The 41536-nt window shown below is 60.7% G+C and carries 33 protein-coding genes and 2 riboswitches; of the genes, 19 read left to right on the forward strand and 14 right to left on the reverse strand.

The features are described from left to right. Positions 1 to 50: 50 nt before the first annotated feature. Positions 51 to 617: a thiamine phosphate synthase gene (locus GRI69_RS11340; protein WP_337191070.1), complete on the reverse strand. Its 567-nt coding sequence runs from the start codon at positions 615 to 617 to the stop codon at positions 51 to 53. Here GRI69_RS11340 and GRI69_RS11345 point away from each other — a divergent pair. Further along, positions 601 to 1266, forward strand: a complete 666-nt coding sequence (locus tag GRI69_RS11345; RefSeq protein WP_160728388.1) for a YggS family pyridoxal phosphate-dependent enzyme — start codon at positions 601 to 603, stop codon at positions 1264 to 1266. The genes GRI69_RS11340 and GRI69_RS11345 overlap by 17 nt on opposite strands. 58 nt (positions 1267 to 1324) lie before the next feature. Here GRI69_RS11345 and GRI69_RS11350 read toward each other — a convergent pair whose 3' ends face one another. From GRI69_RS11350 to GRI69_RS11360, 3 genes are all read right to left on the reverse strand, one after another. Continuing rightward, a complete protein-coding gene (locus GRI69_RS11350) occupies positions 1325 to 4087 on the reverse strand; it encodes a TonB-dependent receptor (RefSeq protein WP_160728389.1) in 2763 nt (920 codons plus the stop codon). A gap of 86 nt (positions 4088 to 4173) precedes the next feature. Beyond that, positions 4174 to 6933 (reverse strand): [protein-PII] uridylyltransferase, encoded by a 2760-nt coding sequence (locus GRI69_RS11355; RefSeq protein ID WP_160728390.1) that lies wholly within the window; start codon positions 6931 to 6933, stop codon positions 4174 to 4176. Next, positions 6930 to 8624, reverse strand: a complete 1695-nt coding sequence (locus GRI69_RS11360) for a class I adenylate-forming enzyme family protein (protein WP_160728391.1) — start codon at positions 8622 to 8624, stop codon at positions 6930 to 6932. The genes GRI69_RS11355 and GRI69_RS11360 overlap by 4 nt, the downstream gene beginning before the upstream one ends. 170 nt (positions 8625 to 8794) lie before the next feature. On the opposite strand from GRI69_RS11360, the gene lgt reads away from it, so the two are divergent. From lgt to GRI69_RS11375, 3 genes are read left to right on the forward strand one after another with little or no spacing between them, the layout of a single operon-like run. Continuing rightward, positions 8795 to 9673 carry a prolipoprotein diacylglyceryl transferase gene (gene lgt / locus GRI69_RS11365; RefSeq protein ID WP_160728392.1) on the forward strand — a complete coding sequence of 293 codons (879 nt, stop codon included), beginning with the start codon at positions 8795 to 8797 and terminating at the stop codon, positions 9671 to 9673. Continuing rightward, complete coding sequence (locus GRI69_RS11370; protein ID WP_237453068.1) at positions 9670 to 10725, forward strand: class I SAM-dependent methyltransferase; 1056 nt, start codon at positions 9670 to 9672, stop codon at positions 10723 to 10725. The genes lgt and GRI69_RS11370 overlap by 4 nt, the downstream gene beginning before the upstream one ends. Before the next feature lie 55 nt (positions 10726 to 10780). Further along, positions 10781 to 11191 carry a DUF2147 domain-containing protein gene (locus tag GRI69_RS11375; protein ID WP_160728393.1) on the forward strand — a complete coding sequence of 137 codons (411 nt, stop codon included), beginning with the start codon at positions 10781 to 10783 and terminating at the stop codon, positions 11189 to 11191. A 1-nt stretch (position 11192) separates the two neighbouring features. Here GRI69_RS11375 and GRI69_RS11380 read toward each other — a convergent pair whose 3' ends face one another. The 4 genes from GRI69_RS11380 to GRI69_RS11395 form a co-directional block, all read right to left on the reverse strand. Then, positions 11193 to 12728: a glycine betaine ABC transporter substrate-binding protein gene (locus tag GRI69_RS11380; RefSeq protein ID WP_160728394.1), complete on the reverse strand. Its 1536-nt coding sequence runs from the start codon at positions 12726 to 12728 to the stop codon at positions 11193 to 11195. After that, positions 12725 to 13492 (reverse strand): ATP-binding cassette domain-containing protein, encoded by a 768-nt coding sequence (locus tag GRI69_RS11385; protein WP_160728395.1) that lies wholly within the window; start codon positions 13490 to 13492, stop codon positions 12725 to 12727. The genes GRI69_RS11380 and GRI69_RS11385 overlap by 4 nt, the downstream gene beginning before the upstream one ends. Then, positions 13489 to 13947, reverse strand: a complete 459-nt coding sequence (locus GRI69_RS11390) for a hypothetical protein (protein WP_160728396.1) — start codon at positions 13945 to 13947, stop codon at positions 13489 to 13491. The genes GRI69_RS11385 and GRI69_RS11390 overlap by 4 nt, the downstream gene beginning before the upstream one ends. Positions 13948 to 14013: 66 nt before the next feature. After that, the gene (locus GRI69_RS11395; protein WP_160728397.1) at positions 14014 to 15540 is read right to left on the reverse strand and encodes a sensor histidine kinase; all 1527 of its coding nucleotides are present in this window, start codon (positions 15538 to 15540) and stop codon (positions 14014 to 14016) included. A gap of 186 nt (positions 15541 to 15726) precedes the next feature. Between GRI69_RS11395 and GRI69_RS11400 the strand changes: the two genes are divergently transcribed. From GRI69_RS11400 to GRI69_RS11435, 8 genes are all read left to right on the forward strand, one after another. After that, positions 15727 to 16896, forward strand: coding sequence for an isovaleryl-CoA dehydrogenase (locus GRI69_RS11400; protein WP_160728398.1), 1170 nt, complete (start codon positions 15727 to 15729; stop codon positions 16894 to 16896). Continuing rightward, positions 16893 to 18503, forward strand: a complete 1611-nt coding sequence (locus tag GRI69_RS11405; RefSeq protein ID WP_160728399.1) for a carboxyl transferase domain-containing protein — start codon at positions 16893 to 16895, stop codon at positions 18501 to 18503. Before GRI69_RS11400 ends, GRI69_RS11405 begins: the two co-directional genes overlap by 4 nt. 76 nt (positions 18504 to 18579) lie before the next feature. Further along, positions 18580 to 19212 carry a hypothetical protein gene (locus GRI69_RS11410; RefSeq protein ID WP_202391983.1) on the forward strand — a complete coding sequence of 211 codons (633 nt, stop codon included), beginning with the start codon at positions 18580 to 18582 and terminating at the stop codon, positions 19210 to 19212. A gap of 58 nt (positions 19213 to 19270) precedes the next feature. Beyond that, positions 19271 to 19891, forward strand: coding sequence for a 1-acyl-sn-glycerol-3-phosphate acyltransferase (locus GRI69_RS11415; RefSeq protein WP_160728400.1), 621 nt, complete (start codon positions 19271 to 19273; stop codon positions 19889 to 19891). Continuing rightward, positions 19888 to 20685, forward strand: a complete 798-nt coding sequence (locus tag GRI69_RS11420; protein WP_160728401.1) for a DUF1295 domain-containing protein — start codon at positions 19888 to 19890, stop codon at positions 20683 to 20685. The genes GRI69_RS11415 and GRI69_RS11420 overlap by 4 nt, the downstream gene beginning before the upstream one ends. A gap of 61 nt (positions 20686 to 20746) precedes the next feature. Beyond that, positions 20747 to 21388, forward strand: a complete 642-nt coding sequence (locus tag GRI69_RS11425) for a hypothetical protein (RefSeq protein WP_160728402.1) — start codon at positions 20747 to 20749, stop codon at positions 21386 to 21388. 60 nt (positions 21389 to 21448) lie between these two features. Beyond that, a complete protein-coding gene (gene dcd, locus GRI69_RS11430; protein WP_160728403.1) occupies positions 21449 to 22003 on the forward strand; it encodes a dCTP deaminase in 555 nt (184 codons plus the stop codon). Between the two features lie 352 nt (positions 22004 to 22355). Beyond that, positions 22356 to 23549, forward strand: a complete 1194-nt coding sequence (locus GRI69_RS11435; protein ID WP_160728404.1) for a saccharopine dehydrogenase family protein — start codon at positions 22356 to 22358, stop codon at positions 23547 to 23549. Between the two features lie 32 nt (positions 23550 to 23581). Here GRI69_RS11435 and GRI69_RS11440 read toward each other — a convergent pair whose 3' ends face one another. Next, positions 23582 to 25762 carry a TonB-dependent receptor gene (locus GRI69_RS11440; protein ID WP_160728405.1) on the reverse strand — a complete coding sequence of 727 codons (2181 nt, stop codon included), beginning with the start codon at positions 25760 to 25762 and terminating at the stop codon, positions 23582 to 23584. 417 nt (positions 25763 to 26179) lie between these two features. On the opposite strand from GRI69_RS11440, the gene GRI69_RS11445 reads away from it, so the two are divergent. The 4 genes from GRI69_RS11445 to GRI69_RS11460 all read left to right on the forward strand — a co-directional run bounded on the left by GRI69_RS11445 (position 26180) and on the right by GRI69_RS11460 (position 31353). After that, entirely contained in the window at positions 26180 to 27472 is a 1293-nt protein-coding gene (locus tag GRI69_RS11445) for a tyrosine-type recombinase/integrase (RefSeq protein ID WP_160728406.1), read from the forward strand. A 383-nt stretch (positions 27473 to 27855) separates the two neighbouring features. Continuing rightward, entirely contained in the window at positions 27856 to 28794 is a 939-nt protein-coding gene (locus tag GRI69_RS11450) for a HEPN domain-containing protein (protein ID WP_119587875.1), read from the forward strand. Between the two features lie 681 nt (positions 28795 to 29475). Then, positions 29476 to 30233 (forward strand): IS5 family transposase gene (locus tag GRI69_RS11455; protein ID WP_160683796.1). Its coding sequence is split into 2 segments (ribosomal slippage): positions 29476 to 29812 and positions 29812 to 30233, totalling 759 coding nucleotides; the frame shifts between segments, so codons are not numbered across the junction. Between the two features lie 88 nt (positions 30234 to 30321). Beyond that, positions 30322 to 31353, forward strand: a complete 1032-nt coding sequence (locus GRI69_RS11460; RefSeq protein ID WP_160728432.1) for an IS110 family RNA-guided transposase — start codon at positions 30322 to 30324, stop codon at positions 31351 to 31353. A gap of 474 nt (positions 31354 to 31827) precedes the next feature. After that, positions 31828 to 32028, reverse strand: a riboswitch (cobalamin riboswitch). 103 nt (positions 32029 to 32131) lie between these two features. Here GRI69_RS11460 and GRI69_RS11465 read toward each other — a convergent pair. The 3 genes from GRI69_RS11465 to GRI69_RS11475 are packed head-to-tail and all read right to left on the reverse strand — an operon-like array spanning position 32132 to position 35560. Further along, positions 32132 to 33061, reverse strand: a complete 930-nt coding sequence (locus GRI69_RS11465; RefSeq protein WP_037447548.1) for a cobalamin-binding protein — start codon at positions 33059 to 33061, stop codon at positions 32132 to 32134. Between the two features lies 1 nt (position 33062). Next, complete coding sequence (locus GRI69_RS11470) at positions 33063 to 33617, reverse strand: hypothetical protein (protein WP_051749615.1); 555 nt, start codon at positions 33615 to 33617, stop codon at positions 33063 to 33065. A gap of 11 nt (positions 33618 to 33628) precedes the next feature. Beyond that, positions 33629 to 35560, reverse strand: coding sequence for a TonB-dependent receptor plug domain-containing protein (locus GRI69_RS11475; protein WP_037447551.1), 1932 nt, complete (start codon positions 35558 to 35560; stop codon positions 33629 to 33631). Positions 35561 to 35736: 176 nt separating this feature from the next. Next, positions 35737 to 35968, reverse strand: a riboswitch (cobalamin riboswitch). Positions 35969 to 37074: 1106 nt separating this feature from the next. Here GRI69_RS11475 and GRI69_RS11480 point away from each other — a divergent pair. From GRI69_RS11480 to GRI69_RS11490, 3 genes are all read left to right on the forward strand, one after another. After that, complete coding sequence (locus GRI69_RS11480; RefSeq protein ID WP_119587909.1) at positions 37075 to 37329, forward strand: helix-turn-helix domain-containing protein; 255 nt, start codon at positions 37075 to 37077, stop codon at positions 37327 to 37329. Between the two features lie 471 nt (positions 37330 to 37800). Further along, positions 37801 to 39195 carry a chromate efflux transporter gene (gene chrA / locus GRI69_RS11485; protein ID WP_119512568.1) on the forward strand — a complete coding sequence of 465 codons (1395 nt, stop codon included), beginning with the start codon at positions 37801 to 37803 and terminating at the stop codon, positions 39193 to 39195. A gap of 23 nt (positions 39196 to 39218) precedes the next feature. After that, a complete protein-coding gene (locus tag GRI69_RS11490) occupies positions 39219 to 40136 on the forward strand; it encodes a DUF1259 domain-containing protein (protein ID WP_225081837.1) in 918 nt (305 codons plus the stop codon). Positions 40137 to 40455: 319 nt separating this feature from the next. On the opposite strand, the gene GRI69_RS11495 is transcribed toward GRI69_RS11490, so the two are convergent. Both GRI69_RS11495 and GRI69_RS11500 read right to left on the reverse strand, forming a co-directional pair. Beyond that, on the reverse strand, positions 40456 to 40725 hold the full coding sequence (locus tag GRI69_RS11495) for a hypothetical protein (protein WP_160683802.1): 270 nt from the start codon (positions 40723 to 40725) through the stop codon (positions 40456 to 40458). Positions 40726 to 41037: 312 nt separating this feature from the next. Continuing rightward, entirely contained in the window at positions 41038 to 41331 is a 294-nt protein-coding gene (locus GRI69_RS11500) for a putative quinol monooxygenase (RefSeq protein ID WP_160683805.1), read from the reverse strand. Positions 41332 to 41536: the final 205 nt, after the last annotated feature.

Genomic DNA, 41536 nt, shown 5'->3' on the forward strand with positions numbered 1-41536 from the left:
ATTCCCTTCTGCCGTCTTACCTGCAGTATGAATCCTCGGCGAGTCCGAGGTCAAGCGCTCTTCGTCGAGGGGAGCCCGTCGATCGCCCCCCAACGCGGCCAATCGAGCTCTCTCGCCCGTTCGTGGGTCATGCCGCCAAGCGCGATGACTGGCACCGGAGAACGCTGCGCCAGGGCATGAAATCGCTCTATACCCAATGTCGGCGCCCCCGGATGCGAGGAGGTCGGAAACACCGGAGAGAGAAAGATAGCGTCGGCACCGCTTTCGGCAGCCGCCCGAATCTCGGCCTCGTCATGCGCTGTCGCGAGTTGCAATCCCGGACCAACGGGTCTGGTTTTTCCATAGGTGCCATCCGCGCCCCAATCCTGGTCGCCTGCAAGGATGACCAAGTGCCCCAATTCGCGAGCGAGCCTCGCCAATGCTTCGAAGCGTTCGCGCCGCGCCGTGGCATCAAGATGATAATGCCGGAAAACAAAGCCCGAACCGCGCGGCAAGCTGCGCAGCGCCGCCTCCAGCCGCGTGTCGTTTCGAGCATCGGATAACAGCCACAGCAAGGGAAGGGTCTGGCGCGAGATCATGCGCGCGCTATAGCGCGAGACGATGGAAAAGGCAGACACTCCGCTTCAATCGGTCCTTCATTCGGTCCAGGCTAGCTGCAAGCGCGCGCGGCGCGATCCCGGCGAGGTCACTCTGGTGGCGGTAAGCAAGAGGCATCCGGCTTCCGCGATCGAGCCCCTGCTGATCGAAGGTCACCGCCATTTCGGCGAGAATCGCGTGCAGGAGGCGCAGGAAAAATGGCCTGCGCTTCGCGAAGAGCATCCGGGTGTCCGGTTGCACCTTGTTGGACAATTGCAATCGAACAAGGCGGAAGATGCAGCGGCGCTGTTCGACGTGATCCATTCGCTCGACCGGCCAAGCCTCGTGAAGGCCTTGGCCAAGGCGTTCGACAAGACCGGACGGCAAGTGCCCTGCTTCGTGCAGGTCGATGTCGGCGACGAACCGCAAAAGGGCGGCTGCCCGGTAAGTAAACTACCCGGCCTGCTGGCATCGGCGCGCGACGCCGAAATCCCGCTTGCCGGCCTGATGTGCCTGCCGCCCGCCGATCTCGAACCGGCACCCTTCTTCGCCCTCCTCGACAAGCTGGCGCGGGATCATGGCCTCGACGGTCGCAGCATGGGTATGAGCGGCGACTACGAAACCGCGATCATGCTCGGCGCGACGCATATCCGTGTCGGCACTGCCCTTTTCGGCGAGAGATCGTCCTGAGACAAAAAAGGGGCGCCCGAAAGCGCCCCTTTTCAAACTACCAAAGCGATGACCCGCGTCAGAATTCGCCCCGCAGGGTAATGCCGTAGGTGCGCGGTTCGGCGAGGAAGGCCGAATAGGTCTGCTGTTCAGCCACGAAGGGCGTGTTGAAGGCCACCTGCGTGTAATCCTTGTCGAACATGTTCTGCACCCAGCCCTCAATCGCAAACCGGTCCGCGATGTTGGTTAGACCGATGCGACCGTTCACGATTACGTAGCCATCCTGCTCCTTGCCGTAGAGCAGATCCGAACCAGTGTTGTAATCGCTCACGAGGCGGCTGTTGACGAACACCAGGCCACGCATGCCACTGTTTCCGATCGGTGGGGTCCAGGAAAGCGAACTCGTCACGGTTATCTCGGGCGCGTTCGACATGTTGTCGCCGGGAAGCAGCCGCAGCGCGGGGTCCAGCGGAGCACCGCTATCATTCCCGATAAGATCATTCTGGAAGCTGGTATCGGCATAAGTAAGGCCGACATTGATACCAAAATCCGACGCAGGATTAAGGGTGGCCTCGATCTCGACGCCCTGAGCGATTACACCAGGAACGACATTATCGGAACTGCACGCGCCGGTAGTGGCGCTTGAATCGCGGTCCGCACCGCCCAGGTCATCGCTGCAGGCATTGATATTCTGCACCAGGTAAACCGTACCATTGAAGGTATTGAGCTGGAAATTGCTGAACTCCTGACGGAATGCAGCAAGGCTGAGGCCGAATTCCCGGGTCGAGTATTTTGCACCGAGTTCGAAAGCATCGACGGTTTCTTCGTCGAATCGCAGGTTGCCGACATCGATATTGGTCACATCAAGCGCGACCGGCGGTGCCAAAGCAGAACGGTCCAAGTTGAACCCCCCTGCCTTGTAGCCGCGCGAATACGAGGCGTAGAGCAACAGATCATCGGTCGGCTTATAGCTAAGGACCGCAGTGCCGGTAAATTCATCCTCGTCCCGGCTGTCGGAAAGCGAAAGCCCGTCCAGTTCCGCAGTCGAATTGCCTTGGCACGAGAGGCCCAGGAGACCGCCGGCAAAGGCCTGTAGTGCGGGTACTCCAAGCAACGGAGTAAGCAGCGCGCGGTTGGTCGGGCACACGGTGTTGTCGTTCCCGAACGTGGCGTCGAAGTCCTTGGTTTCGCTTGTATAACGAAGCCCAAGTGTCAGATCCAACCGGTCAGTTATGTGGAAAATATTATGCGTAAAGACCGCAAAGCTCTCGCTCTGCTGGTTGTAGACATCGCCCGTCCCGCCCAGATCATTGAGGGTCGCAAGATTATTGATCCCTGCAACGATGGCCGGCGTCGCAGCACCGAACACCGCGCCGCTCTGGATTGCCCCAAAGGCAGCTGGGCTGAAGCAATTGGCCTGGGTTGTATCAGGCACGGTGATCCCCAGCGGTCCCAGGGAAGGCTGCAATGCATTGGCAAGGCGGCAATTGGCGAACGTGCCGTAATCGTTACCAAAGCGCAGATTGTCACGTGATTGCAGTTTCTCGTTGGCGTAGAAACCGCCGACGAGCCATTCGAGCCGATCATTGAAAGTCGAACCCGAGAGGCGGAGTTCCTGAGTGAAGGTCTCGAACTCGCGGGCCCCAGCATTGTCACCCGGTGCGCGATAGAGGATATCGACCTGGGTGTAATCCGTATCGGAAGCCTGGTTGTTGGAATATTCGCGGTAACCTGTGATCGAAGTCAGCGTAGTATTGCCAAAGTTCCAGTTCAACTCACCCGAGACGCCGAAATCTTCGGTTTCGCCGAAATACGAGCGGCCCGGAGTGACGTAAATGTCGCGGTTGAACGTTCCTCCGTTGAGCGCAGCAGGATTCTGACCCAGACCAAGCAGGATGGGAATGATCGGGTTGGAGGTGCTCGTCAGAGCCGGGGTCGCCGTTCCTGGATAATCGAACTTCGCTTCTGCGGATAGGGGAGGAATATCGTCGCTCAGCCGGGCGAGCGGGGCGAAGTCGGTCTGCACGAAGGTTGCCGCGCAGCAGGCTTCGTCCTTCTTGGAATAATCGCCGACAATACGGAAACTGATATCCTCACTGGGTTCGAACAGGACCTGTCCGCGCAGGAGATATCGATCGCGATTGTTCACATCTGTGTCGTTGACGACATCATTATAGAAACCGTCGCGCTGGAAGAAGACACCGTCGATACGTGCGGCAATCGTGTCGGACACGGGGCCGGTGACCCCAGCCTCCAAACGGAGCGCATCGTAGTTACCGTATGTGATCGAGCCATGCCCGCCGAAATTGAATTCGGGCGCCGCAGTGTAGATCGAAATCAGGCCAGCAGAAGAATTGCGTCCGCCCAGCGTACCCTGCGGACCGCGGAGGATTTCGATGCGGTCGAGGGGGCCAAGTTCGCTCAGAGCGTTACCCGAGCGCGAACGATAGACGCCGTCGACAAAAACCGCGACCGAGCTTTCAAGACCAGCATTGTCGCCAACAGTACCGATGCCGCGAATACGGGCGGATCCGTTTGCTTCGTTGCCGGTCGACGAGACGAGAAGCGATGGCGCTACCTGCGTCAATTCGCGAATATCGTTCGTGCCCGACCGCTGGAGTTGTTCGGAGGAAACTGCATTGATCGCGACCGGAACATCGGCCAGCACCTGCTCGCGGCCCTGTGCGGTCACGACGATCACGGGCGCCCCGTCATCTACGTCCGCATTGTCGATGATGTCGCCTTCTTCGGCGACTTCCTGTGCCATCGCCGCCTGAGGCAGCAAGGTGAAACCTGCGCCCAGAATAGCGAGCGTGCGCAACGAATGCTTAGTCTTCCTCATCGGGAAACCCTCTCCTTGGTTTATCTCTCGCAAGAATCAGTGGCTGATTCGCAACCCAAGTGCAACAATCTTCCTGCAAACGTATGCTACGCGTCTTCCAACCGTGCCTGCATTGCATCACCTGCCGCCTCTGCAAGGCGCGCTTCGAGCCGGTTCCGGCGCTCGCCCTCGGCCAGTTTATCGCCCGTCAGATCCGTGACGTAGAAGGTATCGACCGCACGCTCGCCGTAGTTCGTGATATGGGCCGAATGAACGACCAGCCGGCTTTCAAACAGCACGCGGGCGAGGCGGTTGAGCAGCGCCGGTCGGTCGCGGGCATTGACCTCTATCACGGTGAACCGGTTCGAAGCCTTGTTGTCGAACAGCACGCGCGGGCTCACATCGAAAGCCTTCGACCTGCTGTGCGGCAATGGTCTTTGAGCCAGCCTGGGAGTCAGGTCGATCCGGTTGGCAAGCGCATCGGCAATGCTTTTCTTCAGGCGCTCCAGCTGCTGTTCTTCGCGAAACGGTGCGCCATGCGGATCCTGCACGAGGAAATTGTCGAGCGCCCAGCCGGATCGCGTGGTGTGAATGCGCGCATCGATGATGTTGCCGCCGGCAAGGTGGATGCCGCCAGCGATCCGGTAAAAGAGCCCCGGATGGTCGGCAGCGATCACGGTCACCAGGGTCGCGCCGCGCGCATCGTAGAATTCGCAGTGCACCGATAGCTGGTGTTCCTGCGCGCGCGCGTCGGCATAATGCACGAGGTTGAGAGCAACGATATCGACTGGCTCCGCAATCCAGTAGGCATCGTCGAGCACCGTGCCGAACTCTTCCACGAGAGCGGCTTTTTCTTCCAGCACGTCGGCGACCTGCGCCTTCTTCGCGGCAACCTTCTCCTTGCGACCTTGCCGCATGTGACCGAGCCGGAGCCTTTCCGATGACGCATCGTAGAGTTCGCCGAGCAGTTGGCCCTTCCAGCTGTTCCATGTGCCCGGTCCGACTGCCCGAATGTCGACCGCCGTGAGGATGGCGAGGTGGCGCAGACGCTCGATGCTCTGCACCTGCGCTACATAATCCTCGATCGTCTTGGGATCGGTGAGATCGCGTTTCTGGGCAGTGTGGCTCATCAGCAAGTGGTTCAGTACCAGCCAGGCCACGAGTTCGGTCTCGCTCTCCGACAAGCCGAAACGGGGGCACAATTCCTCAGCCACCTCAGCGCCCAGTACCGAATGATCGCCGCCGCGCCCCTTGGCGATATCGTGCAGCAGGGCCGCAACATAGGCGACCCGGCGCGAGCCTACCTTGTGGATCAGCCGCGAAGCACGCGGGTGATCATGCTTGAGTTCGCCCTTCTCGATCTTGTTGAGCAGGCCGATCGCGCGGATGGTGTGTTCATCCACCGTATAATGGTGATACATATCGAACTGCATCTGCGCATTGACCCTGCCGAAATCCGGCACGAAGCGGCCGAAAACGCCTGCCTCGTTCATCCAGCGCAGGACCATTTCGGGATCGTTCCGCCCGCATAGCAGGTCGAGGAAAATGGCGTTGGCGCGCGGGTCTTCGCGCACCGCCTGATCGATCAATTTGGAGTCGCGGTTCGCCTGCCGCATCGTCTCGGGGTGAATTTCGAGACCTTCGGCTTCCGCAATCTGGAATATCTCGATCAGCCGCACGGGGTCCTTGGCAAACCAGTCGTCCGAAGGCGCGGCGATACGCCCTCCGAATACCCGGCAACCCTTCACCATGCGCGGCTTGGGCTTGAACCCGGCGAAGAACCCCTTTCGAGCCGATCGCTGGGCGAGGTCGTCCTCGATATGGGCGAGAAACACACCCGTCAGGCTACCCACGCGTTTCGCCTGCATGAAATAGAACTGCATGAACCGTTCGACCGCGCTCTTCCCGGGGCGGTCGGCGTAATTCATGCGCTCGGCCACTTGCCGTTGGAGATCGAAGGTCAACCGGTCCTCGGTACGCCCGGTGAGGATATGCATGTGGCACCGGACGGCAAGCAGGAAACGCTCCGCCCGGCGGAAGCTGCGATACTCCGCATCCGTCATCAGGCCGGCATCGACGAGTTCCGAGGCGCTGGAGACGCGGTGAATGAACTTCCCGATCCAGTAGAGCGTCTGCAAATCGCGCAGGCCGCCCTTACCGTCCTTCACATTGGGTTCGACGACATAGCGGCTGTCGCCCATGCGTTTGTGACGCGCGTTTCGCTCTTCCAGTTTCTGAGTCAGAAACGCCTGCTCGCTGCCTCTGACGACTTCGCTCGTGTAGCGCTGCTCGCCTTCATCGTAGAGTGAGCGATCGCCCCAGACATAGCGCCCCTCGAGCAATGCTGTACGGATGGTGAGGTCGTCCTTCGCCAGCCGGATCGCTTCGTCGAGAGTACGGGTGGAATGGCCGATCTTGAGACCGAGATCCCACATCAGATAGAGAATGGCTTCGACCACCTGCTCGCACCAAGCGTTCCGCCGTTCCCCCACGAGGAAGGCGATGTCCACATCGGAGTATGGCGCCATTTCGCTGCGGCCATATCCGCCCACAGCCATGACCGCGAGCCGTTCGCCCGCGCTGCGATTGGGGTTGGGATAGGTGTGCTGCGTGACGTATTCGTGGATTACGCGAACAAGCTGGTCGACGAGAAAGGAGTAGCCGCCAGCCACCGCATGGCCGGCCGAAGGATGCGCTTCCAGGCGCCGCTCCATTTCGCCGCGCCCCCGGTCGAGCGCCTGTTTCAGCAACTCGACCACCGGCTGGCGGGATGCGTCTCCATACTCCTCGACCAGCGCTTCGATCCGGGAAGCAATTTCGCGCCGGTCGAAGATCGCGCGCTGGTCGGTGATCACTGGTTCGGTCAAGTGGCGGTGATGCTCTGGGCGTAGGTGGATTTCACGCTGCGCTTGTCGACCTTTTGCGTGCCGAGGCGGGGCAGGTGGTCACTCGAATGCCAGACATGGGCAGGCACCTTGAAGGCCGCGATATGCTCGCGCAGGAAATCCTGCAGCTCTTCGGGGCTCAGATCCTTGCCCTCATGCGTGAAATAGACCGCCGCGGGAATTTCACCGAACCGTTCGTCGGGGACTCCGAACACGCTGCATTCCGCAACTGCCGGATGCGCGTAGATCGCTTCCTCCACTTCGATACAGGAGATATTCTCGCCGCCGCGGATGATGATGTCCTTCTTGCGGTCGACGATGAAAAGGTAATCGTCGTCATCGAGATAACCCAGATCGCCCGTGCGGAAATAGGCATCCTTGGTATAGGCTGCGTCGGTCGCCTTGTCGTTCTTCCAGTATCCGAGGAAGTTGGCGACGGACCGGATGCAGACCTCTCCCACTTCCCCTTTGCCCAGCTTGTTGCCGTCATCGTCGAGGATGGCCATGTCGACCAGTGGCTTGGAAGGCATCCCGGTCGAACCGGGCTTCGCCATGTAATTCTCGTTGAGATTGCCGCAGCCGACCGCGTTGGTTTCGGTAAGGCCATAGCCGAGCAGCGGGAAACCGTTGGGGAAGGCCTCCTTGATCTTGGTGACATGTTCGGGCGGACGCGGGGCGCCGCCTGCGGCAAAGCTCTTGCACTGCGACAGGTCGAACTGGTCGCGTTCAGGGTGGGTCGCCATTTCATAGCTCATCAGGGGAACGCCGACGAAATAGGTGATCTTCTCTTCGTCGAGCAGCCTCAATGCCTCGCGCGCATCCCATTTGGGCATGAGCACCAGCTTGCGCCCCAGCGCGAAACTCTGGAGAAACAGGGGCACTTCTCCGGTAACATGGAACAATGGCACTGCCACCAGCGCGCTCGGCTGAACGGTCGGTGCCTCGCCGCGCTCGGTCAGTATCTGGAGGATCATCGCGGTCTGCGCGACATAGTTCATGGTGCCGGAGACGACACCGAGATGATCGGAATAGGCACCCTTGGGATTGCCGGTCGATCCGGAAGTATAGAGTATGGTGGCGAGATCATCAGGGCCGATCTGGCCCAGCATCTGCATCGCGGTGTCGCCTTCCGCCCAGATCGGGGCAAGCCCTTCCGAGGGCGCGCCATGATCGAACACGACGACTTTCGACTTGATGCCGTGGCCCTCCATGCGCTTGGCGCGCTGCGGATCGGCAAGCACCAGCGAACATTCGCACAGGTCGATGCCGTAGGCCATTTCATCGCCGGTCCACCAGCCGTTCAGCAGAGTAGCGCAGCCGCCCGCCATCAGCGTGCCCATGTAAGCCAGGATCCAGTTGACCGAATTGCGCGCCGCGATGCCGACGCGGTCTCCCTTCTTCAATCCGTGCTTCGTGACCAGGCCGTGCGCAACGCATGCAGCGGCGCCGTAAACCTGTCCGAAGGTCAGCCGCAGGTCGCCGTCGACGATGAAGAGGTCGTCCTTCTTCTCGTTGGCGAAATGCGCGAAATAATGCGCCAGGCTGGGGGGCGCATTCTTGAAAGCGGGCATCTCCACGCCGCGGCGCTCGATGGGGGTGGTTTCGAACATCTGGCCGGGTGCAGTCACGGCGGCGGTGAAGCGATGGATATCCTTGTCGAGATCGGTCGGCATATTCGTGTCTGGTCCTCTCCATTGACGAGCGCGGGCAAAATCGCCCCGTTCCCGCCATTGGCTCGGAACAGTGCGAGACAGGCTTTCCCCAAAAGGCCTGCTATGCCAAAAGCCGCCCCCGAGACGGGTCGCGCGATGCGGCTTTCGGCATTCTCTAAGGGGATAAGACCTTGCTGTCACTACTGGCTGCGACTGCGGCTGCATCCGAACCGATCCAGTGGGCGGAGCTGGGCCTGCGCCCCTATCTGTTCGAGATCGGCAGCTTCCAGCTGCGCTATTACTCGCTGGCCTATCTGTTTGCGATACTGTTCGCCTACTGGCATTTGTCGAAGATGATCAAATCGCCCGGCGCGCCGATGGCGCAGCGCCATGCCGACGATCTGTTCTTCTACTGCACACTGGGCGTAATCGTTGGCGGCCGATTGGGCTATGCCGCGTTCTACCAGCCCGACCTCTTCGGCGGAGTCGAACTGTTCCAGCTCTGGAACGGCGGAATGAGCTTCCATGGCGGAGTGATCGGCGTGCTCGTCGCGATCAGCTGGGTTGCCTGGCGCGGCGCGCTGAACTGGCTGCGCGTATGCGATTACATCGCGGTCAATGTCCCGATCGGTTACATGCTTGGCCGGATCGCCAATTTCATCAATGGCGAACTTTACGGACGGCCCGTCGAAGGCGATCTCGCGTGGGCGATGGTATTTCCGGGAGGTGGTGAAATCGCCCGCCACCCGAGCCAGCTCTATCAGGCGGGGCTCGAAGGATTGCTGCTCGGCGTGCTGCTGATCGCGCTCTTCTGGACCACCCGGGCACGCTACCGTGCGGGCCTGCTGGTCGGGCTGTTCACCATCGGAATGGGAGCCGGCCGCTTCGTGAACGAATTTTTCCGCGAGCCCGACGCCCATCTTGCCTACCGCGTGGCCGAAACAGGCCTCAGCCAAGGCCAGTGGCTAAGCCTGCCCATGATTGCGGTCGGCGTGGCCGTGATGATCTATGCGCTGATCCAGCCACCGGTTGGCGGAAAGAGCGTGTCGTCCAAACCCCAGGCGGCATGAACGAGGCAGGGATCGCGACTGACCTAGCCGCCACCTTCCGCCGGTTGATAGAGCGGCACGGGCCCATGCCCGTGTCGCGTTACATGGGCGAAAGCAATGCGCGCTATTATTCCGCTCGCGATCCGCTGGGCAGCGCTGGCGATTTCACTACTGCGCCCGAGATCAGCCAGATGTTCGGGGAAATGGTGGGGCTGTGGCTGGCCGATCTCTGGAACCGGTCGGGTCGGCCCGATGCCGCCTATGTCGAGCTGGGTCCCGGCCGCGGAACGCTGGCGCGCGACGCCCTGAGGGCAATGACCAGCCAAGGGATGGCTCCCCCGGTCCATCTCGTCGAGGGGTCCGGGGCGCTGCGGAAACTGCAGGCCAACACGCTAGGCCAGGCACAGTTCCACGACAGTATCGATACCCTCCCCGAAGACAGACCGCTCTACATCGTTGCGAATGAATTTCTCGATGCACTGCCGATCCGGCAGCTTGTCATGACCGAGCGGGGCTGGCGCGAGCGAATGGTCGCACTCGAAGACGATCGCTTCGTCTTCGCCGCCGGGCGCAGCCCGATGGACGATGCCGTGCCGGAACATCATCGCAGCCATCCCGTGGGGACGGTGATCGAAACCTGTCCCGCCGCCGCCGCCACGGTCGAAGAGATTGCCCGCCGGATCGACATTCAGGGCGGCGCAGCACTGTTCATCGACTACGGCTATCTTGTGCCGCAGACCGGCGAGACGTTGCAGGCCGTCCGCGCACATGAAAAAGTGGGCGTGTTCGATGCGCCGGGCGAGATGGACCTGACCGCGCTGGTCGATTTTGCGACGCTTGGGCACATGGCAAAGCGAGCGGGTCTCGCCGTCGATAGCGCCACACAGGGTGCTTGGCTGAACGCCATGGGGATTGCTCTTCGCGCGCAGGCGCTTGCGCAGCGCTCCCCGGATCGCGCCGATGAGCTTGACCGCGCACGTGATCGTCTGGTCGGAACAGACCAGATGGGCGAATTGTTTAAGGTCATGGCGCTTACCCCGCGCGGTGCGCCTCGCGGAGCCGGCTTCGGCTGAGGTTCATCCTGTCGCTGCCATTTCCTTGGCAAGAAGCAGATCGAAGGGTCATCACATGAAGAATTTCCTCGCCTTTGCAGCCCTGATCGCCGCCGCACCCTTGCTCGCCGCGCAGCCGGTCGAAGGCAGATGGCTCACCGAAGAACGCGACGCAGTGATCACCATCGGCGATTGCGGAAACACCCTCTGCGGGCGGATCACGAAATTTCTCGTCACGCCGCCGCAAGGCGCGGACCAGCGCGACGTCAACAATCGCAATCCCAAGCTACGCAGCCGCAAGCTAATGGGTATGCCTGTACTGACAGGTTTCACCGAGGACGGCGACGAATGGCGGGGCGAAATCTACGACCCGAAAAGCGGCAAGACGTACCGCTCGATCATTCGCAGGAAGAATGCGGCCACGCTTGAAGTGAAAGGCTGCCTCGGTCCCTTTTGCCAGACCCAGACCTGGAAACGCGCTCGTTGATCTATAGGCCAGCTCGCTCCGCCAACTGCCGCGCCGCTTCCTCGAAGGACAGTTTGTTGTCCTCGCGATCGACGGAATAGTTGGCCTCGCGCATCGCGCCGACATCTATGGCACCGATCAGGGGCTCGAGCGCGGCAATGATTCCCTGATTGCGCCCCGCAGAAGGGCTGAGCAGCAGCACCGCGTCATAGTTCGGAAATGCACCGCGCGGATCGTCGAGGATGGTGAGGTTGTCCGCCTCGATTCGCCCGTCGGACGTATAGGCCCCGATCACATCCGCTTCTCCCGACCGAAGGGCGTTGTACATGAAAGTGGGTGAAAAGTTGCGGCGTTCGGCGAAGCGCAAACCATAGGCTTCGCGAACTGCGATCCATTCGGGGCGCTCGAAGAATTCCGGATCGCCGCCGATGGTGAGCTGCGGCGCGACCCGCGCCAGATCCTCGATCGAAGCGAGCCCGTAGGTCCGTGCACGTTCGCGTGATACGGCGAGGCCATATGCATTCTCGAAACCCAGCCGCCCCAGCAGGTGCATTCCGGTATTCGCGGTCTCCCACTCGGCAATCTGCTCGTACATCTTTTGGCGCGGCAGATTATCCTCACGTTGCATCTGGTTGGCCCAGATCGTGCCCGTATAGTCGACGTAGATATCGACTTCGCCGCTTGCCGCAGCACTATGCGCCACTGCCGACCCAAGCCCGTCGCGATATTCGACAGCAAACCCTTCCTCCTCCAGCCGCTGGCCGATGAGACGCGCCAGAATGTACTGCTCGGAGAAGCCCTTGGCCCCGATCACGACAGCGTCTTCGTCCTCGCCGCCGAATTGCGCAAACAGGGCCGCGCCAAGGCCCAGTGCCACGGCCACGAGACCCCCGAGCCAGAGGCTTCGCCGCCGGTCGCGAAACCCGCGTTCGATCGTTCCGAGAATGGTGTCTGCCAACAGCGCCAGACCAGCACTGGCGATGCATCCGGCAAGGACCAGCGCCCAGTTCTGCGTCTGCAGTCCGGCGAAAATCGGATCGCCCAGGCTCTTCTGTCCGATAGTCGTCGCAAGCGTTGCAGCCCCGATGGTCCAGACCGCTGCCGTACGAATACCTGCCATGATATAGGGGGCGGACAGGGGTGCTTCGACCAGCCACAGGCGCTGGCGAAATCCCATCCCGACGCCATGCGCCGCTTCGACGACACCCGGATCGAGATTGGCCTGCGCGGTCACGGCATTGCGCAGGATCGGCAGCAGCGCATAGAGCGCCAGGGCGAGCAGTGCAGGCAGGAAGCCGAGCGTCGGCAGACCTTCTCCGAACACCGATCGCAGCGACAGCAGGATCGGAAAGAACAGCGCGAGCAAGGCGAGGGCCGGGATCGTCTGGACGAGGCTGGCGAAGGCAAGCGAAATGCGGGCCACTTTATCCGACCGGCTCGCCCAGATAGCCAAGGGCAGTGCGACCATGATCCCCAGTGCGATGGCAGCGGCCGACAGCAGGACATGGGCGGCCAGCTGGTCGCCAAGACCCATCAATGCGCCCCACAGCCCGTTCACCGCGACAGCTCCGCCAGTCGTTCGGCCTGGTGCCGGGGCACCGCGACAAGGGCCTGCGCTATCTCTCCGCCGCCACCCGCTACAAGCGCCTGCGGATGCTCGTCCGCGACGATTTGCCCCTCGTCCATCACCAGCACGCGATCTGCCAGCAGCAGGGCTTCGGCCATGTCGTGCGTGACCATGACGGTCGTCAGGCCGAATTCCTGGTGAAGGCCGCGTACCCGCTCGCCAAGCGAGTCCCGCGTGACGGGGTCCAGCGCGCCGAAAGGTTCGTCCATCAATAGCAGGTGAGGATCTCCGGCCAGCGCACGCGCCACGCCGACACGTTGACGCTGTCCGCCCGAAAGCGCCTCGGGCATCCGCCGGGCCATCTCCGCATCCAGTTCCACCAGTTCGAGCAGCTCGGATACGCGCGACGTGCCGATCTTCTGGCCTGCCAGCCTCGGCCCGATCCCGATATTCTCGGCGACCGTCATATGCGGGAACAGCCCGATCGACTGGAAGACATATCCGATCCGCCGCCGCAGGGCTGCCAGCGGGAGACCGGCAACGTCCTCGCCTTCGAACAGCACGCGTCCCGCGCTGGGCTCTACCAGCCGGTTGACGGTCTTGAGCAGCGTTGACTTGCCCGAACCGCTTGCCCCGACAAGCGCAACGAACTGGCCCGGCTCGATCTGCACAGATACCCCTTGGACCGCACGTGTCCCGCCATAGGATTTCGCGACGTTTTCGAATGCGAGCGCGGGGCCTTCCGAGCCCCTCACTCTTCTTCGTCACCTTCCGTCGGCTCCGGTGCCTGATAGTTCACGCGCGTCAGCTCGATCCGGCGGTCCCCGGGCCCGGTCGCAAACATCGTGTCGTCATCAACGCTTCCGGGCTGCCAGCAGGTTTCAACGCCGTTCTCGTCATCGGGGGTCATGCATAACTGTTTGCCGCTGGGGCCATCGGAATAGGTCCAGTCCCCTTCCTGCCAGAGATCGCCGTTCCGCAAATCGCGATAGCGCCCCTCGACATCGAAATAGGTTGCGTAGCGCGCGCCGTTTTCCGCGGCTACACGCCACGCGGTCTCCGCAAAGCCTTCAGGAGCAGGTTCTTTCTCTGCTTCCTCGCCCGCCTCCTCCAGCATCGATTCTTCTTGGGAGACGGGTGCGTCCTCTGGCTGCGTGCACGCGCCCAGACCCAGCGCCAAGATAGTCGAAATACTAAAGAAAACGCGCAAACTTCCCTCCATCCGGTCGAATGAGCCGAAGCATAGGAAAACGAACGCGGATTGGCGAGTGCAGCTTCAGCCGCTCAGCGACGAGACCGGCACTGAAATCTCGACATCGAGCCCGTCGTCGGAATAGGCCCGCGTGAACCGGCCGCCCAATTGTCCTTCGATTGCCATCCTCAGCAGCCGCGAACCGAAGCCCTCGGCCTCCTGTTCGGGCTTTCCCTTGCTGTGAACCGAGGACTCTCGCCATGCGACGCATACCCTGTCCTCACCGTCGCATGGCTGGCGGATCTCGATCGAGACCTTACCGTCATGATGGGCGAAGGCTCCGTACTTTGCGGCATTGGTCGCAAGCTCGTGAAAGATCAGCGCCAACGGTGTTGCCGCGCGCGACCCGACCCTGACTTCGTCACCAGTGATCGCCACGCGTTCACCCTTCGCACCGTCGTATGGCGCAAGAAGGTCTTCCAGCAAGCCCTTGAGATCGTCCACTCCGCGGGCGTCGTCGGCGCGGACATAATCATGTGCCGTGCTAAGTGCGCGGATCGCGGCATTCAGCTCGTCTGCAAAGGGTTTCACTTCAGGCTTTCCGCGGGCATGCAGGGCGATCAGCCCGGTCACGACGGCGAAAATGTTCTTGATGCGGTGCGCCAGTTCGTTGGCAAGCAGGTCGCGCGCTTCGGAGAGGCGATGCGCGTCGTCGATATCGATGACCGTGCCGAACCAGCGCTTACCGCCGTCTGCCTCGTCCACAGGCAAGGCCCGGCTGAGCACCCAGCGATACTCGCCATCCTTGTGAAGCAGCCGAATTTCGTCCTCGTGCGCCTTGCCTTCCTTCATTGCGGCTATCCAGCGCGCCAAGCTGTTCTCGCGCTCGTCCGGGTGGACCAGATCGGCCCAGTCCGAGGCGCTGAGCGGAACGGCCGCGCCGGTAACCTCGTGCCAGCGCGCGTTGACGTAATCGAGGTTGCCCTGATCGTCTCCCGACCATGCGATGCCGGGGACGGAATCGATCATCCTCCGGAGCCGCGCTTCGCGCAGGGCGATTTCGCTCCTCGCTGCTTCGCTTGCCCGCCTCTGGCCGAAGCGGCGCATGACCGCCGCCGCCAGCACCGTCATTCCCTGGTGCTGAAGTTCGGTAAGTCCTTCCGGCCGCGGTTCGGTATCGATCACGCACAGAGCGCCGAGCGGTGCGCCTTCCTCGGACACGAGCGGGAAGCCGGCATAAAACCGGACCTTCGGATCGCCGGTGACCAGCGGGTTGTCTGCGAAGCGCTGGTCCTGCATGGCATCGCATACGATCAGCGGCTGCGCTTCCAGCATCGCATGGGCGCAAAAGCTCGTCGAGCGGGGGGTTTCGCTGGCATCTAGGCCGACCCGGGCAAGAAAGCGCTGGCGCGCCTTCTCGACCACCGTGACCGTGGAGACCGGGGTCCGGCAGAAATCTGCCGCGAAGGTAACGAGCTGCTCCAGTTCGGGATCGTCGAGGAGACCTTGCGTGCCATAGGCGGCGAGCACACTCAGCCGCTCGTCCTCGTCGCAAAATTGCGGCGAAGGCGCGTTACCTTGGGGCCAGAGAGTCTCTTCGGAAGTGAACATGTCCATCTGCGCGGGGTGCAATAGGCGATAAACAACGGAGATACAACGGTTTTACCCGGCGAAGGCAGAGAGCATGGTTAGCCATCTTTCGCTCGCCGATTCAGAGATTTGCGCGCGTCCTTTTGCTCGGCTATCGGGCGGCGTAGAAAATGCAGGACCTGTCCGGTCCGCCAAGGAGAGACGATTTTGCGCGCTACCCCCGATTTCGATTTTCAGCTCGGCGAGAGCGCCGACATGATCCGCGAGAGTGTCGGCCGCTTCGCCGACGAACAGATCGCCCCGCTGGCCGAGAAGGTCGACCGCGAGGACTGGTTCCCGCGTGACGAACTGTGGCAGCAGATGGGCGAACTGGGCCTGCACGGCATCACCGTTCCGGAAGCGGACGGCGGGCTGGGTCTCGGCTATCTCGAACATGTGATCGCGGTCGAGGAAGTGAGCCGCGCCAGCGCGTCGGTCGGCCTCAGCTACGGCGCGCATTCGAACCTCTGCGTCAACCAGATCGCGCGCTGGGGCAATGAGGCGCAAAAGGCGAAATACCTGCCCAAGCTGATCAGCGGCGAGCATGTCGGCAGCCTTGCGATGAGTGAGGCGAGCGCCGGGTCGGACGTCGTTTCGATGAAGGCCAAGGCGGAAAAGGTCGAGGGCGGCTACGTGCTCAATGGCACCAAGTTCTGGATCACCAACGCGCCTTATGCCGATACGCTGGTGGTCTATGCGAAGACCGATCCGCAGGCGGCCAGCCGCGGGATCACCACCTTCCTGATCGAAAAGGGTTTCGAAGGCTTTTCGATCGGCCAGAAGATCGAAAAGCTGGGCATGCGCGGCTCGCCGACGTCGGAACTGGTGTTCGACGATTGCTTCGTTCCGGACGAGAACGTGATGGGCCCCGAAAACGGCGGTGTCGGCGTGCTGATGAGCGGGCTCGATTACGAGCGCGTCGTGCTCGCGGGCTTGCAACTCGGCGTGATGCAGGCCTGCCTCGACACGGTCATCCCCTACCTTCGCGAGCGTACCCAGTTTGGCAAACCGATCGGGTCCTTCCAGCTGATGCAGGCCAAGGTGGCGGACATGTATGTCGCGCTGCAATCGGCGCGTGCCTACACTTATGCCGTCGCCAAGAGCTGCGACGCTGAAAAAACCACGCGTTTCGACGCGGCAGGCGCAATCCTGCTCGCGAGCGAGAACGCCTTCCGCGTCGCGGCCGAGAGCGTCCAGGCGCTGGGCGGTGCGGGCTACACGCTCGACTGGCCGGTAGAGCGCTACATGCGCGATGCCAAGCTGCTCGATATCGGCGCGGGCACCAACGAGATCAGGCGCATGCTTATCGGGCGTGAACTGATCGGAGCGGCGGGATGACCGCACCCGTCCTGACCTCCACGCTCGACCGCGAGGCACCCGATGCCGAGGCGCGTTTCGACTATAACAAGTCGCTCGCCGTGGACCTGCGGTCCACCGTTGCCGCTGCCGCGCTGGGCGGCTCCGAAGGCAGCCGGGAGCGGCATGTGGGCCGGGGCAAATTGCTCCCGCGTGAGCGGGTGGAGCGGCTGCTCGATCCGGGCAGTCCTTTCCTCGAGATTGGCCAACTTGCCGCCAATGGCATGTACGGCAAGGACGCGATCAACGGCGCGGGACTGATCGCCGGGATCGGGCGCGTGTCGGGCCGGCAGGTGATGATCGTGTGCAACGATGCCACCGTGAAGGGCGGCACCTACTATCCGATGACAGTCAAGAAGCACCTGCGCGCACAGGAAATCGCCCAGGAAAACCGCCTGCCGTGCATCTATCTCGTCGACAGCGGCGGGGCGAACCTGCCGCATCAGGCCGAGGTCTTCCCCGACCGCGACCATTTCGGGCGTATCTTCTTCAACCAGGCGAACATGTCCGCGCTCGGCATCCCGCAGATCGCCTGCGTCATGGGTAGCTGCACTGCGGGCGGAGCCTATGTTCCCGCCATGTCCGACGAGACGGTCATCGTGCGCAACCAGGGCACGATCTTCCTTGCCGGCCCGCCGCTGGTGAAGGCGGCGACGGGCGAGGAAATCAGCGCCGAGGACCTCGGCGGCGGCGATCTGCATGCGAAGAAATCCGGCGTGGTCGACCACCTCGCCGAGAACGACGAGCACGCGCTCACCATCGTGCGCGATATCGTCAGCCATCTGGGCGAAAACCACGCCGCGGCCCAAGGCGTCGCACTGCGCGAACCGCGCCCACCGAAGTTCGACCCGGAAGACCTCTACGCCATCGTGCCCGAGGATGTCCGCGCGCCCTATGACGTTCACGAAGTGATCGCCCGCCTCGTCGACGGCAGCGATTTCCACGAGTTCAAGCAGCATTACGGCAGCACGCTCGTCTGCGGTTTCGCTCATATCTGGGGGATGCCGGTGGCGATCCTCGCCAACAACGGCGTGCTGTTCTCCGAAAGCGCGCAGAAGGGCGCGCATTTCATCGAGCTTGCCTGCCAGCGCCGCATTCCGCTGCTGTTCCTCCAGAACATTTCCGGCTTCATGGTTGGCGGTAAATACGAGGCGGAAGGCATCGCCAAGCACGGCGCCAAGCTGGTCACCGCCGTCGCCACCGCCTCCGTGCCCAAGGTCACCGTGGTCATCGGCGGCAGCTTCGGAGCGGGCAATTACGGCATGTGCGGCCGCGCCTATTCCCCGCGCTTCCTGTTCACCTGGCCCAATGCGCGCATCAGCGTGATGGGCGGCGAGCAGGCCGCGTCGGTCCTCGCCACCGTCCACCGCGATGCCGACAGCTGGAGCGATGAGCAGGCAGAGGAATTCAAGGCCCCGATCCGCCAGAAATACGAAGACGAGGGCAACCCCTATTACGCCACTGCCCGCCTGTGGGACGACGGCGTGATCGACCCGGCCCAGACCCGCGATGTCCTCGGCCTCGCGTTTGCTGCGACACTGGAAGCCCCCATAGCGGAACGCCCGCAATTCGGCGTTTTCCGTATGTAAGTGAGGAACTTCACAGGCCTTCCAGACATTCCTCTCTCATGACCGTGGGGGTTGGACCGGGAACAGGAGAATTCCCATGGAAGGCCAAGAAGTCACCATTGCCATCGTGCTCATCGTCCTCGTTGTCGGGGCGTTGCTCGCGTGGCTGTTCATCCAGCGCAACCGCACCAAGGAATTGCGCGATCGATATGGCGAGGAATATGACCGCACGCTCGAAGCCAAAGGCGGGCGGCGCGATGCCGAAACCGATCTGATCGAGCGCGAGGAACGGGTCAAGAAACTCGAAATCCGTCCGCTTACTTCGGAAGAACGCGATCGCTATGCCGGTGAATGGAGGGATACCAAGGCGCTGTTCGTCGACAGTCCGATGGAAGCTGTAAGCCGGGCGGATCGCCTGCTCACCGACATCATGAACCTTCGCGGGTATCCGATGGCCGATTTCGAGAAGCGCCATGCCGATCTCACCGTCGATCACGGTGACGTGGCCAAGCACTACCTCGCCGGACACGAAATCGCCGACCGGTCGAGCGATGCCACGACCGAGGAATTGCGCCGCGCCATCAATCACTATGAAGCGCTCTATGGTGAAATGACCAACGAAGTGGCCGACCGCGATGGGGACGGCGTGGACGACCGGCTGGAGTCGGGTACCGGCGCACCGACACGGCCCGGCACCGACCCCTCGTTGACGGAACGCGACCGGGTCTGACACCGCGGTTCCTCTCGCTTTCCCGCCCGGACCTGCTAACCGGGCGGGAGGAGAGAGAATGCCGAGCGCCACCAATCGCAAGCCATCGCTGCTGAGCCGTCTCGTTCGGCGATTGCTGATCTTGCTATATCGCTGGAAGGGCTGGCGCATCGACGGACGGCGGCCCGAAGCGCGCAAGTTCATAATCCTCGGTGCACCCCATACCTCCAACTGGGACTTCATTTTCTTTATTGGCGCCACGCATGAACTCGGCATCCGCCCGAGCTTCATGGGCAAGAGCAGCCTGTTCAAATGGCCGATGACCGACTTCATGCTCGACATGGGGGGCGTCCCGGTCGATCGCGCCAAGCGGGCGAACTATGTCGAACAGGTCGCGGCTGCATTCGCCGCGGCGGATGACCTCGCATTGGTGATCGCCCCCGAAGGTTCGCGGACCTTCAAGGGCGACTGGCGCAGCGGCTTCTACCATATCGCCATGGCCGCGGGCGTACCCATCGTGCCCGCATGGGTCGACAATGCGAAGCTGGTCGGAGGCATGGGCGAGCCGATCATGCCGACCGGCGATTACCGCGCCGACCTGGCGAAGATCGCCGCCTTCTACCGTGAAAAGCGTCCCGATTGCGATCGCTTCGTGGCGCTTGAAAAGAGCACGCAGACCGTGGGAGAGATGAAGAAATGATCGACGCCCTCCTAGTCAACGCTGCGACTCTGGTGGGCGTCACGTTGATGCTTTGGCTCGTTTCTGTGAAGATCGGCGATGTCTCGTTCATCGATTCCTACTGGGGCGCAGGCATGGCGCTGATGGCGCTCACAAGCTGGCTGCAACTCGAACAACGGGGGCTACTCGCTCACCTGCTTCTGGGAATGACGGCGGCGTGGGGACTCAGGCTCGGCATCTATCTCTTCCGCAGGTGGCGCGCGGAGGGCGAAGACAAGCGCTATGCCCGCATGCTCAGGAATGCGCGCGAAGAGGGCCGTTTTGCCTCGACCGCGCTGACCAAGATCTGGCTGGGACAGGCCGTCCTTTTGTTTCTCGTTAGCTCGCCGGCGCAGGCCGGCATCCTCGCCGCAGGGGGAGAAGACCGCCTGACCGTTGTGGCCGTCATCGGCGTGGCGCTCTATCTGGTCGGCATTGTCTTCGAATGGGTCGGCGACTGGCAGCTTGCCCGGTTCAAGGCCGATCCCGCGAACAAGGGCATGGTTATGGACCGGGGGCTGTGGCGTTATACCCGTCACCCCAACTATTTCGGCGATGCCTGCGCCTGGTGGGGTATCTGGCTGGTCGCCGCCGGTATCAGCTGGGAAGTCGCCCTGTGGACCGTGGCGGGTCCGATCTTCCTCACCTTCACGCTGATCAAATGGTCTGGCGCGGCCCTCTTGGAAAAGGGAATGAAACATTCGCGGCCCGGTTACGGTAAATACAGGCGCCGGACCTCCGCCTTCATCCCGATGCCCCCAAAGAATAGCGATTGATCCGAGGCGCGGGGGTTTAACCCCGCTCCTGATCCGCTAAATGGGCACGAGGAAGCTTCCAATGGAGCCGGGACAGGTGGGCGAGAAGGATATCGATCAGCAGCGGAGGCGCTTTGCTCTCGAGGCAATGGAGCTCCTCGAACGCACGGGCGAGGAAGTTACGCGTGCGCGGCTCGCGGCGGAACTCAACATAGCTCGCGCGCGGATGGAGGCTGTCTTTCCCGAGGAAGGCGATCTGCTGGAAGCGATCACCGCCGAGTGGTTCGCGCCCAAGATCGCAGTGATGGACGAGGTGATGGGAAGCGGTCTTCCCCCGCGCCGCAAGATGTACGAATTCTTCGCGCGCCGCTTCGCACTGCTGCGCAAGAACTTCCAGGACGATCCCGCCACCTTCCGCCTCTATGTCGAAATGGGCGAACGGTATTTCGAATATGCCCAGAGCTATGTCGATCTGGGCGATCACTATCTTTGCGAACTGATTGCCGAAGCGCAGGCGGACGGTCACCTTGCGGGGATGGACGTCGACTATGCCCGGTCGGTCATCAACCAGATGGTGCTCAGCTATATCCAGCCCTACCTCATCGCGATGATCGGAGACCGCCTTTCCGAGGACAAGCTGGCCCATATCGTCGATGCGATCTTCGACGGGCTGGATGCGAAGGACGGCGGCGCACGGGGGACCGGCAAGCTCCACGCCGCCTAGGAGGGGGATTAAATCCCGCCTCCGCTTGATGCATGCGCTGCTTTGCGGAATCACAGCGGCATGGCGATTCTCTCCGACAAATGGATCCGCGAAGCGGCCACGACACGCGACATGATCGAACCCTTCGTCGAGAGCCAGCGGCGTGACGGGACCATCAGCTACGGCCTGTCTTCCTATGGCTATGACGCACGCGTGGCGGACGAGTTCAAGATCTTCACCAATATCGACAATGCCGTGGTCGACCCGAAGGATTTCGCCGCGACAAGCTTCGTCGATCGCCAGACAGATGTCTGCGTGATCCCGCCCAACAGTTTCGCGCTCGCCCGGACAGTCGAGTATTTTCGCGTGCCGGATGATGTGCTGGTCATCTGCCTCGGCAAGAGCACCTACGCCCGCTGCGGCATTATTGTGAACGTCACGCCGCTGGAGCCGGGCTGGGAAGGCCATGTGACGCTCGAATTCTCGAACACCACACCCTTGCCCGCGAAAATCTACGCCAATGAGGGCGCGTGCCAGTTCCTGTTCCTGCAAGGGAACGAGCGGCCCGAAGTGACCTATGCCGACCGCGCAGGCAAATATATGGGCCAGCGCGGAGTGACGTTGCCAAGGTTGTAAGAGCCTTCGCCGCTGGGTCTTCTGCCAGCAATGGACCGGCCGTTTTCCTACAGATCGCCAAGGCGCTATCGCATGGACTTTTGCCAACCGACGGTGAAGCCCATGCCTCTCTTCTCTACACGCCTAGTCCCAGTCGATGACCGAGCCGTCCATCTGCAAAGGTCACACCCGCCGCGCCAAGCTTACACTCAAGCCCCTGATCCTGCGCGGAATCCGCGGAAGTTCACGGGTTTGAAAAGAACGTCCATCGTCAACCCTTCGCTGCTGCTCCCGGCCTTGCAAGCGCTCACGACGTAGCGGCTTTGACTCGCACGGCATCACGGCGCATCACCTCGCCCGAAGGAGAGATTGCATGACCGATGCCAACCAAGAAAACAGCCGCGAATTCGATATCATCGTCTATGGCGCGACCGGTTACACGGGACGCCTCGTCGCCGAACATCTCGTTCGCGAATACGGCAATAGCGATCACGGCCCGAAATGGGCGATGGCCGGCCGGAGCGAAGACAAGCTGACTGCGGTACGCGAAGAAATCGGCGCGCCTTCGACCACGCCGATGATCGTGGCCGATGCAGACGATCCCACCAGCCTCGAAGCCATGTGCCGGCGCACCAGGGTGGTCCTGACGACGGTCGGCCCGTACCAGCTTTACGGCAATGCGCTGGTCGAAGCCTGCGTGAAGACCGGAACCGACTATGCCGATCTGTGCGGCGAACCGGCCTGGATGGCGGAGAAGATCGCCCAGCATCACGAAGCCGCCAAGGCCAGCGGAGCCAGGATCTGCTTTTCATCCGGTTTCGATTCGATCCCCTTCGACCTCGGCGTGCTGATGCTGCAGAAAGAGGCGGTCACGCGTCACGGTTCTCCGGCGCCCCGCGTCAAGGGCCGCGTCCGCACGATGAAGGGCACCTTCTCAGGCGGGACCGCAGCCAGCCTCGGCGCGACGATGAAAGCAGCGATGAAGGATGCGAAGGTCATCGGCGTTCTGCGCGATGCGTTTGCGCTCACGCCCGGCTTCGAAGGGCCGGATCAGCCCTCGGGGATGGTACCGCATTACGAGGAAGACACCGGCAAATGGGCGGCGCCCTTCGTCATGGCGCCGATCAACACCAAGAATGTCCACCGCACCAACTTCCTCCGCGGCCACCCCTATGGAACGGATTTCCGTTACGACGAGATGGTGCTGACCAGCCCGGGGGACGCGGGCAAGGCCGCCGCCAACGCGATGGTAGACTTGATGAAAAACCCCTTTGGCGCCAAGCCGCCGAAGCCGGGTGAAGGACCGACAAAGGAAGAGCGCGAGAACGGCTTCTACGACGTGCTGTTCATCGGCGAGTGGCCCGACGGAAAGCAGATCAGATACGCGGTGAAGGGCAAGTTCGATCCGGGATATGGTTCGACCAGCCGAATGCTCGGCGAAACGGGCATGGCACTATTGCAGAGTAAGGCCGAAGGCGGCGTGGGAACACCGGGATCGTTTCTGGCGGAGGAACTGGTCGAACGGATGCGCGAACACGCGCATCTCACCTTCGAAGCCGAAGGTTAGGAAGGGGGGCGCCGACGCCCCCCTTCTCGAAGTTACATGCTCATGCGCACCGCGACGCTGATGTTGCGGCCGGGAAGCGGGACGAAATCCTTCGTGAAGCTGGAATGGCGCCGGCCTTCTTCATCGAAGATGTTCTCGGCCTTCAGGATCACCGCAAGGGTGGGGTCGCTTTCCAGCGGACGCCATGTGGCCGATGCATTGACGAAGGTGAAACCTTCGGTTGCCGTCTCGAAGGGCGCGACGTCGTTCTGGTCGTCGAACCATTCGACCTCGCCGCGCAGCGTGAGGTTGCCGGTATCGGCTTCCAGCGCGCCCATCAGGCCTAGCGGTGGAATGCGCGGCACCTTGAAACCGTTGCCGAATTCGGCCTCGATATACTCGCCGCGCAAGTCGGCAGTGAGGTCGAAGCCGGGTGTGTCGATGAAGGTCCAGGCAATTTGGCCTTCTACGCCGGTGTAGGTCGCATCCTGCTGGAGGTATTCGAACACCGGCAGCTCGTCTTCTTCCAGGCCGGTCTCGCTGAGGTAGATGTATTCGTCGAACCAAGACCGGTAGGCAGCCACGGAAAGGTCGACCGGACCCAGGCTGCCACGCGCAAACAGTTCGACACCCCAGGCTTTTTCCATGCTGAGGTCGGGATCGCCGATCTCGAACTGCTGCGTCGCGATATGCGGCCCTTCGGAGAACAGTTCTTCCGCACTTGGCGCGCGGGCCACCCGCGAGAGGTTCACACCGGTACGGGAACTAGGCGTTGCCTGATAGGCCAGACCGACCGCGCCGGAGACACTGTCGAAATCGCGTTCGATGCCGAGCGGGACCGAATCCACGTCGGTCATCTCGTAGCGCAGCGCCCCTTCGAGCTGGAGCGGACCATTGCCGTATTCCTGCAGGGTGAAGAATGAAATCTGCTCGGTCCGGTTCGGCGCGACATAGGCTTCCGCACCCTCGGCGGCGAAATCTCGGAAGTAGAACTGGGTCCCGATCGAACCGCGCAAGACCCCATCCTGATTCTGGAGCAGTTCGGCCCTTGCCTCGATACCCTGCACGTCGAATACGGTGCCGACCTCGTCCCCTTCGAATTCGGTATGCGTGTAATCGGAATAACCGGCACGGATCTTGAGGCGTTCGAAGATTCCGTCGCCGAGCACGATATCGCCGCGCATGTCGGCGCGATATTGGCGCAGACCGATGCTGACCGTTTCGGGACCTTTTTCCTCCTCTTCGGAGTGGGCCTCTTCGCCCTCTTCTTCGTGGTGGTGGGCACCGGGCAGGATGGGAACTCCGTAAAAGGTGTCGTAAACCCCGACGGAGACGCCAAGGCTCGAATCGTTCCGGAAGAACGCAAGGCCGCCATTGGCCGCCCATGTCTCGGTGCCGCTGTTGAAGAGAGTGTCGCTGGCGTTGGCCGCTTCGCGAAGCTCTTCGGCCTCTTCGAAAGCGCCCTCTTCCTCTTCTTCGGCCGCATCGGCGAGCAGGTCGGCGCGCAAATCTTCGGACAGCACGAACCCCGGGACCTCGAGATCATCGGTTTGGCGATAAATCCCATCGGCATGAACCACGAAGCCGCCACCGAGCGGAACATCGAGCGAGGCACCGCCCTCGCGCAAGTCCTTCACCGTGTCGGCGCGGACCAGGGCGTCGAGATGGAAGTCTTCCGCAGGAATGCGGCGCGGGATTCGCTTGTCGATGACGTTGACGGCACCACCGATGGCCTGGCTACCATAGAGAAGCACGGCCGGGCCGCGAAGCACCTCGATGCTTTCCGCCGTTAGCGGATCGATCGAGACCGCATGGTCGGCGGAAGTATTGGACACGTCGATCGCACCAATACCGTCGACGAGGACCTTGACCCGTTCGCCCGAAAAGCCGCGCAGGATCGGGCGGGAAGCGCCCGGTGCGAAGCCGCTTGCCGTAACGCCGGGGATGCTGGTGAGAACTTCACCCAGCTGGCCGTCCATATTGGCATCGAGCTCTTCGCCTTCCATCACATCGCTGCCGGCGAGAAGGTCGAATTCGCGCAAGGCCTCGGCACTGACGATGATCGTACCGTCAAAAGCGATGCGCCGATTGTGCAGATCGTCTTCGGCGCTGGTCGCCTCGGCCTTGTCTTGCGCAGCAGCGTCTTGGGCAAATGCAGGTGCGGCTTGAGCCAGTGCGATCAGGGAGATGGAAGTGGCAAGGCCACGGCGAAGCGAAACGGTGTGATACAACATAACGCGCTTGATAGCGATGCGAGATCGGAACGCAACCATTGCTGCGACAAAACGCAAATTCGCACGACGAACCGCATCGTACGGCACGCCGAACAAAATTCTCATCATAAAGGAAAATGGAGCGGGCGAGGCGATTCGAACGCCCGACCCCAACCTTGGCAACTGCCTCTCGGCATTTTCGCTATCGTTTTCGTATTCAGTAAAATCTACGATATTCCAGGCAATATCAATTGCTTGTTTCTCACATCGAGTCCCCATTGGTACGCTGCGATTTCCGGCGGTTTCCCTCCTACTGCTTCCCCCCTGCTTCCCCGGCCATGCTGCACCTGTGTGGGGAAGCAAATATCAAGCGCGTGGGCCACCGGAGCGCAGGAGCAACTTCGAAAGGAATGACAACTCAAATCAAGGACAAATCGCATGACCAGACTAACTAAACGCACCGTCGAGGCGCTCAAATCCAACCGAGAGCGCGACACCTTTCTTTGGGACAGCGAACTGCGCGGTTTTGGCGTTCGCGTTAAACCCAGCGGCACCAAAACATTTATCATCCAATATCGAAACCAAGAGGCGAGGACCCGTCGCTGTGTTATAGGCCAATATGGTGTTCTGACTGTCGAGCAAGCCCGCGACCTCGCCCAAAAGAAGCTCGCCGCTGTGATCGACGGGGCCGACCCATCCGCCGAACGGCACTCGGTCCGTACGGGGCTGACAATCGCAGCAGTTTGCGATTGGTATCTTGCCGAGGCCGAATCCGGTCGGCTGATCGGACGAAACCGCCGCCCCATCAAGGCGTCATCGGTCGCAGGTGATCGAAGCCGTATTGAACTCCACATTAAGCCGCTGATCGGCAATCGCGTGGTCAGCCAATTGAAATTGGCAGATATTGAACGCTTGCAAGGTGATATTGCGGCTGGTCGAACCGCCCGAGCGAGGCGCACAAGCCGAGGTGGGCAAACGGCCGGCGGCTCAGGCGTTGCTGCCCGCGCCATCAGCACGCTTCGCGCTCTACTCAATCACGCCCGCCGCCTCGGCATTATTGAGGTTAGTCCGGCAACAGGCGTGCGCATCATGGCCTCGCAGAAGGTGAAGCGATATCTGAGCGCTGGCGAAATCCGTCACCTTGGCAAGGTGATGACGCAGATGGAACGCGAGGGCGAACACCCGGCCGGCCTCGCTGCGATCCGCGTCATGCTTCTCACCGGTTTTCGCCGCACGGAAGTGCTGGCAATGCGCAAGGCATGGGTTCAGCCCGACGACAATCTCGTCCGTTTTCCGGATACCAAGTCCGGTCCGCAGATCCGCGTGGCCGGAGACTCAGCAATGCACGTGCTGGAGGCTCAGGCTTTGTCCAGTCATTCGCCCTTCATCTTCCCGGCGGATTGGGGCGATGGGCATTTCGTAGGCGTCGTTCGGGTGCTGGGCCGAGTCTGCGCGCGTGCAGGCCTGGACAGAGTGACACCGCACACCCTGCGCCACAGCTTTGCCAGCATGGCAGCGGCGCAAGGTTTCAGTGAACTGACCATCTCGGGCCTACTCGGTCACGCCCCGCGCGGCGTAACCCAGCGCTATGTGCACCTGGATACCGCGCTCATCATCGCGGCGGATCAAGTGGCGGCAGAGATTGCGCGACTATTGGACGGTGGCGAGTTGCGGAGCGTGCGGGAGATCAAGCAAGCGCGCACACTGGCAGCTTTGCGTGCAGTTGCATGACGCCTACTTGGCTAAGATTGCCCAAAAGTCAGATTGAAAAACTGCGGTAGCTCGTGGATAGCGCTCCAAATCAAAGCCCGTCTCCAGAAATGGGGATGGGCCTTGTGGATAAGCCTGTGGTCTGTTCGGACTATCAGGAACCGGGATTCACGGACTATCAGGAACCCAAAGCTCGGACTATCAGGAACCGAAACAGGCCTCAAACCCGCAGAAATGCTTGGCTCCAGCATCCCTTAACAATGCTAACGACAATCCTTCTCGGATTGTTGCTAACACTAGGCACAGCGGCGCGCGGCTCCTCAGCGCTTTGGGGTGCGCCGTCACTGCGCGCCTTATGCACTCGGCAGGTGCAAGCTTCGCGGCTGCTTGCTAGAGATTAAACGATGAAGACCGACCTCGATCATCTTCCCCCGCAAAAGCAGCGCGAGATCGAGCGCGTCGTGCAGCTTATCTTCGAAGAATTCGACGATGCCTTCGCGCTCGCTAAGCATGAGTGGAAGAAGGCCGGGCGGATACTTAAGGTCATTCTTTACGGCAGCTATGCTCGCGGGACCTGGGTCGACGAGCCTCACACGGCCAAGGGATACCGCTCCGACTTTGATCTTCTGATCATCGTCAACGACAAGCGACTCACTGACAGGGTGAAGTACTGGGCGAAGCTCGATGACCGGCTAATGCGCGAATATGGCGTTACCGGTACGCTCCAGACGCCGGTCAATTTTATCGTGCATACCCTGCAAGAGGTGAATAACGGGCTGGCACATGGGCGCTACTTCTTCATGGATGTGAAGGAGGACGGGGTTGCGCTCTACCAATCCGACGACACCGACCTGCATACGCCCAAGCCGAAGACGCTGGAACAGGCGCTGGCGATGGCTCAGGAGTATTTTGACGAGTGGATGCCGTCAGCCGAGCAGTTTCTCATCCAGGGGAACGAGGCCACGAAAAGAGGCTGGAACAAGAAAGCAGCGTTTGAACTGCACCAAGCGGCTGAGCGCCTTTATCACTGCGTTCTGCTCGTTTGCACCTTCTATACGCCGCATAACCACAATCTTGCATTCCTGCGCACCCAGGCTGAACGGATCGACCCGCGTCTTACTTACGTCTGGCCGCGTGAAACGAAGCGTGATCGCGCACGCTTCGAGAAGCTCAAGGAAGCTTACGTGAAGGCGCGCTACTCGAAGCACTACCGCATCAACAAGGAAGAACTCGATTGGCTCGGTGAGCAAGTCGAAGAGCTGGGTCGCGTCGTCCACGATGTATGCACAGAACGCCTCGAAAAGCTTCAAGCCGATGCCAAATCGTGCCCGGATAAGCAGTAGACGCCGATTTGATTGGCCGGCAGCTTATCGATCTGGCTTGCCGGAAGCAGACCTTCGGCTATCGACCCCATTTCGGTGGTAGCAGCGCATTCGACCTATCGCCAAAAGCGGTCGTTCATGAAGAACCGGTTGTCGTTGGTAACGCGCCTCAATCCCAGCCATTCTGGTACGAGATCTGAACGCCCAAAAACAGTTGATCGTATAGCGGCAGCTACGCGCTACACTCTCCGAGACACAACAAATCGTCGCGAAAAATTCAGAATGTCAGCGGTCGACAAAAGGGCGGTCGCGAACCGCAGTCGAAAACGGCGCCGGGTTTAAGCCAGCGCCGTTCATCGTTCTCATTCAATGCGAAGTGGCCTGAGAATCAACCGTTGCATGAATACTCAAATTGCGCCGCGAAATAACCGGCGTTCTGGATTATGCGAATGACGTTGAAAGATGCCAGACCGCCATTCGAAGCACAGATGTTTTGCGCACCTTGCTCGGCCGCAGCTATGGCCTGTCCCACTTCGGGTAGAAATGGCCCGATATCCGTTTGCTGAGCAACCGCGGCAGAAGAGCCAAATGCGATTGCAGCCGAGAGTGCCAGAACCTTCGTTTTAGGGTCCGGACCCATAAACGGGATTCACAGCAGCATCGAGATGTGATTCACCTGCCTCCAGTGAGGAGGTGTGGTGGATGGCGGATTTCTTCTGGTTTTCGGATGAGCAGTGGGCGCGGATTGAACCGCTTCTGCCGCAGGATACGCGTGGTATGCCGAGGGTCGATGACCGTCGGGTGCTCTCCGGGATTGTCCATGCTCTGAAGAGCGGCGGTCGCTGGGGCGATTGCCCGGAACATGTCTACGGTCCGAAGAAGACGCTCTACAACCGCTTCCGGCGCTGGGCCGAACGCGGCGTGTGGGAACGGATCTTCGCCCAGCTCGCCGGGGTCGATGGCGTCCCTGAAAGGCTCTTCATCGACAGCAGCTGCATCAAGTTCCACCGCACCGCCGGCGGCGCAAAAGGGGGGCCTTGGCTCATGGTATCGGCATCACCAAAGGCGGACGCAACACCAAGCTCCATGCCGTCTGCGACGAGAAGGGCCGCCCGCACGTCCTCCTGCTGACGCCGGGCAACACGCACGATGCCAAGGTCGCTATCCAGACGATCAATGCCGTACCGCCATCCGACTATCTGGTCGCCGACAAGGGCTATGACAGCAACGCTTTGCGTTCCTGGCTGATCGAACGCGGCACCACCCCGGTCATCCCGTCGAAGTCCAACCGCAAGGTGCAGATCGAGCATGACCGGCAGATATACCGCCAGCGCAATGTCGTCGAACGCATGTTCTGCCGCTTCAAGGACTGGCGCCGCGTCGCCACCCGCTTCGACCGCAATATCAAGACCTTCATGGCCACCATCGCCATCGCAGCATTCGTCACATGGTGGCTCTAATGAGATGGGGTGGTTGCCGCCCTCCCTGACGGCATCGCGATGTGCCAAGATAGTGGTGCTTCAACCACGAGCAGAGAGGACGGCAACCATGAATATAAATACAATGATTGGTGTAGATCTGGCAAAGTCTGTTTTCCAGGTTCACGGGGCGTCGATGAACGGCGAGATCCGGTTTCAACACAAGCTGTCGCGGAAGGCTTTTGGAACGTTCATGGCCAAACAGCCTACCTCCATCGTTATAATGGAGGCCTGCGGTAGCGCTCATTACTGGGCCCGTGTGCTCACTGGACTTGGTCACGAGGTGAGGCTGATCGCGCCCAGCTACGTCCGTCCATTTGTGAAGCGGCAAAAGAACGACGCTGCGGATGCCGAAGCGATCGTGATCGCCGCCCAGCGACCCGAGATGCGCTTTGTTGAACGGAAAAGCGAGGAGCAGCAGAGCGCGGCGATCCTGTATCGATCACGCCAGCGCATTGTGCGTCAGCGGACCCAGGCGGTGAACGCATTGCGGGCAGCATTGTATGAGTTCGGGCACATTATCCCGCAAGGCGTCCATCATATTCCGCGCATCCGTGGGATTTTGGAGATGCCGGACAGCGATCTGCCCGCTTTGATGCGCGAGGAGTGCTTGGCAATGCTTGAGCAAATCGCCGTACTCAGTGGCTGGATTGACACGAAGACAGCGAAGATCAAGGAACTTGCGTCTACTACGCCGGTATCGAAGCGATTGCAGACTATGCCCGGCATCGGCCCGCTTGTTGCGATGGCTGTGGAAGCCTTTGCACCTGACATGTCGAGCTTTCGCAGTGGTCGCGACTTTGCAGCTTGGCTTGGATTGGTGCCGAGACAGTTTTCATCAGGCGGCAAGGAACGGCTCGGGCGGATCAGCAAAGCCGGTCAGGCTGACATCCGGCAGATGCTGATCATTGGCGCTATGTCACGCTTGAACTGGATGGGACGCAAGTCGATCCCGGAAAACTCTTGGCTGGCACGTATGATGAGCCGCAAACCGCGAATGCTGGTCGCGATCGCCTTGGCAAACAAGATGGCGCGCCAGATCTGGGCCATGCTGACGAAGAACGAAGATTTCAGAGATCCGGTACTGGTCATGGCTGCCTGATAGGAGGCTGCCTGAGACAGGCTGGATGAAAGGGAGTGTGAGAAGGCGACGACCCGAATGGGCAAATGATCGAATAGATCTGGATCAGGAAAACCAGTTCAGGACTCTGAGCACTCAGCTCGGTAATGAGTTTTGGACCTGATCCGCGGATCACCATACCGGCCAGCGGCCTCTGAAAGCGCCGCAGTAAAGGCCTGACAGAAGACCGCACTCGATCACCAGCTCAAAAGGTCACAAACCCTCTTGCATTACAGGCGGCAACCACAGAAGTCCGGACCCTAGTTTTGAACATGGCATTTTCTCCGTGGGCTCTGAGCCCTTCACGCCGATATAGTGGCTTGGATCTCCGGACCTCGGCCGAGCAGCCTGGTCAACGGACGCGATACGCCGACCGGGCGTGCTCGGAGCAATCCAAGCCGCTTATCGTCGCTCCGATGAAAATGATTCCGCGCCCGACCAATCCCATGAATCAGGCAAGAGCGACTCGCTCCGGTCGGTCTCCTGGCTCGCGGGTCATCACTTGAAATACACCTTCCCGAACCAAACAATCAGTCCAGTGGTTGCGGAGTGACCCGCCAGTATTTCTCGCTCGCCGCTTACAGTTGCAGGGACAGCCGCAGATTTGACCTTGGAGGGCCTCACTGTGTTCCCGTTACCGGTGCGAACTTGAAGCTGAATGCGCGCAACTTTGCATGCAGCTGATTTTGAGTATCGGTACGCAGCTTTGAAAACAAGGGCTGATGCGCTCGTTTCGCGTCGAATAGCGCGAAAAACATCGTCAAACCCCATCGATGGAGATCCAATCCCGTCCCATCTCCAATGCCTGTGTTGGCGTCGCCCCAACCAACTGCGCGATCAGTTCAGCCGACTCGACGAGTCGTGGGCCAGGACGATTGAAAAGATGGTGGCCATCAACGGCAAAGACCTTCCCTTTGCGAACCGCGGTAAGGTCTTTCCAACCGAAGTGGTCGACGAGCGACCCCAGATCGGCGAGCGTTTGTGGCAACAGATATCCGCAGGGCATCGCAACGATCAGATCGGGATCGGCGGCAATCAAGTCGTCCCAATTCAGCCACGAGGAATGTTCTCCGGCTCGCGCGAACAATGGGTGACCGCCGGCCGCCTCGATTAGTTCGGGTACCCAGTTTCCTGCGGCCATCAGCGGATCGATCCATTCGATCGCGGCGACACGCGGGCGATCCATCCTCTCCGCGCTACTTCGGGATAGCCCTGACATCCGCTCCTTCAAGTCACCGACGACCGATGATGCACGCTCGGGAATTCCCGCCGCTTCGGCGACCTTAGCGAAATCGCTCCATACATCTTCCAATGTATCGGGTGCCAGCGACAGCAGCGTCGGGGCGGTTCCGATCCAGTCGCCGAGTGCTTCTTCCAGATCGGCAGGGGTGACCGCGCAGACCGCGCATTGCGATTGGGTCAAGATGAGGTCGGGCCGCAAGTCCCGCAGAAGCGCGGTATCGACTTCGTATACCGACAGTCCTTGCCTCACGATTTCCTGGATCCGGTCGTCGATCTGCCGCGACGTCAGTCCTTTCTCGAGTCTGGTCGACGTGACGACCGGCAATGCCTTTACGAAAAGCGGATAATCGCATTCGTGCGAGCGACCGACGAGGCTCTCTCCCAATCCGAGTGCGACGGCGATTTCGGTCGCGCTCGGCAGGAGGGACACGATGCGCGGCTGCGCCATGTCAGGCGAACCGTATTCGCGGAGAAGGTCCGAATAGCGTGGGAGCGGCTCTGGCGAGGAGCCAGGACGCCAACAACAGTCCTGCGAACCATAATGCATCGTTCGCGAAGATCTGTCCCACGATCGCCATCGTGAAAGTCTCTGTCCCGCCTACCACCAAAGCAAACCCGAATAGCGCAGCCTCGTAAACAGCGAAGCCGATCAGAAAGGCGCCAAATGTCCGAAGGGTGCTCAGCTCGTTTTGTTCTCCCATGATGATGGCACCGGCGAGCATGGCGAGAATAGATGCGATGCCCAGCGCACCGCCCCAGGCGAACGCATATCCCGTGTGCGGGTAGCCGAGGACGGTGAACCCCAGCAACTGGTTGGTCGCCCAGATCGCGAGGATCGTCGTTAACGCGAGCGAGCGGCGCATGGTCGCGGCGGTCACGATCGTAACAGCCACGAACGGCATCATGCAGGCGGCAACCAGCGATCCGCCCACCGTCGCCAAGGCAAGTGTGACAGGCCATGCGAACCTCGCAATGTCGGACTTTGCTATCATTTCATCCGTCATCGAAATTCTCCTTAGAAACGCGCGCGCGCGCCAATGGCGAACGAGCGTCCGGGCGTCGCGAAACTGAAGACATCCTCGTAATCGGCGGCCGTCAAATTCTCGACTCGGCCGAACAGCTCGACATTATCCATCACCCTCACGTCGGCGTTGACGTTCAGCAGAAAGTAGTCGTCCAGTTGCACGCGAACCGGCACGAACGAGGGATCGATGAAAGCGCTGTCGATCGTCTCTCCATTGTAGCGCGCAACGAGCGTGACCCCTCCGGCATCCTTGGGAGCGCGCCAGTCGACAGCCAGGCTGGCGGTATGGGAGGGCCGCCGCACTTCGCGCGCGCCATCCTCGTGGGAACGCAGATAGGTGTAGGCTCCATTGACGCGCCAAGCTTCCGCGAAGCGCGCCTCGCCGAACACTTCGACGCCGTTTCTCTTGGATACGGTATCGCGATTGCCAGGGCTGGCGACGAAGTTCGGGGGCGGAAAAGAAGTGAAGATCTCTTCGTCCAGTTCGCTCTCGAAATAGGTGACCCCGATTGAAGCGCGCTCACCGAACAGCGACTGGTCGATCCCGATCTCCCATCCGCTCGACTTCTCGGGCCTGAGGTCGGGATTGCCGATGAAACGGCCGTCCACGAACCCATATAGTTCGTAGAACGAGGGGTTCTTCACCCCCGATCCGACGGCCCCGCGCACTCGCGTAGCCGCAGCGATCCGATAGCTCGCCTGAAGCCTGTACGTGGTTGTATCGGCGAACTGGTCGTTCCAGTCCCTGCGGATGGATGCGGACGCGCTCGCTCGGTCTCCGAGATCGATCGCATACTGGCCGACGAGACCGACATTGTCGATCTGTCGGCGACCGGTGAATGCGAAGCCGGTCGGATCGGTGTTACGGAAGCGTTCGCGTTCGACATCGAGAGCCGCCGTGACCCGGTGGGTCAGACCGCCAGCCTCGATACGCAACGTCGTATCGTAGGACCCTTTCAACCTCTGGCCCTCGCTGCCATAGCTGCGTCCAGTCGAAGCGAAACCGTCGCGCCGGGTATCCGCGATCTGGGCCGAAAACGCTTGGGTCCAGCGATCGTCGAGCAAGTCTAGCTCGCCCCTGATGAGCACATAGATAGCCTCGTTCTCGAAGCGGTTGCCGGGGCTATCGACCTGGAATCCGAAGGTCGGACTTCCCGGATCGGAATCGCTGTCGTTGAATTCGGCATTGGTGCGCGCGTAGCGTAATACACCAGTGAGGCGTGCATTGGTTGATGGCGCGAACGTCGTCTTCAGCGACACCGCACCACTGTCGTTCGCAAGATCGCGCGTGCCGTTCCGGGCGCCTGGCGTGCCATCGGTGGTATTGAGTGTGGCGGACAGCGCGTAGTCGAGATCGCCACTATATCCAGCGATCCGGGCAGCACCGTTCACCATGCCGAACGAACCGGCTTCGATCCGCGCGACCGCCCCGGGCGCATCGCGGCCGTCGAGAGTGATGTACTGGATGACGCCGCCGATCGCGTCCGACCCGTAGATCGCGCTCTGCTGTCCGCGCAGCACCTCGATCCGCGAAGCCTCGTCGGCGATAAGCGTTCCGAAATCGAACTCGCCGGCATAGGGATCCGACACCTCGATCCCGTCAACGAGGACGAGCGTATGGTTGGCTTCAGCACCGCGCAACCGAAGCTGTGTCTGACCGGGAACCCGTCCGACCGCGACCCCTGGGACGTCGCGGAGCACGTCGGACACCTCGCGGACTTGCCTCCGGTCGAGGATTTGCTCGTCGAGGACGGTGACCGATCCGCCGATCCGGTCGAGCGGCATGGGATCGGTGGCGCGGTTCCCGGTGACGACGATCGAGGTGTTGGATGTCTCTGGATCGGCAGCGGGATCGATGGTCTGAGCGAGCGATGGAGCCGGCAGAAGCACGGAAGACAGAAGCGACAGGTGAATGTATTTCATGAGAACGAATTTCCGGGGCGCCGGGCGACTTGGCCGGAGCGTCCGCACGAGTGCGGTCGACGAGACTGCTAGGGACGGACGCGTGCATCCCCCGGCAGTCCTGCCGATGCGGCTCCAACCGCTACTCGTCGCCCGGACGAAATTCGTTTCGCGCCTGGCCAATCCCATGAGCCCGGCAAGAGCGACACGCGCCGGTCGGTCTCCTGGCTCACGGGTTGTCGCACGAAACATACCTTCCCAGACGACAATTGCCGCCCAGTGGTTGTGGAGCCAACCCCACCCATGTTACGCGCTCGCCGCTTACAGTTGCAGGGACAGCCGCAGAATTGGCCTATCGAGACCTCACTGCGTTCCCGTTACCGGCACGCTTTATCGACATTTGATTCTGCCGACGCTCGTCTCATAGACTTTGGTCGAATGAGCGGCAAGCGCGCAGTTCCAGAGCAACGCAGCAAGACGATGGTCGCCGTTTTAGGGGGTAGGTGAACTTAATCCATCGTATCTGTTTAGGTCACCAACTGAAATGCCCAGATGTTGATCCGTCGACCTTTGGATTGGCACCAGCTTTCGCTTTCGTCTGAGATCGATTCTCAACCCTTTCTTAAATATCGCGAATGGTGTCGGAAGCCGTACGGCAGCATTTTAGTTTCTAATGCGCAAGCCGGACAGATCGCATACGGTCCAACTTCGTCGCCGGTTCAATGTCCTCTATATTGAATGCGCGGCCTAAAAGCCGACCGTCGCACACCCACCCTAAACCACGACATTAAAGCGTCAACATTATTGACCCAGAAGCTGACACATAGGCCGTCCACGAGCGTGGCTGCAACCAATCGTCGAGTATCCCGTGTGCGCTCGTAATCCGAATATCTGGCGCTTGGTGTGCGATGATCGCGTCGTTGCGCTGCCTTGGCGTTGCATCATTTAGCGACGCTCTTAGACACTGCCGCTACAGAAACTTTGCAGCTTGGTTGCTAATCAGAAGCACACTCGCAACGCTATCACTGCAGGTCGCTGGCAGCGCCGGATACAGTCGCGATGCACTCCGCTTGCAGGCGTAATCGGCGTGGGGTATTTGTCCGTAAGCGTCTGATTTGAAGAAAGAAAATGAGGGCGAGATAAAAGCGCCGCCGTCGGTCGGGGCGCAGGTGGTTGGTTTCGTTCAGTAATATGCGACGGCACCCATATTGCCCCTGCGGCGCTCATTTCAAAAAGTTCTTTGCTATCAAACAGATTGGCGACGGCGCTTGGCGTTCTGCGCTGTTTTCGTTCGGTAACCCGCTTTCGCCCGGACGTCCTTCGCCGTCCCGATGAGCATCGGTGCATTTGACTGGAGTGCTTGCCCCCACGCCTCTGCGCTGCGGCGAAAGAACGACAGCTGCGGCGTAGGAACGTCATGTGGCGCAGGGTGCCCTAATCGATCGATACTCAGTGCTGATGGCGGGCCGGCCTGTTCCCTCCATGCTTCCCAAGGTCGGTCCGTCATCACCCGAAAGATGAAAGGATCGACGGCTATGCCATCTGCGAGCACGACAGAGCATCCTTGCGAGCAATGCGGGCCCCAGGCCATCGAACCGATCGCCATGCGCGTACCCGAAGCCTGTCGCTATCTCGGGATCGGACGCAGCACACTCTATGTGCTCATTTCCAGAGACGAGATCGAGATCATCAAGATGGGGAGCGCAACCCTCGTGCTCACAGCCAGCCTGCGCTCGCTGGTTGAGCGGCTACGTCGTCCTGCCGATCAGGTACCGGGGACCGCTATATGATTACGGCGCATCCTGACTTGCTGAAAGCTGTGGTGCTTGCCGCAATCGTGAGCATGCCAGATCATTCCAAACGTCAGCTGGTCTCGAAGATCAAAGCGCGGCGTGCAAACGCAGAAGAAGCGCTGGCCGCCAGATTGGTGATTGCGCTTTCGCAGCGATCCTAGGCTCTCTGGCTATGGCAGCTACGCGCCCCAATATTGGACATTTGATCGGTCTCGTCGCGATCCTGAAACCTGCCACTGGACTAGGTAGTAGCTGAGGGCGGCTTCGTGCCCTCAATTCGGAAATCGGAGATACAAATGCCGATCTCGAAAGCCGACATTCTCCAAGTGCAAGGCAGACTGTTCGCGTAAGGCTTTTGACAACACCAGATCAATGATCTAGCAGTTTGACTTCGGGCACTTATTCCGGCGCCCGGTAAGGCAATGCGCCCAAGTCCGGCTCGATGAGCTGTGTGCGAAGGACGCGTTGATGAATTCTCCCGCTAATTCAGGTTCCGTAGAACAAACTCCGATCCCGTTTTCCGAAGGGGTGCGTGTCTGGGCGCGCGTGGCCGCGTTGAGCTTTGGTGGACCAGCGGGCCAGATCGCGGTGATGCACCGCATTCTAGTCGATGAAAAGCGCTGGATCGGGGAGAACCGGTTCCTGCATGCGCTCAATTACTGCATGCTCCTGCCCGGACCGGAAGCCATGCAGCTTGCCACCTATATTGGCTGGTTGCTCCACGGCGTTCGCGGTGGCCTCGTCGCAGGATGCCTGTTCGTCCTTCCCGGCTTCCTCAGCATTATGGCGCTTAGCGTGCTCTATGCCAGTTTTCAGGAGGCCAGCTTCGTCCAGGCGATTTTCTTCGGCATTAAGGCGGCGGTGCTCGCCATAGTCATCGAGGCCCTGCTGCGCATCGGGAAAAGGGCATTGAAAACTTGGCCCATGTATCTGATTGCCGCCGCAGCCTTCGTGGCGATATTCGCATTCGATGCACCTTTCCCGCTGATTATCGCGGCCGCCGCGCTGGTCGGTTTTCTTGGAGGGCATTTCGATCCTGCACGGTTTCTGGTCATTCGCGCCCGTGAAACGACCGAGGACGGGGAGAGCGAGCCGGAAGCCGTGCTTCATACAGGCGGTATGGCGAAAGCGCAGCCTACATGGCGCGGAGCAGTCCGCACGGCCTTGATCTGGGGCAGCATCTGGGCAGCTCCCATAATTGCGCTGATCCTTCTTGTTGGCCCAAATCACGTGTTCACGGAACTGGCGGTTTTCTTCTCCAAGCTCGCGGTCGTGACATTCGGGGGCGCGTATGCCGTGCTGGCCTATATGGCGCAGGAAGCCGTGCAGACGCATGGCTGGCTTGCCCCCGGTGAAATGCTCGATGGGTTGGGCATGGCGGAGACCACGCCGGGTCCACTGATCCAGGTCGTCCAATTCGTGGGGTTCATGGGGGGATATCGCGAAGCAGACATGTTAGGCCCGGTGGCTTCGGGCATCGCGGCTTCGGTCATCGTCACGTGGGTCACGTTCGTGCCGTGCTTCCTATGGATTTTCCTTGGTGCGCCATTTATCGAAAAACTGCGCGGCGTGAAGCTTCTGACAGCGGCGCTTTCGGCGGTGACGGCAGCAGTCGTCGGTGTGATCCTAAACCTTGCCATCTGGTTTGCGCTGCACGTTGCCTTCGCACGGCTTGACGAGGTTCGAGGTTACGGCGCACGCCTGCTCGTGCCGGACTTCGCCACGATCGACGTCGCCTCCGTCGTCATTGCCGCTGCGGCCCTGATCGCCATGCTGCGCTTCAAGATCGGGATGTTGCTCGTTCTCTTCGTGAGCGCACTCATTGGGTCGCTGTATTACCTCGCAATGATGGCTGGCACCTGAAATCACATCCAAGGAGAACTAAGATGAAGCAATTACGCAGAACATTGTTCGTCGGCGGCTTGGCTCTATCGCTATCAGCGATGTCGGCGGCTCTTCACGCGCAGGATAATCTCGGCAATCTCGAGGCACTGATTTTCGAGGCATCGCACTCGGAGGTCACCATGACCGACGATGGGGTCGCACGCATCGGTTGGACGCGCGCCGACGTGCCGGTGATGGTCGACGGCATGCGCCTCGATCCCCCGGCAGGTCTCGGCTCATGGGCTGCCTTCAAACCCGTCGATGGCGGAGTGATGGTCATGGGCGACACGGTCGTATTCGAGGATGAGATAACAGCCGCGATGGACGCTGCCCTCGCCAACGGGTTGACCGTCACCGCGCTGCACAATCATTTCATATTCGACGATCCGCCGGTCTATTTTATGCATATCGGCGGGCATGGGGAAACCGCCAAGATGGCAGCGGGTGTAAAAGCCGTCTGGGATGCCATCAAGGAAGTGCGCGCCGCCTCGCCGACGCCGCAGCGCAGTTTCGGTGGCATGACGCCGGATGCAAACGGCACGATCGAAGCCCTGGCGCTGAGCGAAATCTTGGGCACCGAGCCAAGCATCGCCGATGGTGTCGTGAAATACACCTTCGCTCGCCAAGGCCGCATGCACGGCGTTGAGATCGGTGGTTCGATGGGGCTTACGACCTGGGCGGCGTTCTCGGGCACCAACGACCTTGCCGCCGTGGATGGTGACTTCATCATGACCGAGGACGAAGTCCAGCCCGTGCTCCGCGCACTGCGCGAGCGGGATATCCATATCGTAGCATTGCATAACCACATGATCGGCGGTGAACCGATGTTTTACTTCCTCCACTACTGGGGAGTGGGTCCAGCAAAAGAGCTTGCAGCGGCGATTGCTGCTGCCCGTAACGCACAGGCCGAAACCGGATAGGCGCAACCATTCCGATAAAAATCAGTAAGGCAGCGATCGCTTGCACCTCATTGCGACAGGCATTGTCTTCGAAATGGCAGGGAACGTGAGTTATGTCGCTAGCTGGTGGGCTTGTCTTTGAATGCGATGTGGATGGGACACGGCGCCGCGATTTGAATCGCGACCGGATTGTCCGTTTTCTTAGGAAAGCTCCCGAAACCAGACTGTCTCGAAGCGGCCCAGAACTCGCCACGATATGGCAGCTAAACTACCGGCGCCCGAAACCAAGCCGGTCAGACGATTCATACGTCGGATTGGTTCACGGGAATTCTGGTCACTTTCACTGGCCGGGAAATGGGATGACATTGGCGCTATCAAGAAAGGTCGCCATACCTTCATCAGCGACTACCTGCTCGAACGCCCTGAATGCCGCGTCATCATCTGCGAACTGGGCATCCCAAACGATCGAGGTACCCTTCTCATTGACGACTTCGAGGGTCCATTGACCTTCGTCCTCCAGACGAAAAATGTTCACCTCGACAGAAACCCCATCTTTCGATTGGCTACCCGATAGGCCGGAAGTGACAAGGTTAGGGTCGCGTTTGCTCATATACTGCTGGATATTGCAGAAGGGCATCCGTGTAAATCGCATCGACGCCGCACAAATGACCGGCGAATTTTGCCGGCAATGTGGCGGGGCATGTCTGGTGTAAAATAAGAGAGGCTACTGGCCGAGGCAGAAACCCAACGGACCGTCAGCTTTGCCCTGTCCGGAGCTTCACAGCCGACATTCCGGAAACGGCCCAAAAATGGCTGGCCATCAACGTGCCTTTACAGCAGTTACACTCGGCAGAAGCGGTTAAACCCACAAGCAGCCGTTGCTTCGACATCAAATCGAAATGACAGGACCGGCGGGCGCGCCCTATTTCGCGGCTAGAAGCGTGAGCTTATGGATCTGAGGCGGCTCGGCGAACAAATCTTCCGCCTTTTCCATTAGTGCAGCAGCCACTTTACCGTCGAGATGAGCCTGTCGATCCTCCTCAGTGTCAAAGGTATCGAAGATGGCGTAAGCGCCGGGGCCTTCTTCGATCGCATACCATGTCAGCGTCCCGGGCTCGTCTTGCACGAGCGGGAGTGCCGACTTGAGGAAAGCAGCGATGTCACTCTCCCTGCCGGGTTTGGCCTTCAAAGGCACGTAAAGAGCTAGTTTGGGCATGATCACCTCCTAGATGGGGCGGCCGGGTAAGTCGGCCAACGCTATAACGAACAAGTAGGTCGAAAGGGGCCCGCGCGCCGACCATGCATTTTGAAAACGGGGGTTCAGTGTCGGCAACCCGCACTGCGCTTAGAACCGGCGCGGAGGTCACTGCAATCACGGACATAAGGGCGATCACATTCAGCGCGATGCCGCAAATGAACGT

It is taken from the genome of Qipengyuania vulgaris (assembly GCF_009827325.1).
Lineage (GTDB): Bacteria > Pseudomonadota > Alphaproteobacteria > Sphingomonadales > Sphingomonadaceae > Qipengyuania > Qipengyuania vulgaris.

Bases quoted from the DNA above. Each gene is read 5' to 3' on its own strand.
- GRI69_RS11345 (WP_160728388.1), top strand. From the start codon at position 601: ATGGAAAAGGCAGACACTCCGCTTCAATCGGTCCTTCATTCGGTCCAG.
- GRI69_RS11350 (WP_160728389.1), bottom strand. From the start codon at position 4,087: ATGAGGAAGACTAAGCATTCGTTGCGCACGCTCGCTATTCTGGGCGCA.
- GRI69_RS11360 (WP_160728391.1), bottom strand. From the start codon at position 8,624: ATGCCGACCGATCTCGACAAGGATATCCATCGCTTCACCGCCGCCGTG.
- GRI69_RS11370 (WP_237453068.1), top strand. From the start codon at position 9,670: ATGAACGAGGCAGGGATCGCGACTGACCTAGCCGCCACCTTCCGCCGG.
- GRI69_RS11375 (WP_160728393.1), top strand. From the start codon at position 10,781: ATGAAGAATTTCCTCGCCTTTGCAGCCCTGATCGCCGCCGCACCCTTG.
- GRI69_RS11395 (WP_160728397.1), bottom strand. From the start codon at position 15,540: ATGTTCACTTCCGAAGAGACTCTCTGGCCCCAAGGTAACGCGCCTTCG.
- GRI69_RS11405 (WP_160728399.1), top strand. From the start codon at position 16,893: ATGACCGCACCCGTCCTGACCTCCACGCTCGACCGCGAGGCACCCGAT.
- GRI69_RS11410 (WP_202391983.1), top strand. From the start codon at position 18,580: ATGGAAGGCCAAGAAGTCACCATTGCCATCGTGCTCATCGTCCTCGTT.
- GRI69_RS11415 (WP_160728400.1), top strand. From the start codon at position 19,271: ATGCCGAGCGCCACCAATCGCAAGCCATCGCTGCTGAGCCGTCTCGTT.
- GRI69_RS11420 (WP_160728401.1), top strand. From the start codon at position 19,888: ATGATCGACGCCCTCCTAGTCAACGCTGCGACTCTGGTGGGCGTCACG.
- GRI69_RS11425 (WP_160728402.1), top strand. From the start codon at position 20,747: ATGGAGCCGGGACAGGTGGGCGAGAAGGATATCGATCAGCAGCGGAGG.
- dcd (WP_160728403.1), top strand. From the start codon at position 21,449: ATGGCGATTCTCTCCGACAAATGGATCCGCGAAGCGGCCACGACACGC.
- GRI69_RS11435 (WP_160728404.1), top strand. From the start codon at position 22,356: ATGACCGATGCCAACCAAGAAAACAGCCGCGAATTCGATATCATCGTC.
- GRI69_RS11440 (WP_160728405.1), bottom strand. From the start codon at position 25,762: ATGTTGTATCACACCGTTTCGCTTCGCCGTGGCCTTGCCACTTCCATC.
- GRI69_RS11445 (WP_160728406.1), top strand. From the start codon at position 26,180: ATGACCAGACTAACTAAACGCACCGTCGAGGCGCTCAAATCCAACCGA.
- GRI69_RS11450 (WP_119587875.1), top strand. From the start codon at position 27,856: ATGAAGACCGACCTCGATCATCTTCCCCCGCAAAAGCAGCGCGAGATC.
- GRI69_RS11460 (WP_160728432.1), top strand. From the start codon at position 30,322: ATGAATATAAATACAATGATTGGTGTAGATCTGGCAAAGTCTGTTTTC.
- GRI69_RS11465 (WP_037447548.1), bottom strand. From the start codon at position 33,061: ATGGCGCAGCCGCGCATCGTGTCCCTCCTGCCGAGCGCGACCGAAATC.
- GRI69_RS11470 (WP_051749615.1), bottom strand. From the start codon at position 33,617: ATGACGGATGAAATGATAGCAAAGTCCGACATTGCGAGGTTCGCATGG.
- GRI69_RS11475 (WP_037447551.1), bottom strand. From the start codon at position 35,560: ATGAAATACATTCACCTGTCGCTTCTGTCTTCCGTGCTTCTGCCGGCT.
- GRI69_RS11480 (WP_119587909.1), top strand. From the start codon at position 37,075: ATGCCATCTGCGAGCACGACAGAGCATCCTTGCGAGCAATGCGGGCCC.
- chrA (WP_119512568.1), top strand. From the start codon at position 37,801: ATGAATTCTCCCGCTAATTCAGGTTCCGTAGAACAAACTCCGATCCCG.
- GRI69_RS11490 (WP_225081837.1), top strand. From the start codon at position 39,219: ATGAAGCAATTACGCAGAACATTGTTCGTCGGCGGCTTGGCTCTATCG.
- GRI69_RS11495 (WP_160683802.1), bottom strand. From the start codon at position 40,725: ATGAGCAAACGCGACCCTAACCTTGTCACTTCCGGCCTATCGGGTAGC.
- GRI69_RS11500 (WP_160683805.1), bottom strand. From the start codon at position 41,331: ATGCCCAAACTAGCTCTTTACGTGCCTTTGAAGGCCAAACCCGGCAGG.